This window comes from Fodinibius sp. (assembly GCF_034521915.1).
Classification (GTDB): domain Bacteria; phylum Bacteroidota; class Rhodothermia; order Balneolales; family Balneolaceae; genus Fodinibius.
In genome coordinates, this window is record NZ_JAXHLU010000015.1 from 1 (window position 1) to 57,671 (window position 57,671).

At 43.4% G+C, this 57,671-nt stretch carries 50 protein-coding genes and 1 pseudogene (1 of these 51 running past the window's edge); 29 read left to right on the forward strand and 22 right to left on the reverse strand.

Annotated features, from left to right (window positions below; genetic code table 11):
• Positions 1-1,819, reverse strand: a pseudogene (locus U5J89_RS10240) (copper resistance system multicopper oxidase); the annotation flags it as partial.
• Positions 1,820-1,973: 154 nt separating this feature from the next.
• Here U5J89_RS10240 and U5J89_RS10245 point away from each other — a divergent pair.
• Positions 1,974-2,681, forward strand: a complete 708-nt coding sequence (locus U5J89_RS10245; protein ID WP_322575531.1) for a response regulator transcription factor — start codon at positions 1,974-1,976, stop codon at positions 2,679-2,681.
• 21 nt (positions 2,682-2,702) lie between these two features.
• A complete protein-coding gene (locus U5J89_RS10250; protein ID WP_322575532.1) occupies positions 2,703-4,139 on the forward strand; it encodes a sensor histidine kinase in 1,437 nt (478 codons plus the stop codon).
• On the opposite strand, the gene U5J89_RS10255 is transcribed toward U5J89_RS10250, so the two are convergent.
• From U5J89_RS10255 to U5J89_RS10265, 4 genes are all read right to left on the reverse strand, one after another.
• Entirely contained in the window at positions 4,136-4,774 is a 639-nt protein-coding gene (locus tag U5J89_RS10255; protein WP_322575533.1) for a class I SAM-dependent methyltransferase, read from the reverse strand. The genes U5J89_RS10250 and U5J89_RS10255 overlap by 4 nt on opposite strands.
• An 11-nt stretch (positions 4,775-4,785) precedes the next feature.
• On the reverse strand, positions 4,786-4,998 hold the full coding sequence (locus tag U5J89_RS15995) for an SHOCT domain-containing protein (protein WP_416208517.1): 213 nt from the start codon (positions 4,996-4,998) through the stop codon (positions 4,786-4,788).
• Between the two features lie 29 nt (positions 4,999-5,027).
• Positions 5,028-5,504, reverse strand: coding sequence for a hypothetical protein (locus U5J89_RS10260; RefSeq protein ID WP_322575534.1), 477 nt, complete (start codon positions 5,502-5,504; stop codon positions 5,028-5,030).
• Between the two features lie 104 nt (positions 5,505-5,608).
• On the reverse strand, positions 5,609-5,950 hold the full coding sequence (locus tag U5J89_RS10265) for a P-II family nitrogen regulator (protein WP_322575535.1): 342 nt from the start codon (positions 5,948-5,950) through the stop codon (positions 5,609-5,611).
• A 203-nt stretch (positions 5,951-6,153) separates the two neighbouring features.
• Here U5J89_RS10265 and U5J89_RS10270 point away from each other — a divergent pair, with 203 nt between their 5' ends.
• The 3 genes from U5J89_RS10270 to U5J89_RS10280 all read left to right on the forward strand — a co-directional run bounded on the left by U5J89_RS10270 (position 6,154) and on the right by U5J89_RS10280 (position 7,333).
• The gene (locus U5J89_RS10270) at positions 6,154-6,543 is read left to right on the forward strand and encodes a hypothetical protein (RefSeq protein WP_322575536.1); all 390 of its coding nucleotides are present in this window, start codon (positions 6,154-6,156) and stop codon (positions 6,541-6,543) included.
• A 158-nt stretch (positions 6,544-6,701) separates the two neighbouring features.
• Positions 6,702-6,920 carry a hypothetical protein gene (locus U5J89_RS10275; protein ID WP_322575537.1) on the forward strand — a complete coding sequence of 73 codons (219 nt, stop codon included), beginning with the start codon at positions 6,702-6,704 and terminating at the stop codon, positions 6,918-6,920.
• 77 nt (positions 6,921-6,997) lie between these two features.
• Positions 6,998-7,333, forward strand: coding sequence for a hypothetical protein (locus U5J89_RS10280; protein ID WP_322575538.1), 336 nt, complete (start codon positions 6,998-7,000; stop codon positions 7,331-7,333).
• A gap of 65 nt (positions 7,334-7,398) precedes the next feature.
• On the opposite strand, the gene U5J89_RS10285 is transcribed toward U5J89_RS10280, so the two are convergent.
• Positions 7,399-7,632, reverse strand: coding sequence for a hypothetical protein (locus tag U5J89_RS10285; protein ID WP_322575539.1), 234 nt, complete (start codon positions 7,630-7,632; stop codon positions 7,399-7,401).
• Between the two features lie 636 nt (positions 7,633-8,268).
• Between U5J89_RS10285 and U5J89_RS10290 the strand changes: the two genes are divergently transcribed.
• Complete coding sequence (locus tag U5J89_RS10290) at positions 8,269-9,408, forward strand: nuclear transport factor 2 family protein (RefSeq protein WP_322575540.1); 1,140 nt, start codon at positions 8,269-8,271, stop codon at positions 9,406-9,408.
• A 245-nt stretch (positions 9,409-9,653) separates the two neighbouring features.
• Here the strand turns inward: U5J89_RS10290 and U5J89_RS10295 are convergent, their stop codons facing one another.
• Complete coding sequence (locus tag U5J89_RS10295) at positions 9,654-10,079, reverse strand: hypothetical protein (RefSeq protein WP_322575541.1); 426 nt, start codon at positions 10,077-10,079, stop codon at positions 9,654-9,656.
• A 164-nt stretch (positions 10,080-10,243) separates the two neighbouring features.
• On the opposite strand from U5J89_RS10295, the gene U5J89_RS10300 reads away from it, so the two are divergent.
• Together U5J89_RS10300 and U5J89_RS10305 are read left to right on the forward strand one after the other, a co-directional pair.
• Positions 10,244-11,122 (forward strand): hypothetical protein, encoded by an 879-nt coding sequence (locus U5J89_RS10300; protein ID WP_322575542.1) that lies wholly within the window; start codon positions 10,244-10,246, stop codon positions 11,120-11,122.
• Positions 11,123-11,518: 396 nt separating this feature from the next.
• Entirely contained in the window at positions 11,519-11,845 is a 327-nt protein-coding gene (locus tag U5J89_RS10305) for a hypothetical protein (RefSeq protein ID WP_322575543.1), read from the forward strand.
• A gap of 81 nt (positions 11,846-11,926) precedes the next feature.
• On the opposite strand, the gene U5J89_RS10310 is transcribed toward U5J89_RS10305, so the two are convergent.
• Positions 11,927-12,475: a hypothetical protein gene (locus U5J89_RS10310; protein ID WP_322575544.1), complete on the reverse strand. Its 549-nt coding sequence runs from the start codon at positions 12,473-12,475 to the stop codon at positions 11,927-11,929.
• Between the two features lie 440 nt (positions 12,476-12,915).
• Between U5J89_RS10310 and U5J89_RS10315 the strand changes: the two genes are divergently transcribed.
• The 4 genes from U5J89_RS10315 (at position 12,916) to U5J89_RS10330 (ending at position 19,572) form a co-directional block, all read left to right on the forward strand.
• Positions 12,916-13,620, forward strand: coding sequence for an ABC transporter ATP-binding protein (locus U5J89_RS10315; RefSeq protein WP_322575545.1), 705 nt, complete (start codon positions 12,916-12,918; stop codon positions 13,618-13,620).
• 2 nt (positions 13,621-13,622) lie between these two features.
• Entirely contained in the window at positions 13,623-16,172 is a 2,550-nt protein-coding gene (locus U5J89_RS10320; protein WP_322575546.1) for an ABC transporter permease, read from the forward strand.
• Positions 16,173-16,184: 12 nt separating this feature from the next.
• Entirely contained in the window at positions 16,185-17,369 is a 1,185-nt protein-coding gene (locus U5J89_RS10325) for a lipocalin-like domain-containing protein (protein WP_322575547.1), read from the forward strand.
• 124 nt (positions 17,370-17,493) lie between these two features.
• On the forward strand, positions 17,494-19,572 hold the full coding sequence (locus tag U5J89_RS10330) for a HelD family protein (protein ID WP_322575713.1): 2,079 nt from the start codon (positions 17,494-17,496) through the stop codon (positions 19,570-19,572).
• Positions 19,573-19,674: 102 nt separating this feature from the next.
• On the opposite strand, the gene U5J89_RS10335 is transcribed toward U5J89_RS10330, so the two are convergent.
• Positions 19,675-19,896, reverse strand: coding sequence for a transposase (locus tag U5J89_RS10335; RefSeq protein WP_322575548.1), 222 nt, complete (start codon positions 19,894-19,896; stop codon positions 19,675-19,677).
• 117 nt (positions 19,897-20,013) lie between these two features.
• Between U5J89_RS10335 and U5J89_RS10340 the strand changes: the two genes are divergently transcribed.
• From U5J89_RS10340 to U5J89_RS10380, 9 genes are all read left to right on the forward strand, one after another.
• Positions 20,014-20,214, forward strand: coding sequence for a hypothetical protein (locus U5J89_RS10340; protein ID WP_322575549.1), 201 nt, complete (start codon positions 20,014-20,016; stop codon positions 20,212-20,214).
• A 120-nt stretch (positions 20,215-20,334) separates the two neighbouring features.
• Entirely contained in the window at positions 20,335-21,012 is a 678-nt protein-coding gene (locus U5J89_RS10345) for a class I SAM-dependent methyltransferase (protein ID WP_322575550.1), read from the forward strand.
• Between the two features lie 36 nt (positions 21,013-21,048).
• Complete coding sequence (locus tag U5J89_RS10350; protein ID WP_322575551.1) at positions 21,049-21,507, forward strand: hypothetical protein; 459 nt, start codon at positions 21,049-21,051, stop codon at positions 21,505-21,507.
• Positions 21,508-22,110: 603 nt separating this feature from the next.
• Positions 22,111-22,431: a hypothetical protein gene (locus tag U5J89_RS10355; RefSeq protein WP_322575552.1), complete on the forward strand. Its 321-nt coding sequence runs from the start codon at positions 22,111-22,113 to the stop codon at positions 22,429-22,431.
• Positions 22,415-22,900, forward strand: coding sequence for an HIT family protein (locus U5J89_RS10360; protein WP_322575553.1), 486 nt, complete (start codon positions 22,415-22,417; stop codon positions 22,898-22,900). Before U5J89_RS10355 ends, U5J89_RS10360 begins: the two co-directional genes overlap by 17 nt.
• Before the next feature lie 271 nt (positions 22,901-23,171).
• Positions 23,172-24,281, forward strand: a complete 1,110-nt coding sequence (locus U5J89_RS10365) for an acyl-CoA desaturase (RefSeq protein ID WP_322575554.1) — start codon at positions 23,172-23,174, stop codon at positions 24,279-24,281.
• A 294-nt stretch (positions 24,282-24,575) separates the two neighbouring features.
• The gene (locus U5J89_RS10370; protein WP_322575555.1) at positions 24,576-26,984 is read left to right on the forward strand and encodes a choice-of-anchor B family protein; all 2,409 of its coding nucleotides are present in this window, start codon (positions 24,576-24,578) and stop codon (positions 26,982-26,984) included.
• 29 nt (positions 26,985-27,013) lie between these two features.
• Positions 27,014-28,126 (forward strand): YncE family protein, encoded by a 1,113-nt coding sequence (locus U5J89_RS10375; RefSeq protein WP_322575556.1) that lies wholly within the window; start codon positions 27,014-27,016, stop codon positions 28,124-28,126.
• 64 nt (positions 28,127-28,190) lie between these two features.
• A complete protein-coding gene (locus U5J89_RS10380) occupies positions 28,191-29,996 on the forward strand; it encodes a VCBS repeat-containing protein (protein ID WP_322575557.1) in 1,806 nt (601 codons plus the stop codon).
• Position 29,997: 1 nt separating this feature from the next.
• Here U5J89_RS10380 and U5J89_RS10385 read toward each other — a convergent pair whose 3' ends face one another.
• Positions 29,998-30,582, reverse strand: a complete 585-nt coding sequence (locus tag U5J89_RS10385) for a DUF6940 family protein (protein ID WP_322575558.1) — start codon at positions 30,580-30,582, stop codon at positions 29,998-30,000.
• Positions 30,583-30,927: 345 nt separating this feature from the next.
• Here U5J89_RS10385 and U5J89_RS10390 point away from each other — a divergent pair, with 345 nt between their 5' ends.
• Positions 30,928-31,299, forward strand: coding sequence for an STAS domain-containing protein (locus U5J89_RS10390; RefSeq protein WP_322575559.1), 372 nt, complete (start codon positions 30,928-30,930; stop codon positions 31,297-31,299).
• A 150-nt stretch (positions 31,300-31,449) separates the two neighbouring features.
• Here U5J89_RS10390 and U5J89_RS10395 read toward each other — a convergent pair whose 3' ends face one another.
• The 6 genes from U5J89_RS10395 to U5J89_RS10420 form a co-directional block, all read right to left on the reverse strand.
• Positions 31,450-31,641, reverse strand: a complete 192-nt coding sequence (locus U5J89_RS10395; RefSeq protein ID WP_322575560.1) for a histone H1 — start codon at positions 31,639-31,641, stop codon at positions 31,450-31,452.
• Positions 31,642-31,826: 185 nt separating this feature from the next.
• A complete protein-coding gene (locus U5J89_RS10400; RefSeq protein WP_322575561.1) occupies positions 31,827-32,495 on the reverse strand; it encodes a hypothetical protein in 669 nt (222 codons plus the stop codon).
• A gap of 16 nt (positions 32,496-32,511) precedes the next feature.
• A complete protein-coding gene (locus U5J89_RS10405) occupies positions 32,512-33,219 on the reverse strand; it encodes a cytidine deaminase (protein ID WP_322575562.1) in 708 nt (235 codons plus the stop codon).
• Positions 33,219-35,492, reverse strand: a complete 2,274-nt coding sequence (locus tag U5J89_RS10410; protein WP_322575563.1) for a serine hydrolase — start codon at positions 35,490-35,492, stop codon at positions 33,219-33,221. Before U5J89_RS10410 ends, U5J89_RS10405 begins: the two co-directional genes overlap by 1 nt.
• The gene (locus U5J89_RS10415) at positions 35,470-36,189 is read right to left on the reverse strand and encodes a glycoside hydrolase family 3 N-terminal domain-containing protein (RefSeq protein WP_322575564.1); all 720 of its coding nucleotides are present in this window, start codon (positions 36,187-36,189) and stop codon (positions 35,470-35,472) included. The genes U5J89_RS10410 and U5J89_RS10415 overlap by 23 nt, the downstream gene beginning before the upstream one ends.
• A gap of 99 nt (positions 36,190-36,288) precedes the next feature.
• Positions 36,289-38,730 carry a penicillin acylase family protein gene (locus U5J89_RS10420; protein ID WP_322575565.1) on the reverse strand — a complete coding sequence of 814 codons (2,442 nt, stop codon included), beginning with the start codon at positions 38,728-38,730 and terminating at the stop codon, positions 36,289-36,291.
• A gap of 240 nt (positions 38,731-38,970) precedes the next feature.
• Here U5J89_RS10420 and U5J89_RS10425 point away from each other — a divergent pair, with 240 nt between their 5' ends.
• Entirely contained in the window at positions 38,971-39,819 is an 849-nt protein-coding gene (locus tag U5J89_RS10425) for a 3-hydroxyacyl-CoA dehydrogenase family protein (protein WP_416208520.1), read from the forward strand.
• A 64-nt stretch (positions 39,820-39,883) separates the two neighbouring features.
• Here the strand turns inward: U5J89_RS10425 and U5J89_RS10430 are convergent, their stop codons facing one another.
• Positions 39,884-40,204 carry a hypothetical protein gene (locus tag U5J89_RS10430; RefSeq protein WP_322575567.1) on the reverse strand — a complete coding sequence of 107 codons (321 nt, stop codon included), beginning with the start codon at positions 40,202-40,204 and terminating at the stop codon, positions 39,884-39,886.
• Between the two features lie 319 nt (positions 40,205-40,523).
• Here U5J89_RS10430 and U5J89_RS10435 point away from each other — a divergent pair, with 319 nt between their 5' ends.
• The 3 genes from U5J89_RS10435 (at position 40,524) to U5J89_RS10445 (ending at position 46,162) form a co-directional block, all read left to right on the forward strand.
• The gene (locus U5J89_RS10435; RefSeq protein ID WP_322575568.1) at positions 40,524-43,979 is read left to right on the forward strand and encodes an amidohydrolase family protein; all 3,456 of its coding nucleotides are present in this window, start codon (positions 40,524-40,526) and stop codon (positions 43,977-43,979) included.
• 89 nt (positions 43,980-44,068) lie between these two features.
• Positions 44,069-45,055, forward strand: coding sequence for a threonine/serine dehydratase (locus U5J89_RS10440; protein WP_322575569.1), 987 nt, complete (start codon positions 44,069-44,071; stop codon positions 45,053-45,055).
• Positions 45,056-45,142: 87 nt separating this feature from the next.
• On the forward strand, positions 45,143-46,162 hold the full coding sequence (locus U5J89_RS10445; protein WP_322575570.1) for a GntG family PLP-dependent aldolase: 1,020 nt from the start codon (positions 45,143-45,145) through the stop codon (positions 46,160-46,162).
• 205 nt (positions 46,163-46,367) lie between these two features.
• Here U5J89_RS10445 and U5J89_RS10450 read toward each other — a convergent pair whose 3' ends face one another.
• Together U5J89_RS10450 and U5J89_RS10455 are read right to left on the reverse strand one after the other, a co-directional pair.
• The gene (locus U5J89_RS10450; RefSeq protein ID WP_322575571.1) at positions 46,368-46,811 is read right to left on the reverse strand and encodes a hypothetical protein; all 444 of its coding nucleotides are present in this window, start codon (positions 46,809-46,811) and stop codon (positions 46,368-46,370) included.
• A gap of 55 nt (positions 46,812-46,866) precedes the next feature.
• A complete protein-coding gene (locus tag U5J89_RS10455; RefSeq protein WP_322575572.1) occupies positions 46,867-48,045 on the reverse strand; it encodes an aspartate aminotransferase family protein in 1,179 nt (392 codons plus the stop codon).
• A gap of 113 nt (positions 48,046-48,158) precedes the next feature.
• Between U5J89_RS10455 and U5J89_RS10460 the strand changes: the two genes are divergently transcribed.
• On the forward strand, positions 48,159-49,448 hold the full coding sequence (locus U5J89_RS10460) for a ChaN family lipoprotein (protein WP_322575573.1): 1,290 nt from the start codon (positions 48,159-48,161) through the stop codon (positions 49,446-49,448).
• A gap of 708 nt (positions 49,449-50,156) precedes the next feature.
• Here the strand turns inward: U5J89_RS10460 and U5J89_RS10465 are convergent.
• Positions 50,157-52,331, reverse strand: a complete 2,175-nt coding sequence (locus U5J89_RS10465; RefSeq protein ID WP_322575574.1) for a Tex family protein — start codon at positions 52,329-52,331, stop codon at positions 50,157-50,159.
• Between the two features lie 344 nt (positions 52,332-52,675).
• Between U5J89_RS10465 and U5J89_RS10470 the strand changes: the two genes are divergently transcribed.
• A complete protein-coding gene (locus tag U5J89_RS10470) occupies positions 52,676-53,449 on the forward strand; it encodes an inositol monophosphatase family protein (protein WP_322575575.1) in 774 nt (257 codons plus the stop codon).
• 244 nt (positions 53,450-53,693) lie between these two features.
• Here the strand turns inward: U5J89_RS10470 and U5J89_RS10475 are convergent, their stop codons facing one another.
• A complete protein-coding gene (locus U5J89_RS10475) occupies positions 53,694-54,698 on the reverse strand; it encodes an alcohol dehydrogenase (protein ID WP_416208521.1) in 1,005 nt (334 codons plus the stop codon).
• Positions 54,699-54,906: 208 nt separating this feature from the next.
• Here U5J89_RS10475 and U5J89_RS10480 point away from each other — a divergent pair, with 208 nt between their 5' ends.
• On the forward strand, positions 54,907-57,243 hold the full coding sequence (locus U5J89_RS10480; RefSeq protein WP_322575577.1) for a hypothetical protein: 2,337 nt from the start codon (positions 54,907-54,909) through the stop codon (positions 57,241-57,243).
• Positions 57,244-57,549: 306 nt separating this feature from the next.
• Here U5J89_RS10480 and U5J89_RS10485 read toward each other — a convergent pair whose 3' ends face one another.
• Positions 57,550-57,671, reverse strand: partial view of an ABC transporter permease gene (locus U5J89_RS10485; protein ID WP_322575578.1) — the end only. The gene runs 1,183 nt beyond the window's last position; the window shows 122 of its 1,305 coding nt (coding positions 1,184-1,305); the start codon falls outside the window, past its right edge; its stop codon occupies positions 57,550-57,552.

Consider the following 57,671-nt stretch of genomic DNA (forward strand, 5'->3'; position numbering starts at 1 on the left):
TGAATACTCCTGTCCATAAATGCTGCCGTCTTCATCGGCCACCTGGACGACGCGGAACATGCCCCGTTCCATGTGATAGAGGATGTGGCAGTGGAACGCCCATCGCCCTTTGTCGCGCGGCGTAATAAGGGCCGAAATGCGCTGGGCCGGTTGTACCAGCAGGGTATGCTGTCGGGGGTTGTACTGTCCGTTACCGTTTTCCATCTCCATCCACATGCCATGCAGGTGAATGGGGTGTTCCATCATCGTGTCGTTAACAAGGGTCAGGCGCAGGCGCTCGTTGTGTTTGAACTCGATGGGGCCATCCACCTGGTGAAACTGGTCCCCGTCGAACGACCACATGTAGCGTTCCATATTGCCAGTCAGATGCAGTTCCACTTCCCGCTGGGCATCACGGGTGTCTTTGTTGGGACGCAAACTTTTTAGATCATTATAGACCAGCACTTTTCGTCCATCATTTCCCAAGTCCAATGCCCGGTTCATCCAGCCGGTCAAATTGGTTCTGGGCAACGGCAGCCGCGCCTGGTCCGTGCTTGTCAGGCCCGTGTTTGACAGGCGTCTCCTTCATGGCGGGCATATTCTTGTCGCCGTGGTTCATGTCTCCATGGTCTATATTACCATGATCCATGTCGTTCATATTATCGCCTTCCATATCCATGCCGCCCATGGACATCATCATGCCCATGTCTCTCATGCTGCGTTTGGGGCGCGGACGTAGGTCAGGTACCGGGGCTTCCATCCCTTCACGGGGTGCCAGCGTGCCGCGTGCATAGCCGCTTCGATCGAGTGATTCGGCGAAAATAGTAAACGGTTTTTCCTCCTTGGGTTCGACGATCACATCATAGGTCTCGGCAATGCCAATGCGAAACTCTTCAATGGGTACCGGTTCTACATTTTGCCCATCGGCTGCAACCACGGTCATCTGGAGCCCGGGAATGCGAACATCAAAGGCGGTAGTACCGGCGGAGGCGTTAATAAATCGCAGCCGCACTTTTTCGCCTTTGTTAAACAGAGCGTTCCAGTTGGAGTCGGGACCGTGGCCGTTCATCAGGTAGGTGTAGGTGGCACCGGTGACATCCAGCAGGTCGGTGGCGCTCATCCGCATATCTCCAAACATGGCATAGTCTTTAATCGTATCGCCAAGACCGTTCTTTTTTACGTCACTGAAAAATTCGCCAAGGTCTCGCTTCTGGTAGTTGTAGTAGCCCTCCATTTTGATGTTGTTGGCCAACACATCATGGGGATCCTCGAACGTCCAGTCCGAAAGTACAATCGGATAGTCACGGTCATACTCAACCGGGTCCTGTTCGGCGGGGTCGATAATCATGGGACCGTAATGGCCGAGCTGTTCCTGCAGGCCCGAGTGGCTGTGATACCAATAGGTCCCGCTCTGTCGCACCGGATATTTATACTCAAAGGTTTCACCGGGCTTGATCCCGTCAAAACTTACGCCGGGTACCCCGTCCATCTGGAAGGGGAGCAGAATACCGTGCCAGTGAATGGAGGTATCCTCATCCAACTCATTGGTAACGCGGAGCGTGACGTCTTGCCCCTCTTTCAGGCGAATGAGAGGGGCTGGTACCGTTCCATTAATTCCTATTGCTTCTCCCTGCTTCCCATCGATCTTGTGAGGCATTTTACCGATCGTAAGGTCAATGACGTTATCGGGACCTTTAGGAGTTAATACTTCTCGCCTCTCACTGCCAAAGCCCGCTAAGGCGTAACCCGGCAATACTGCGCTTGCACCGGCAAAAGCTGCGAGGGAACCGGCATAACGCAGGAATTTTCGGCGCGATATATTATTGTTGTCTTCACTCATAGTGGTTCAGTATTCTTTTATTGATTCAGCAGAAATTTCTTTGATCACAGTCTCTTAATATAACAGTCCAACCTTAAATCAAGCTTAAAACATTTAAGCTCAGAGTCTGTTATTTTGGATACGGAAATTTTTATACCCTAATGCAGAGTCAGTTATGTGGATTTTATTAGTGGAAGATGAAAAACAGCTTGCCGGTAACCTAAAACGGGGATTGGAAGAGGAGGGACACGTCGTTGAAGTGATCCGCGACGGAGAACAGGCCGAGCTTCAGGGGATGGTCAGCGATTATGATGTAGTTATCCTGGACTGGCGCCTGCCCAACCGGGATGGCAAGCAGATTTTGCAGCACTGGCGGAAAGAGGGGCGGGACTTTCCTGTTCTGATGCTTACGGCGCTGGGGGATCTGGATCACAAAGTGTCAGGGCTGGATGCGGGCGCCGATGACTATATGAGCAAGCCCTTTTCTTTTGAAGAATTGCTGGCTCGGGTGCGTGCCCTGGGCAGACGGAAATCCGAAATTAATGATACCGAAACGGTTTCGACCGGACCCATTGAGCTGGACAGCCGAAAGCACAAGCTAAATATTTGTGGCATCGAACGTACCCTTCGTCCTAAGGAGTTTACACTACTTGAGCTGCTGCTCAAAGAACCGGACGCGGTATTTTCCAAGACACAGATCGCCGAGCGAGTTTGGGGATCTGCCTATCACGTGAGCGATAATACGATTGAAGCCACGATTTCTACGCTTCGTCAAAAACTGGGCGAATCGCTTGAGGAATGCGATGAGGTTTCATGGGATGATTCCAATAGCATCATTGAAACCATTCGGGGAGCCGGCTACCGACTTAATAGTCGATGCTGATTAGCAAAAACGAGTAGTGTTTTGAGTAAATTTACTTCATTTCTTGATCGGCTTTCGATATCCAAAAAACTGGCATTTTGGTATGGGCTGAGCCTATTCGTGATGCTTAGCCTGTTTGGCTACATTTTATACGAGACCTTTCACCAGTCCATTCACCACAACTACGATCGCCACCTTCGGTTTGAAGCTGAACAGCTGCTCCCGCATATTGATACCAGCGGGGATACGCTTTCTATAGATCTTAAGGGATACAGCAGAAATGCAGCACTCAAAAGTGGGGTTGAATATGGCACCTACGTGCGACTGTATGATGTAAATGGAAATCAGATATACAGCAGTCCTAATTTCTCGAAGGTAGGCCAACCGCTGGAGACCGAACTCCCTGAAACCCCCGAAGAATATTCATTCAGCAGCCAATGGCAAGATTTGCCGGCCCGGACGCTTTTCTATCCGATTACAGATAACGATGGGAACTTTTGCGGCTGGCTGGAAGTAACCGGTTTTGAATGGACCCTCCACGAAGAAGTAAATCGGTTCCGCCGATATCTGTTGGTCTTTATCGCGATCAGTGTACTCTTATCCATCTTGGGCGGCTATTGGCTCTCGCGCAGGGCACTGTCGCCGGTCGCCTCGATTATCGATGCGGCCAAATCCATCACGGCCACCGATTTGGACAGGCGCATCCCCGTAAACTACCAGGTGCGAGATGAGCTGACGGACTTGGCGGAAACCTTCAATATGATGTTGAATCGACTGCAAAGAGGGTTCGAGCGTGAAAAGCGGTTTACTTCGGACGCGGCCCACGAGCTGATGACCCCGCTCTCATCACTGCAAAGCGATGCGGAGATTATGCTGCGTAAGCCACGCTCAAAAGAAGAGTATCGAGAAACGATTCAGCGGATGCTGGCGGAAACCCGTCGCATGAGTGAAATGGTGCACCTGTTGTTGCAGTTATCCCGAGTGGAAGCCGACCACCGCTCTGAGCCGGAACGGGTTAACATCAGCCGTATTACCGAAAAGGTAGCTGAGGAATATCAGGATATATCCGATCAGAAGGATATTGACTTTGAAGTAGAAGTCGATCCAGAATTATATGTTAGTGCCCATGGTGCCTATATAGAAGAAGTCATAAATAATCTATTGGAAAATGCTTTGAAATATACGCCTGAAGGAGGAAGGATAAGTCTTGAACTTCGACGAAGCAGTTCTAAGGCGGTCATCCATCTGAGTGATACCGGGATTGGATTTGACGAGGAGACTAAAAAACACCTTTTTGAGCGATTTTACCGGGCTAATGAATCGGAGGTACAGGACCAATCAGGCAGTGGTTTGGGACTACCGCTCGTCAAGGCTATTGTCGGGTTATACGGTGGAAAAATTCGAGCTTATAGTGATGGTCCGGGAGAGGGTAGTACGTTTGTCGTAGAGTTGCCATTGTGGGAAGAGGAGGAAGCCTAACGCGGTTTAATGGCTTCGATTTTTTTAACGATGCCACCTTTCGTTAGATCCCGGACCTGTTGTAGTTGCCATCCTGCTTTTTCTACGTTCACTACGGTTTCACGGGCAATATGTACGCCGATTAGGTAATGTAGTGGCCCATCAATTCGCTCCATCAGCGAAGCCAGGGGCGACCACTCAGCACGCATATGTTCCAGTAAATGGAGTCGGCCGCCGGGTCGGATCACGCGCAACGCTTCCCGAAGGCCCAAAACGGCATCGGGCACCGAACAAAAGACGAACGTGGCAATCACATCGTCAAAATGATTGTCGGGAAAATCCATCTGCTGGGCATCCATCTCTTTAAGTGTGACGTTGCCTTTCTGATGTTTTGCTAACAACTGCTTCGCCCGCTGCAACATCTTAGGCGATAAGTCAATACCCGTCAGTTCAATATCATCCGGGTAATACGGGATATTCTTGCCCGTACCAACGCCAATCTCCAATACGTTTGGTCCCTCAACCTGTTGCCAAAGGTCACTGCGCCAACCTTGGAACAGCAATTTTTCTACCGGCCACTCCATTACGTTATACAATGGAGCGATGAGATCGTAACGATTTTGGGTGTGGGCGGTATCACTGCTGTTCTTTTGCATGTTTAAGTAACCTATCGTCTATTTTGAAGAACATTCTTCCGTTCCTCATATTCCTCCCGCTCTATTTCTCCCTGTGCATACCGTTTATCGAGTATTTCGAGTGCGCTTTCGTTCGTATTGCTCCTAGATTCATGTCCCGGGATATTGAACACGATCAGTACAAAAGCGAGGATGATGAGGATCCACCAAATCCAATGCATACCTATGAAATTATGACCAAACATAATGTTTCGTGGGTTAGAGTGGTTATTCTCTATTGATTGTTATGATGCTTTTGGTGTTTTTTGCCGTTATTAGAATTTTTCATCATTCCTTTATGGTTCATCATATCACCTTGCATCATCTGCATGCACATCATATGCATCTTCATCATGGATGAATCGCCCATCTTCTCCATCATTTTGGAGTGATCCATTTTTTCTCCATCCATCATAGACTGCATTATTTCCATATGCTTTTGCATACGCTCTTTCATCTGGGGATTGTTTTTCATCATTTCCTGCATGTTGCCCATATTCATATTGCCGTCCATGTTTTGCATCATGTGCTGCATCATCTTTTGACGCATTTCCGGATTGTCCGCCATATGCTGCATCATCATGGATTGCATGGAGGAGTCCTGCATCATTTCCATCATCTGTTTCTTCTTTTGGTCCATGTCTTTTTGCTGGGCAAAACTCATAGTGGCAAAAAGAAGAATAATTGAGAGTGTGAATGTTAAGCGTTTCATAATAGTCACCGTTATTGTGGTTTATGAGATTAAAAGTTTGAGCTTCGATAAATTGTTATGTTCTGACCATAACATAACACCATCATACTTAAGAGAACCTTAAATTAGTTAAGAATATTAGCGCCTTCTTTACCATCCCTTATTCGGAAGGCTTGTTCAATGGGAGTGACAAAAACAATACCATCACCTTTGCTTCCGGTCCGGCCGTTTTCTTGAATAATTTGAACAATCGAGTTTATCTGTTCGGCTTTAGCTGCTATTTCAATTTTGACAACATGAGTATGCATAGCCGGAAAATTAAGAGAACCATGTTGTTTATTAGGGTCACTGTATCGACCTGTCCCTTCACCTTCGAAAACTGTCATAGAACGGTAGCCTTCATTTCTTAGTGAACTATAAACATCCTCTAGGAGCTTGGCTCGGATATAAGCTTTGATGAGTTTCATACGAACCTCTGCTTTAAATGAAGTTTAAATCTAAAATAGAAAGTATTGCTTAAAATAAGCTTAAAAACTCCCCGAATTTTTTATTGGTAAGACGTAAAATTATAGGATGGATATTATTTATGATAATACCTTTGAAACCCATGCACAACTAACATCAAATTTTCGGGCAATTTCAGCTTGGTCGCCGTAATTGCCAGCAATTTTTGCGGCGGTATTTCGCCCTGCCGGTTGAACAAGCCAAAAAGAATTCCATTTTCAGTGACTATGCTGAGGATGATTTTGAACGATTTTCCTTTCAAAAAAATGGAACATGCTTTTTGCCAATTATTCCGCTGGTAGGCGACACCAAAAAAGAAGCTTTTCCGCTACAGTGGAAAACACTGGAAATGACTGATCGAGAACTGAATGAACTGCGCCACAAAGTTACCGACCGGACGAAAATTGTTATTGATCGGCTTATTAATCAATACGTTGATGGCGGTTTTACCCGGTCAGCAGCTAAGTTAGTTGCAAGATTTAAACGCAATAACATTGTGGACAAAATCATGGGCATTATAGAAGATGATCTTACTGAATTTAAACTCAAATCCTGATTACTATGAATTTTCTATCCTCTTATAGTCGTTTTGGGCTTTTTGCTTTAGCAATAATGTATTTGACAGCCGGCTGCAGCAACATGTAAGCGGTATTTAGTGAGGAGGCATACCAGCAGGCGGTAAACCTGAAGGTAGAATCGTTGAACCTGATGGTTATGGCTACAGAACCCTACGACCATCATGAAGATGAAGTGCAGGCATTAAAAACCGAGCTTCGTAAAGCTTATGAATACGCCAAAAGCCGCCCGAATAACACTGAGAGCACACAGCAATGGGAGATTATGATCGATCCGGATGGTTCCCTGCTAGGCGGATTCATAAGCATGTGGGAAGAACGTGGACAGATCTCATCTACCATGGTGGAGCAGTCCTAGGGCAATATCGAAGAGGGGTTCGATATCATCATGGAGCTTGAAAGTGGAAAACGAAAAACCATAGAACCGGAATATTTATGCCAAATTTTGATGACTTTATCGATCAGTTAAAAAATGACCTTGTCGATCATGCCCAGCAGTTTGGTGATGATGTCATGGATGAATTTGTAGAAGATGGCAAAGCCTTTGCCGAAGAAGCCAAGGGGGACCTTAAGCGATGGACACAGCTAATGGCCGAGGGCAAGCTAACCAGCGATGATCTTAAATTCCTGGTAAAAGGGAAAAAGGATTTGGCCAAAATGGAGGCTCTTAAACAGAAAGGGTTAGCCAAGGCACGTCTCGACAAATTCAAGGATATCCTTGTTGGTACGGTGGTGAGTTTAGCCATCACCCTTTTTGAGGGCCACTCATAAAACCATTATCTGTACTTCGCGTATATTTAACCATTAAAATGAAATAGCAATGGAATTAATCCTAATTATACCATTGCTAACCGCTTTGCTTTTTTCTTGAGATGATATTGATCAATAGCTGAAAATATTTTTGCCATGGCTTCTTCGGCATAAACTCCGGTAGCGTAAATGTTTTTCTTGCCGTTTGAAAAAGCGAGAAGTGTCATCCGTGAAAGTGGATAGGTACTCTTTTTAATTTGATAGAAACCTTTATACCGGTCTGTTTGATAATAGCTTCTGAACTCTTTTGCCGTTGTCATAATGTATTCCTCTTATTAAAGGACTGTCAAATATTGCAAATGGGTAAATAACCGTCTGTAGATGATACTGTGGCTGCTTTCATTTCTGTTGTAACAGCGCTATGACAAGATAATATATTTTTTATTAATAAAAATTAATGTTTGTAAAAACTTTGATTTAAATATAGTTTTCTGTCTGTTTTGTGAATTCAAAAATATATCTGATCAACAATTTGGCAAAGTCCTTTAGGGTAAAAATTGAACAAAATTAAGATCTAAAGTAGGCATCTGGAAATAGCAGAGTTATTCTATTTGGGAGAAAAGTGGAAACAAAACCTGCAGCATTCTTAAATCAAAAAGGCAATAGTAATCTAAGTAGTTTTAAAACAGATCCCGGGTATTTTAAATGATTCGGGGGGTTTTTATCTTGATAAGCCAAATTGCTCTTCAGGCAAAAATAATATGGAAGCTACTGTAATCAAGTCCATCGTCTATTTTCCTATAACAAGTAAAGTGTTGACCTATTTCTTGTGGAAGAAAACACTCCCTAAGTATTGAAAAATCAATATTTTATAGAAAATATTAACGGTTTGTTGTGTAGTAGTTTCGTTATATGAAGTGATGGTTCAAATCTATCAATAATCTTAAATGACTACTATGAAAAAAATCTATTTAACAATCGGATTGTGTCTGATTACGACGCTTGCCAGTGCGCAATGGATCACTGATATGTCGTGTAATAACAGGGCTGAAAAAATCGCGGATAAAGCAATTACTCATCTTATAAATGTAGAGACGCCGATTGCTGTTGGGATGGCCGAAGCCGCTCTCATGATGGACAAAGACTGCGGTAGTGCCAAGCTGGTACTCATAAACGCTGCTTCAAGCGGTAAGTATGGATCTCGTGCTGCACAGTTAGAAAAGCTGGACACCAAGAAGTTTACGGAACAGGAAAAAGCCTGGGTGAAGTTGATGGGCGCATCCTCCGAAGAATTTGAAGGCACAGTAAAACAGGTTGCTGCAAGATATCCGGCAGTACCTCTTTTTGCTTTCTGGGAAAGTGTATCTCTAAAGGATGGAAAAGATAAGCTGGCGAAATATATCGAAGAATTTCCCGAATACGCTTCGCCTGCCTACAATATTATGTCGTACCGCTATGCGGATGGGACGTATGAAAATAAACCTGATATGACGAAAGCTGTTGAAACGGCCCAAAAGATATTCCTCTCGCATGATGGACCCAATGCCCACGATTCAATTGCGGAACATTATGCTAACACGGGAGAGTACAAGAAGGCTTTTGAACACCAAATGAAAGCCCTTGATTATGCTGGTACGGGATCGGCCTATGGATATAATGCCCAGATGTACTATAGTCACACGAACATGGCGGCCCTAACTGATTCGATTGAGGCCAAGACCAAGCTGAGAATAACTTATCAAATGAAAAATGATATCGAGAACTTAAAACAGTTTTACTCTGATAAAGTTGGAATGATTGGTTGTAACTCGAATATGGAGCCGTGTATTTTTTACGCCAGTTTAGAAGAGGAGGATGCTAACCATACTTGGAATCGCTGGGATGTCAAAGATCTGAAAGTCTATTTCAGCCCGGACATGAAAACAGCCCTAACCACCTTCAATAACGATGGAGAATATACCATGAAGGGAAGTGATAGTCCGGTAGCGTATAAGACCAGAGCCAGTGAGGTTTGGCACTATGAGAACGGATGGAAACTGATGCACTCCAATTTTGCTCCGCTTGCACTTGGGTCAGGCATTCCTAAAACAGAATAAATAAGATTTAAAAATCTTTCCAAGGCCGTGAATATTCACGGCCTTTTTTATTTTTGCCTCTCTGTTGTGAGTTGTTTGTTGGCTAAATAATTAATTTCTGAATAAAATATTTATTAGCCATACAAAGCTTTTTAGTAAGAGTGATTGTCTTTGCTTATTTAAGCATTCTTTCAGGAGAATCTTATCTCTTATGATCGCTATACATTTATCAGGTTCTTCAAATATCAGACTATGTGCTGATTCTTTTAGTGTATAAAATCCTTTGTCGGGAGCATTAATTCTGCAAAGTATTCATAGGCTAAATCATAGTTAACTGTGTAGTCATAGATTCCATGAAGGAAGTATACGGGAATCTTAAAATTCGTGCTTTCTTTGGAAAGGTCATGGGAAATAACCTCATCCCAGATGACACTTACACCGGAATTTATTTCGCCTTTCCAGAGATTAATCTTTTCCCCTAAGGTATACTCTTGGAAAAATAAGAATGGAATAAAAAGTTCTGTCAACACACTATTCATATTTCTCATTGTGCCTACGCCTAAATCATGCATCGCATAATCTCTTATCTTATAGTAAGCATCAGAAATGGGTTCGCTCAGCACTATCGGATTCTCCAGCAGCTGAGGCACATACATTCTTTTCGTCTCCTCATTCTTATATTGCTCCACCATATAATGATATGCGAATCTGCGAATTTTTGACTTGATTTTATTGCGAGGTTGCAATAAGGGGATACACAAAATGAAGTTCTATTCAACTAATTGTGAGGGTATCATATTGGCACAATATTTTCTGTATGTATAAGTAACAGGCAGAGATAAATAACCGACTCGCTATGAAATACCGGAAATCCATAACCATATTGTCCTCGATCATAATTATTCTGGCTGTTGTGGCTGCATCAATGGGTATTTTTTCGACCGGTGGCCCCGACCCGTATACTATTGAAACGGTTAGAGGGGAAACAGTAACTGTTTATGGGAAAGGACTCTATAAACACATGTCGCAGGATGTTGCTCCGCAGGGCATTGCACAAGATTATATAACCTTGTCGGTCGCAGTGCCACTGCTGTTTTTATCGCTAATTTGGGCACGCAGAGGGTCTTTGAAAGGTCGATTCCTCCTGGCCGGTACGCTGGGATATTTTTTAGTAACATACTTGTTTTACTTGGTGATGGGGATGTATAATATGTTATTTCTTGTATATGTAATACTTCTTGGTACATCATTTTTTGCATTTGCTAAGACGTTGCTTTCATTTGACCTCACCAATCTGTCTGAACGATTTAACGAATCCACGCCCGTAAAATTTATTGGCGGATTTCTGATATTCAACAGCATAGCCATTGGGTTTATGTGGTTGCAGGTAGTTATACCGCCCCTGTTGGACGGATCGATCATTCCCGCGCAAGTTGAGCATTATACTACGCTCATTGTACAGGGATTGGATCTCGGCCTTTTGCTGCCATTGTCGTTTGTGGCAGGGCTGCTATTTATAAAGAAAAGACCGTTTGGGTATCTGCTTACCCCGGTATACTTGATCTTCCTGTCTATAATGATGACGTCTCTGACCGCGAAAGTTGTTGCTATGGGTATGCTTGGTCAAAATGTGATGCCTGCGATCGTGATTATTCCATTCTTTGGAGTAGTCTCGATTATTTGTTCAGTTCTAATTTTTAAAAATATCAGGGAGCCTGCTCATGAACAAGCCTGATAAAAGACCTATCAGTTTTTATGCTCTTTTAGTATTAATGTTTTTCCAGGGAGTAAGTGGTTTTTTGGGTGGGGGCGCATTAATATTGGATCCAACCGGTAATTTTCTATAATTACCAATAACCCTTCTTCAAGGGACACCCTTTCAAGATTTTCTGATTCCCGGCATGATCCTTTTCACTGTTTTGGGGATTTTTCCGCTAATAGTATTCATCGGCTCGTGGCAAAGAAAAACGTGGGCATGGCCCGGAGCGTTGTTGGTAAGTATAGCATTGATTATATGGATCGGGGTACAAATAGCAATGATCGGTTATGCATCCGAACCACCGCTTCAGCTTATCTATGGGTTAGTGGGGATCGCATTATTTGTTTTATCTTATATGAATTCAACTAAATCATGGTCAAAACAATAATCATAATAATATTGATCCTTCATGGATTGATCCATTTTCTTGGATTTGTCAAAGCGTTTGAATTAGCACAAATTGACCAATTGAAGGAGCAAATATCCAATAAAGCTGGAACATTCTGGTTGCTGACGGCTTTTATTTTTTTCGTGACAGCCATACTGTTGTATTTCGGAAATGAATCATGGAGGATGGCGGGCGGTGCGGCAGTAATTATATCCCAAATACTTATAATACTTTCATGGAGCGATGCCAAATATGGTACAATAGCTAATGTTGTTGTAGCCGTTGCAATATCACTAGAATTTGGGAATTAAATGGTTCTGCAATTTTTTTTGAATAAAAAAGACCATGCAACACTGCATGGTCTCTTCGATATACTGTTTTTTAATACTCATTTAAATACGCGAGAGTTTTTTGATGGGTTTGCCGCTATGGTCGAAATACAAGATCTGCTTATTTTTACCGTCCCTCATTTTAACCTGGTATTCTGTTCGTTGAGCATCAAAGTCATGAACAATAGTTTTATTGCGGGTCATAGTCCATCCCTTATGATCCTCTACTAAAGTTACCAATATGACTTTAGGCAAAGGGGTATTTTTTGTGATGTAATGACCACTAATTAGACTCCCATCTTTTATGTTATAAGTGGCAAGTAGTTCTACTTGGTTATCACTACCTTTTACAGTGTATGTCCCTTCTTTTAAAGGGAGGTTAATTAATCCATCATAATTAATATTTGAGTATTTTTTTAAACCCGAAATATTCAAAAAATTAGGATAGTCATCCGCTCCAATTAAGATGAGTACGCTTTGATCGGCAATTGCCACTTCTGGGCAAGTGCAATCTTTATTAATGGCAATTTGTCCTTGAACTAATAGGGCGTTAAAGAACAGGAAGCTCATACTTAGGATTAGCGTTAGAAATTTATATACTGGTTTCATCATTTTCCTCTGAGTAGTTAAACTCATTTTTGTTTTTGGGGAAACCGGATAAGAAGGAGTAACTCGAACAGTAACACTTGGTATAGCAAATGCATTCTGAGGGAGGGGGCCTGGATATCAAGTTAGTCTCAGTAATGTAGTATAATTATGTTCTTAAAACTACTTATAAGTTAAGAAATTTCAACATCTTATGATGTGTTTCTATGTTCGTAATTCTCATTTTTTTAAACTTTTAGGTGTAGTATTTAATTAAGCTGAAAATCTTTTATTCTTTTTGCATAAATAAAATGAGCGCCTTGGATGGAGAAAAAAGTTTCCAAAATATAAATGAGCCTTTTCAGCTTGGGATATATTTTGGGGTTAGAAAATACTATCCGAGTAAGGAACCAATACCTTATGAGCTGTGTTTGTTCGGCATACTAACAGATTGAATATAATTTTATATGAAAAACGATTCGTATATACAGCTCAAGAAATTGACGAAAAGGTACAGCGAGGGCGATAAAATTCGTTCTGTCCTGGATGAGTTGGACCTATCCGTTGAAGAGGGAGAAATGGTCGTGATTTTGGGAAGATCCGGTTCCGGTAAGAGTACGCTGCTGAACTTGGTGAGCGGTATTGATAAACCGGATTCCGGAAAGGTAATCATTGACGGAACCGATTTGGCAGAAATGGATGAGAAGCATCGAACATTATTTCGCCGTAACAATATTGGCTTTGTATTTCAGTCATATAATCTTATCCCCACGTTGACAGCACACGAAAATGTGCTTTTGCCGCTAAAATTAAAGGGCACTACAGATCAAAAACTGCTGGATAAAGCGCAACAATTTTTAGAAGAGGTAGGATTGGGAGATCGGGGCGACAGCTATCCCGATCGGCTATCCGGAGGAGAGCAGCAACGGGTGGCGATTGCCCGGGCGTTGGCACATGAACCGATGCTTATCTTAGCCGATGAGCCGACCGGGAATCTTGATTACGAAACCGGTCGTATAATTCTGGAAATGCTAAATGAGTTGGTTCGCGAAAACGGGCGCACAATTATATTGGCAACCCACGATCGTGATATTTGTAAATTTGCTGATCGAGTGCTTGAGTTGAAAGGTGGCAAGCTGCAGGACGTTGAAAAGATATCAGAAGTGAGTTAGCAATGAGTACGAAGAACTCAAATTTATTGTGGCTGTCCAGTATCCGTTTTTTGCTGAAGCACCCGTGGCATTTTGCTCTTTCCATATTGGGTGTAGCACTTGGGGTAGCGGTAGTCGTTTCCATAGATCTTTCCAACAATTCGGCTAAAAAAGCCTTTAGCTTATCTACGGAGGCGGTAACAGGCAAAGCGACTCATCAAATCAAAGGAGCGGCCGAAAATTTGGATGAAGATTTATATCGCAAGATCCGAATTGAGGGTAAAGTCAGAAAATCAGCACCCGTGGTAGAAGGATATGGACGCATTGAAGGTATGAACAGAACCTTTCAGATCTTGGGTGTTGATCCCATTGCAGAGGGGCCGTTTCGGGATTTTGCCAGTCGGAATGCGGGTATTGAACTTTCTGAATTTATCAGTGGCAAAAATGCTGGACTCGTTGCGGAAGCGGTGGCCGAGCAACTTGGGGTATCAACAGGAGATACCTTATTGGTGTCGGTAGGCGGACGGGATTATCAGCTGCAGCTTAGCGGCGTCATCGAGGCCAGTAATGACAGAAGTAAGCAGGCTTTGCAGAATTTACTGGTAGTAGATATCAGTACTGCCCAGCGGTTTTTTAATATGAGAGGGCAGTTATCACGCATTGATCTGATTATACCCGACGGCGGGGAAGAGGCCAGAATTTCTGATATCAAGTCACTGTTGCCGGATGGCGTCTCGTTGATTCGCTCCGATTCGCGTACGGAGACGGTAGCACAGATGACCCGTGCCTTTGAGTTCAATCTACAGGCCTTGAGCATGCTTGCCCTCTTGGTTGGAATGTTTCTTATCTACAATACGATGACGTTCTCTGTCGTACAACGCCGGTCGCTTATTGGACGCCTGAGGGCGCTGGGAACTACCAAAAAGGAGATTCTTACGATCGTACTCAAAGAAGCATTTTTGATAGGTGTATTGGGAACTGTTATTGGTATTATCGCCGGTATCTTTTTAGCACAGGGATTAGTGAAATTAGTTACCCAATCTATAAACGATCTCTACTTTGTGCTTTCGGTGCAGGAGCTTTCTATTGGATTTTTTCCGATAGCCAAAGCAACTATTCTAGGAGTCGGGGCTACCCTGATTGCAGCATTTTGGCCGGCCAAAGAAGCATCACAGGCCGAAGTTTCTACGGTATTACAGCGGTCTTCTAATGAGTCTAAGATTAAAAGTAAGTTGATTCCACTTGCCGGTTTGGGATTGTTGGCGGGTCTGGCAGGTGGAGCAATTCTTTTGATTCCGAATGGTGGTATAGCTGCAGGATATGTTGCACTGCTTTTTATGATTGTAGGATTCGCTCTGACTATCCCGCTGCTTATTGTGGGAATGGCGCGCGTTATGCGTCCTCTGTTAGGAAAACTGAACGGCATCATTGGAAAGATGTCGGTTCGCGGGGTGGTAACGGAATTAAGCCGAACATCGGTTGCTATAGCTGCATTGGTGGTGGCGGTTGCCGCTACGGTGGGTGTGGGAGTGATGGTCGACAGTTTTCGAGGCACGGTAGTGTCGTGGTTGGAAGCGCAGCTGCAGGCCGATGTATATGTTCAGCCGCCCAGTGCTGTTTCTCGAAAAGCCGATGCCGAACTGGATCCTAAATTGGTGGATCTTCTCAAAGAGACCGAAGGGGTGGCTAAGTCGCACACTGTTCGTAATGTTGAGGTCAGAACCAACAACGGCACGGATAATTTGGTTGTAATCGATCAGGGTGCGGAAGCACAGCAGAGTTATCAGCTTAAGGAGGGTGATTCGAACTTCTGGAAGAGCTACATGAATGAGAACATTGTCATGGTATCAGAGGTCTATGCGTACCGCAATGATGTGGCGTTAGGCGATTCAATTCTTATTACAACGGATCAGGGACAGGCAGGTTTTGAAGTCCAGGCAATTTACTTTGATTACGCTTCGGATATTGGGACGATTACCGTCAACCGGGATATCTATAATCGCTATTTTGATGATGATGCTATCTCAGGATTGGCCCTTTATGCATCAAACGAATCGGATCTAAATCAATTGGTAGAACGGCTTAGAGAAAAAGCCCAGGGACAGCAAGAGGTGTTTATTCGTTCCAATCGTGGGCTTCGTGAAGCTTCTATTGCAATTTTTGATCGTACCTTTACCGTCACGGTTGTATTGCGACTGTTAGCTATAATCGTGGCTTTTATTGGCATCCTAAGTGCTTTGATGGCGCTTCAGCTCGAGCGTTCTCGAGAGTTGGCCGTACTCAGGGCCAATGGTATGACACCGGGACAGTTATGGAATTATGTGATCACTCAAACCGGAGTAATGGGGGTTATGGCCGGTATTTTGTCGGTGCCGCTGGGCATATTGATGGCGTATATTCTGGTTTATGTGATTAATCTGAGATCATTTGGCTGGACGCTCCAGTTTATGATCACACCGGAAGTATTACTGCAGGCCTTTGGACTATCGGTGGTAGCCGCTTTGCTGGCCGGCTTGTATCCATCCAAAAAAATGTCGGAAGCTAATCCCGCCGATGCATTACGTAATGATTAAAGAGATAGTACAATGAAAAAATCTATTTGGTTCATCATGGCAATTACCGTTTTTCTGGGTTTGAGTGTTGCCGTTTGGTATACTACTGATGATGAGGAAGAAATCGCCGCCTCGGTATCGGTGGCCGAGGCGATGGGAGGTGGTGATCAGGAGGGATATTTGCGTGCAACCGGGCCGCGGGAATTTGTCTTTCCCGAGGATCATGGTCCGCATCCCGGCTTTAAAACGGAGTGGTGGTATTACACGGGCAATCTTTTTACGGAGGATGGACGCCAATTTGGTTACCAGTTTACCATTTTTAGAAGTCAATTAAATCCCCCGACAGAAGTCAAGGATGACACAGCAAGCGGATCAGATTGGAATACCAATCAGCTTTATTTGGGACACTTTGCTATTTCTGATGTAAAAAATAAAGATCATATTTTTGAGGAACGATACAGTCGAGGAGCAGCGGGGCTGGCCGGTGCAGAGATTGAACCCTATCGAATTTGGCTGGAAGACTGGGAAATTGTTCGAAATAATACGTCCCAAAGTGATGACAAGAGTTTTCCGGTGCGTATTATCGCAGAAACGGATGGGAAAGTAAGTATAGATCTCTCGGTTAACCCTGTTAAACCCCTAGTTTTACAGGGCGAAGAGGGCTACGATATAAAAGGATCAGGTGAAGGCAATGCATCCTATTATTTGGCCTTTACGCGGATGGATACCGAAGGCGTAATTACCAAGGATGGAGAGCAATTTGAGGTATCGGGGGCAAGTTGGATGGACCATGAGTGGAGTACATCTGCACTGGATGAGAGCCAGGAGGGATGGGATTGGTTTTCGATTCAGTTGTCGAATGGTTACGATCTGATGTATTATCAGCTGCGAAATAATGACGGCTCGGCAAGCCAGTTTACGACCGGTTCGTTGGTGGATCCGGAGGGAAAGAAAACGACGCTCAACCCCGAGGACGTAACCATCGAAGTGCTTGACCGCTGGAAAAGTCCGCATACCGGCTCAGAATATCCCTCGGAGTGGCGAATGGAAATTCCGAAGAAGGATTTAACACTTGATCTGGCTACCTTATTTGATGACCAAGAGATGGCGGTTTCTGTGCAGTATTATGAGGGAACAGTTTCGGTTTCAGGTAGCATGAACGGAGAAGACATCAGCGGAAATGGATTTATAGAAATGACGGGATACGAAGAAGATTAAGATATTGGTAGATTCCGCAGTCTCAATCAGCATATTTATTTGTCCAAATAATACACTTTGCTGTAAATAGTCTGTATCTTTGCCGCTTTAATTTCTGAATGTTAACCCTCTCTATTCTTTTTTGATGTTTAATCCCACCGAAGCAGACGAACGCGACTATCTACAACAAATTATCGACAAGCTTGAGAACGCCTATCATGATACTGATCAGCAGGTTGCCGACCAGCACCAGCAGATGAAAGATCAGAAAAGTTATATGTATGAAAATAAGGCGGGCATGGACGCTGCCGAGAAAGCGGCTATTAAACAGTCGGTAAATATGGGAGCTATTTCGGGGGAAGCGGCGGTAGAATACAAGGAGCGCCTCCGTAAGCTTATGGAATCACCCTACTTCGGACGGATCGATTTTAAGGAAAATGACGATGACAAGGCTACGCCCATTTATGTAGGAATGCATTCCTTTTTTGATGATGAGCAAAATGAAAATCTGATTCACGATTGGCGCGCTCCGGTATCGAGTATGTTTTATGATTATGAGCCCGGGGACGTTTCGTTTGAGTCTCCCGAGGGCACCAAAGAAGGAGAAATGGAGCGCAAGCGTCAGTTTCGTATTGTGGATGGTGAAATGGAGATGATGCTCGAATCGGATCTTTATATTCGCGACGATGTGCTTCAGGAGGAACTGAGTCAGTCGGCTGATGACAAAATGAAGAATATTGTGGCCACGATTCAGCGCGATCAAAATGCCATTATTCGAAATGAAACGTCATCGGTGCTGATTATTCAGGGCGTGGCCGGATCGGGGAAAACGTCTATTGCGCTGCATCGGATTGCTTTTTTGCTGTATCGTTTTAAGGAGAGCATTAGCTCGCGTGATATCATGATTATATCCCCAAACAAGGTGTTTTCGGATTATATATCTAACGTATTGCCAGAGTTGGGAGAGGAATCGATTCCCGAGATGGAAATGGACGAGCTTGCCGAGCGCGTACTGGGCGGTAAATACAAATTTGAAAGCTTTTTTGATCAGGTTAGCAAGCTGCTCGAAAATCATAACAGCGATTATATAGAGCGGATCGAATTTAAAGGTACTACCAAATTTCGACGAAAGCTTACATCCTACTGTAACTGGTTAAAAAAGAATCAGTTTCAGGAAGAGGATATTCCCATTCGATTTAAGACTGTTCCGGCGAAATATCTGCGCATCCGCTATAACCGAAACTCTAATCTGCCATTGACAAAACGTGCCCGCGCTATTGCTACGGATACGATCAATATGATTAAGCGGAGTTTTAAGTACACGCTGAGAAAAGAAGAAGAGAAAGAGATACGGCGTAAAATTAATGGCATGATGGGGAGTGATAATATTCGCGTGCTGTACAAGGAATTTTTTGAATGGATTGAAAATCCGGAAATGTTCGAATATGCCAAGCGATCCACTTTTGAGTATGCCGATCTCTTTCCGCTGATCTATTTAAAAATGAAGCTCAAAGGGGTTGATACGTTTAGCGATGTTAAACATTTGATTGTGGATGAGATGCAGGATTATACGCCTGTCCAGTACGAAGTGATTTCGCGACTGTTTCCCTGTAATAAAACGATTTTGGGGGATGCCAATCAGGATGTAAATCCCTACAGCTCGACCAGCAGCGATCAGATACAGGATGTATTCGGCGATTCTGATGCGGTTACGCTCACTAAAAGTTATCGCTCTACCAAAGAGATTACGGATTTCACCAAACGGGTATCACCTGAAACCCAGGTGGAGGCGATCGATCGTCATGGTGAAGAACCCGAAGTATTGGCGTTTGAAAAACAACTTCAGGAAAAACGAGCGATTCTGGAACGGATAGAAGCGTTTAACGAATCTGATCACCAGACGCTGGGAATTTTATGCAAAACCCAGAAGCAGGCGAAAAAGTTGTACAACTATCTCAAAAAGCATCAAGAATTACACCTGTTATCGCCGGGAAGTTCGGTGTTACAGTCAGGAGTGCTTATTACAAGTGTGCATCTGGCTAAGGGACTGGAGTTTGATCGCGTAATTGTGCCTCATGTAGATGAGGAAAACTATCAAACTGAGGTAGACCGAAGCATGTTATACATTGCCTGTACGCGGGCAATGCACCGGCTTATATTAACGCATTATGGAACGTGCACAAATTTAATCCGGGTAAAAAGGTTTATCCCTAAAAAATTCTAATATAAACTAACTCTTAGTATCCAGATTAAAAAGGTTTGGAATTGCTACAAAAAAGTGGACAGTAAGTTAAGCCAGATCATGCAGCCAATTCTTATTGTTGTGTTAAGTAGTTCTGCATTTCCGCCGGTGTTCTGTAGTCCGGCTGGAAATGCCTTTGCCTGGAAAGGATTGCTGGGGCTTTTTCTTGTAGGCCGAGCGCCACGCATAGATAAGTCCCGGGTCAATACCCAGCTCATCGGCTAACTCACGGATGTTATCCCGCTGGTAGCTTTGTTTGATTACGTCCAGTTTGAACTGTTTGCTGTAGGTTCGTCTTTTACTCATAATTGTTATTAGTCATAAATTGCAGCCGACAATCTATGGCTTAACTGGGTGTCCACCAAAATGTAGCAAGTTCAGTTATCCTGATAATTTTTATCTAACGATCCATTAGCTTAGTTGTTGCGGCATCTACAAATTTTAATTGCCAATAGAGATTTTAATGTTCTGAAAGATATAGGATTTGAAAAAAAAACCTCAGGATTTACCTACAAAGCCAAAGGGGAAATAATTATTTTAGATTTTTCTTTAGCAACTTGCCGCTGTCCATTTTGTGACCGCTTGCGTATTCTTTTGTTAAAGAAGGTAAAAAAAGATAGATAAGAGTTTATTCCATAATAACTACAGCAATTAGAGCTGTAAACCAGTTTTTTAATACAGGAGTATAAAGGACTGGATGGCATTGTTCGAGGATTATCCCCAACAATTAATTGTATTAGGTGCATGAACACGTTATCAAAATGGCTTAGATCCACGTTAGATTATGAAGATGAGAATATTTTTAATCAGCCCATTTACGAGGCCTTCTGGGATACGTTAAATCCAATACAGGGCGAATCACTACTGGCTATTAACTGTCGTCATACCGAATTATTTCGTTCTGCATTCAATAGAAATATCGAATCTAGCGGTATTCATCGAAGTAAAAAGCAGATGCAGGAAACAAGGGAGAAAGATCCGCATGTTACCCTTCGGCTATGGCAGGGTGCGGAAATACCATTTAATGATAATACTTTTAATTATATTTTTGAGTTCGATTCGTTTGAGTGTTTTAGTGATTTAGAGGTCGGACTAAAAGAGGTGCAACGAGTGCTCAAGCCAAAGGGAGTATTTGTTGCAGTAGTTCCCAATAAAGATTTCCTTCTGAGCTCAAAATATCCACTATCTGATAAGACGGCAGTCTCAAAAGGATATTTGGAACGATCGCTGGCGGAATGGAAACGAGTATTTACTAGTGCCGGATTTGCAATAGCTGACATAAAAAATGATCAATTTTTTATTCGTTACCGACATCAAATGGATCGCATGCAGACTAATGACTGGAAGATAGCAACAAAAGATTTTTTACTTTCTTCTTTACCACTCAAGTACGCCCACCGGCTTGTCTTTTTTCTAAAATAGTAATTTTTCATACTTAAATAAGCTAGAGAAGCATCAATGAGCAAGATTGTTATTAATTGGCAACCAGGTGTTACTAAAATTAACAATATGATTTTGGAAGATATTGAAGCTCTAGATCAGAAAGGATTTTATTTGTTAATGGGCGGACTACCCTACAAATCAAAGATCACATACGAACGTATTAAACCTATTTATCTCGGTGCATCATTTAACCAGTCTATTCGTGATGACTTGTTAGGCTATCCGGATAAAAATGAATGTGTTAAGCAATTTATGGATGCTTATTATAAAATTGATCTTCTTTTTGTTTGTGGCATTTTGGAGCAACCTACTGCTAAAGAAATTAGGTCAAATAATATTCAAAAAACCAAGCTTAAACTCATTAAGCAAATTCATCTATCTTGTAATGAGCTACCAACAAAAGCGAATAACAATCTTGAAATCGAGCATACCGGAATGTATAATCCGCTAAACAAAAACAGGGAAAGGATATAATACTCTTTCGCACCCACTATAGTTCCAATTATTAGATTATGCTTGGCATGCCCCCCGGCAAAATCGTCAGACTGTGTTGCACTTTCAGGAGCATTAGCAGATTCATTGCTATCTTTTAACCATGTGATTGTTATATTTGTAGTAGTAAAATACCTTAGCTACCGAAATCCCATCTTAGGTACTTATAGGATGACCGAAAGACTATTCAAGTACTGCATTTCAACTTTTAACAAAGCTATTTCTTTAGAGCATTACCAAACTAATTAATGCTGGATTTTTGCTTCTCAAGAATTCATCATCATATTCTACTTATCCAATTTTCATGATTTGATTTATTTCGGCTTTTATTTTTGAGACCTGTTTATTGTCATGGAAGAAAGATTCATTTTATACATAACATTGTATAAATGATAATTCGCTTTTGAGAAGAATAAATAGCTTGAATTTCCTATTAAAATAAGGAAGGAAATATCTCATTACCATATTATTAGTGAAGGGAGTTGAAAATAGAGTGCTCGGATAATTTAGGATTAATGATACATTCTTTAATGGATGCTTTGTATTTTTCTTTGAAACAGAAAACTAAACATATCGAATAGTCTAATGGTAAAAATCACAATAGCGGATCAGACGAAGCCCCTCGAAGAAGTTGATCTTGAGTGGATAAGTGGTACGATCAGTAAGAACAGGATAATGGACAAGGAAAATCCAGTTGAAATCAATATTGAAACTGATACGATAAATCTGGATCTGTTTGCCAATCATCCAAAAGCAGGACAGGAAAAGGCTACCAATTATATAGAGAGCCGGGTACTCTTTCATTGGAAAGAATTGGTTCTTTCGAAAGATAATCTTGATCCCAAAGCACTATCTGAGTTTTTAAAACAGATGAAACGTTGGGTTTCTTTTGTTCCTAAAGAATGAAAATAAAGAACGGCCTATAATGGATTGTGTTTTTTGTAAGGATGACATTAGCGAGCAGGCTTTTCTGGAATCTGATCATTTTCGCTGTATTTATAATAAGGCACCTATTCTTCCCGGACATTCAATGATTATTACTAAAGAGCATGTGCAAAGCATGCTTGATTTGGATGATGCGAAGCGGAGCGAACTTATGCGATTAAGTACCAGGGCGGCGAAAGTGATAACTGATGTTTTTAATGCCGATGCATTTAACTGGACGGTTCAGGATCGTCCGCCTGCCGGACAAACGGTTGCACATTTCCATCTTCATATCATTCCTCGTCGCAACGGTGATCTGCCTAACCCCGGAGATTGGTATCCACAGCTTGAAAAATATTACGATCAAACCAATACTCACAGCGAAGAACGCCCCTCTCTAACGCAGGATGAATTAAGAGAGGTTGCCATGAAAATAAGAAAGCAGATTTAAAGGGTGGTACTAATTTTTATGGATTATTGTCTACATAGGTATGCTTCCAAATAAATCACGGTTTTGGCTTTAGGAGCTAAGCTATATACCATAATGGCAAGATTAAATAAAAAAAGTCGGTTGGTATCCTTCTAAACCTATGGTACATTTATGTGCTTAATTATTATTATAAGGAATATTCTTAAATGCCAGAGTATGAATATAAGTTAGAAGTTTACAATCTTCTTCCAGCGATGGCTTAATATAGATTTTCCACCAAAGAATTTAATAGATGTCCAACGTAGAAAGAGTAACGTTTAATAACAGTACCAGCAGGGAATTCAGTCAAACGGTAAAGCAACGGGTTGACGAATATTTTGAGGAGAATAACCTCTCAAAGCATGCCAACACGCAAATGGTTATTAAAACCATTATAATGCTCACGCTTTATTTTGGACCCTATGCGTTAATTATGTCGGGGTCGTTCTCTCTCGGAGTGATGTGGTTTTTAACGTTTGTAATGGGTATTGGTATGGCCGGTATCGGTTTTTCTGTATCACATGATGCCTTGCATGGGGCTTACTCTTCGAACAAGCATATCAACCGTGCGTTGGGATATACCTTTGATCTGGTGGGAGCAAATGGCTACATCTGGAAGATAACGCACAACATCATCCATCACACCTATACCAATATTCACGAACATGACGAGGATCTGGAAGTGGCCGAATTTATTCGCCTCTCCCCACATTCAGAATATAAACCAATCCATCGCATACAACATGTCTTGGCCTTTATTGCTTATAGCTTTTCCACATTTTTCTGGGTGTTTATTAAGGATTATAAGCATTTTGCGAAGGATAATATTGGTCCGTACGAAAATAAAACTCATCCGACTAGCGAGTGGATCATCCTGTTTTTAACCAAAGCCATCTATTATACCTATATGCTGGTGCTGCCGTTGCTTTTGCTCGATATTACGTGGGTTCACTTATTGGTTGGGTTTACAACGCTTCATCTGACGGCCGGGCTGACCGTTGGTATCGTTTTTCAGCTTGCACACGTAGTTGAGGGAACGGATCATCCGCTGCCGGACGAAGACAATATGATTGACGAACACTGGATGATTCATGAAGTGGTAACCACCAATAATTTTGCGCGGGACAATAAGGCATTATGCTGGTTTGTCGGTGGACTGAACTTCCAGATTGAGCATCATCTCTTTCCCAGGATATGCAGTGTTCATTACCCGGCTATAAGTCATATTGTAGAAAAAACGGCCAAAGAGTTTGACATCCCCTACAATCAGCACGATACGTTTTTTGAGGCAATAGCCTCCCATTACCGCACGCTTAAGAAATTTGGGGATCCGGAGTTTACCTATTCTGAAGCTCGAACTTAAGATAGCTTTTATGTTATAAGCAGGGTACTAATACTATTAGTACGATTTATCTAATTCCAGTCAACCATTTCCACGTATAGTAAATGTGGATTGATGTTCTTGCAAGCTATGTGCCGTCCTGGATTCCGTTTTTTTGCTATTAGCTAAGTATAGAAAACAAATTCAATGAGTAGTAATAATTAGATTTGTTAGAAGGTCCTTCTCTTAACGCATTTTTACTTTCATTTTTTGCTTGTCATCAAGTATTTTGATAAATAAGGAGGCCAATCAAATAAAGCCTAAAACACGATTTATATGAAACGTTTACTGATATTCTTTTTTGCTCTTTTTCTTTCAACAACATTTTATACGGCAGATGCACAAACAACAAGTTCCGGCGAAGTAGAAGGTATGGCAGGTTTTGCTCGGGCTGTTGCGGTGAACGATGGATTGGTCTTTATTGGTGAGGCGGCCAATCCCCATCAACCGGGACTCGTCTATGTTTATCAACGCGTAGATAATGAATGGTCGCAACAGGTCGAACTTTCGGCAATTGATGGAGAAATTGGCAATGGTTTTGGCGCCTCCTTAACAACCGACGGAGATGCTATTCTGATTGGTGCCCCGGCACGCGATGATGAACGAGGAGCAGCTTATCTTTTTACAAAATCCGGTGATGCATCATGGAGCCAGAAGGTCATGTTGGCCCTGTCAGATACAAGTAAAAAGGGCAGTTTGGGTACCAGTGTAGCACTTAGCGGTGATGTTGCTTTTCTGGGGGCCCCCAGAGAAATGGACGGCAAAGGAGCTGTATATGTATTTCGTAAAACAGAATCGGGAACATGGAGCCAGCAGCAGCGTTTGGTGAATCCCGATACGACGCAGGGAATTGGTTTTGGATCAGCACTTAAAGCAGACGGATCTAAACTGCTTGTCGGCGCTCCGCAAGAAGGTGGTGCAGTACACGTTTATCGAGCCGGTAAAGAAGGATCTTGGGAAAAGGAAGCTACCCTGAGTAGTGATCAGGCAGCTGATAATGCACGTTTTGGTTCAACATTGGGAACTTTCAACGACAAGATACTTGTAGGAGCACCTCGCAATGCTTCGGGATCTGGAGCCGTATTTTTATTCGAACGTAATGCTGATGGTTCCTGGAATGCAACAGACAAATTAGTGGCATTTGATGGTCAACCGCGCTACGGCTTCGGTTCTTCGCTGGCTATCGCTAATGACAAACTTTGGGTAGGTACCCCCGGTGCCGACAATAGAAAAGGAGCTTTGTATCAGTTTGAACAGAATAAAAACAACGGCGAATGGATTGGGGTCAGTAAGATAGGTGGACCAGATCGCAAGGAGGGTGATCAGTTTGCCAGTACAGTAGCTGTCGATGAAGGAATTGCAGTGGCCGGACTTACCGGTGCTGATTACGGCGCGGGAACGGCTGCTATTTTAGAAATGGATGATTCCGGAAATTGGTCCGTAGCCTCAACAGTATTTAGCGAAAGCAGTTCTGTTCTTGAGCCTATTACAGGTAATAAAATGGAGTGTAGCGACGGCAATGCTTCACATTTTGGATGCAGCAACGTAAACCTTCTTTCCTTCCTTCCCATTGAAGAAATCGGAGGCGAACGCGGTGTTCGTATGAACGATATCTGGGGATGGACGGATCCTAAAACCGGAAAAGAATATGCACTTGTCGGGCGTATTAATGGAACTTCTTTTGTTGATGTCAGTGATCCGACAAATCCAGTTTATGTAGCTAATTTACCGATGACGGAAGGGGCACGAGCTAATGCGTGGCGTGATATTAAGGTTTATAAAAATCATGCCTATGTGGTTGCTGATAATGCCGGAGAACACGGCATCCAGGTGGTGGATTTGACCAAGCTTAGAGATTTTGATGGTGAACCGATGACACTGGAAGAAGATGCCATTTACGATAAAGTTCACAGTGTGCATAATATTGTTATCAATGAAGATACCGGCTTTGCTTATGCGGTAGGCAGCAGTGGCGGCGGACAAACGTGCGGCGGTGGATTGCACATGGTTAATATTCAGGATCCTAAAAATCCTACGTTTGCCGGCTGTTTTGCGGATCCATCAACCGGACGAAGCGGAACGGGATACACGCATGATGCGCAATGTGTAACGTATCATGGTCCTGACAAAGAATACCAGGGAGAAGAAATCTGTGTCGGTGCCAATGAAACCGCGATCAGTATTGCAAATGTTTCGGATAAAGAAAATCCAAAAGCACTTTCAACAGCTTCATATCCCGATTATGGTTATGTGCACCAGGGATGGTTCACCGAAGATCAGCGTTACTTCTTCCAGAATGATGAGCTGGATGAGCTGACCGGTAATGTGGATCGTACACGTACACTTATCTGGGATCTATCTGATCTGGACGATCCTCAGTTTGTTGATGAGTACTTCTTCGATAATTCGTCATCTGATCACAATCTGTATATCAAAGGAAATACGATGTACCAGTCGAATTACGTGAGCGGGTTGCAGGTACTTGATATCAGCGATCCCGAAAATCCTGAGAAAATCGGATACTTTGATACGGAACCTTTTGGCGAAGATGAGCCCGGTTTTGCCGGAACGTGGAGCAATTATCCGTTCTTTGATAGTGATATCATTATCATGACCAGCTCTACCGAAGGATTATTTATTCTGGAAAATGCAGATCAGCCTGTCAATCCGGCAAGCGCGCAGTAATGTTCATCTAATTCGATAGTTATTTAACGATGCGAAATTGGACACTTTTTTTGCTGAGAACTCTGTTTGTCACGCTGTTTTTTGCAGGATTTTCTGCTACCTCACTTTATGGACAAAGTGATCAAAACGCCAAACAGTCTGCTGATATGCAGAATCAGCGGATCTATGTTTGCAATCAGGGAGAGGCAACATTGTCAGTTATCGATGTTGAAAGTAATGAGATCGTGGATAACATCGATCTGCAGGAACTTGGTTTTTCGGCCAATGCAAAGCCGCACCACACTGTTGCCGAGCCGGATGGTTCATACTGGTATGTAACGCTGATCGGAGAAAATCGCGTGCTTAAATTCAATCGGGATAACGAGCTGGTTGGTCAGGCCGAAATGGAAGTCCCCGGATTGATATCATTGCATCCCACCCGCGATCAATTGATTGTGGGTCGATCTATGAGTGCCGTAAATCCCCCGCAGAGCATTGGGATCATCAACCGTTCGGATATGACGCTGCAGAAAGAAGTGCCTACCTTTTTTGCACGTCCGCATGCCTTGGCTATGACACCCAATGGAGAGTGGACATATATTGCCAGTCTCGCTGAAAATCAGATCCTCTCACTTAACAATGAAACCGAAGAAACGGAGTTGACTACTGTGGATGGCAAAACGCATGTTTTTGTTGACTTCGCGATATCTCCAGATGGAAACACGATGGTGGTTACTGGTCAGATTTCAAGTAAGTTACTCTTCTTCGATATAAGTAATCCGGAATCTCCGAAATTAACCGGTAGCATTGATGTGAATGCTCAGCCCTGGCATCCGGTATTTTCTCCCGATGGCAAGAATGTCTATTTCGGCAATAAAGAAGCCCATACAATAACGGTAGTGGATAACCAGTCGCAAACTGTAGATACTGTTATTAAAGGAGAAGGGCTTGCCCAACCACATGGAAGTGCAATGTCAGCCGATGGCAAATACCTTTATATCTCGAATAATAATCGAAAGGGAACGTTTGATTCAAAAGATACATCACCGTCGGGTGATCCCAATGGAACTATCACCGTGATAAATACTGAAACGAATGAAATTGAGAAGGTGATTGAAGTGGGCGCATATCCATCCGGAATAGGAACCAATGCTCGGTGGTGAATCCAAGGTGAATTTTTAAGCGAAGAACCGGGGACTAAATTCAATTCAAACTGATATAGAAATAATGTCGGCTCGTATTGTATGTTTTGCGCTCATATCCATAGCCATGTTGATAGGCGGATGCAGTGGATCGGGTGTTTTAAGCCAGGAGGGAGCATCCGTAAAATTCCAGAAAACGATTGCCCCATTTCCGGTTTATGATAGCACGGGAACTACTATGGAGCATCCCTTTTTAGGCGGATTTAATGCCCCGCGCCCACAGTTTGTGGATATTAACGGGGATGATGATCCGGATCTTTTTCTCCAGGAGAATTCGAACGAGATCATGTTTTTTGAAAATGACGGCTCTAGCTTAAAGTGGCAAACTGACAAATATTTCGATCTAGACATCGGGGAATGGTATCGCTTTACTGATCTGGATCAGGATGGAGATATGGATCTGCTGGCCGAGCAGCCGTATAGCTATATTCGATACTATCGCAATGACGGTACTCCCGAACAGCCCGATTTTACCTTGGTGTCAGATACCCTCAAAGATGCTTATGGAGCACCTATCTTTTCGGATCGGCAGAACATCCCGAATATTACGGATATCGATTGTGACGGTAAGATGGACCTGTTTATTGGCCGTCTGAATGGAACTATCACTCGCTACGAATCGATAGGGCGTGATGAGCGAGGCGTACCCCAATTTGAACAAGTTAGTAAGAAATTTGAAGGTATTGAGATTGTAAAACAATTCGGTACCATGCACGGGGCCAACACGCTTACCTTTGTGGATATTGATGATGACGGCGATCAGGATCTTTTCTGGGGTGACTTTTTTGAACCCAGCCTTTTGCTTATTGAGAATAGGGGATCGTGCAGTAATCCCGGACTACAGGGTGAGCCGCAACCCTTCCCGTCTTCTGAGCCTGTAGAATCCAGCGGATATAATGCACCTACTTTTGCCGATTGGGGACAGGATGGTAAGCAAGATCTACTGATTGGGGTATTGGGAGGAGCCTATAATGCAAGCCGGACACTGGCTGAGAATCTCTATTTCTATAAGCAGAACGAGAACGGGCGGTTCAGTAAGCAAACGGAACAGTTTTTACATGCCATTGATATTGGAAATGAAAGTATTCCTGCAGCAGGTGATATTGATGGCGATGGTGACATTGATCTGCTGTTGGCGAATAAAATTGATCCCGGCGGACGTAAATCATCTATCATACATAAGTTTGAAAATAAGGGTACGAAAGAAGATCCATTACTGCGTCAGACCGGAACGTTAGACCTGCCGGATGCCTATCATTACGCACCCGCATTGGGAGATCTTAACGGCGATGGCCTTGATGATCTGTTGTTGGGAACCTGGAAAGGGCGAATTGCTTATTACCGGAATAGCGGCGGTGGATTTGAAAAAGTGGACGAGTCGTTTATAGAACTGGAGCGGGGAAGTAACAGTGCTCCTGCGCTTGCTGATATTGATAATGATGGTGACCTGGATCTTTTTGTGGGAGAATCGGGTGGCAATATCCATTTTTATCGCAATGAGGGAACAGCAGAGAATCCCAATTTTGTTCTTGAAAAAGATTCGTTTGCCAATGTTGAGGTTGGGCATAGGAGTGCTCCCACATTATATGATATTGACGGTGATGGCGATCTGGATCTGTTTATCGGAAGTAAAACCGAAGGTCTTTTATTTTATCGGAACGAGGGAACTGTCCAAGAGGCTGAATTTGTGGAAGCGTCACTTCCTATTTCTATAGATGCTCCACAGCTGGCCGCGCCCCAATTTGTAGATTTTGACGGTGATAGTGCTGCGGACTTTATTTCAGGCAGTCGCGGGGGCGGACTTATCTACTACCAATGGATGGGGCAATAAGTTAGCTCTTTGAGGTATAGGGGCGATGCCGGTAGTATTTGGAAGTTGAATCCAGACGAACATGGAGCCAGGCTACCCCACCGCCGGCCGTGTTTAGCCAAAGTGGTTGATCGGAAATTGAATCCTTGGTTACCTTTCCCACTGTTTGCCAAAGTGCCAACTGCTGTTCTCGAGGAGCATTATCAGTAAAAACCCCAATATGCGAATAGTTTAGATCTTGTTCAGTGGATGTAGGGGCAATAAGTTTGGCATCACCACCCAGATTGTCAAAGACTGCAACTTTTTTCCCGGGCTGAAAATATTGCTGGAAAGGCTCCGGATCGGGAGGCAAGTTAATACCCGGGGTTTGGCTGACCACGAACTCAAAGGATTTATTTAACGAATGTTTGGTGACGGGCGGCGTTTCCCAATGATAGGCACGGAAGGGTAGGTTAGCCAATAGATCAATAAAAAACTGGCGAAATTCTTCCGTTTGTTGTTCCAATAAGTCCAAAAATTGTGCATAACTTAGCTGTTGTTTCTGTTGGTAAAGCTGATACTTGTAGGATTTATCTTGTTCAATAGTAGATTTTTTGAACTTGAACATAACATGAGTTAATAGGTTTACGCTTCTTTTTATTTAAGCGTAGCTACTTGAAATTTTTAATTATGCTGGACAGTAAATCAGCTAGATATAAATTGTAGTTGATCTGGCCGGTAAATTAATGAAAGGATCGGGATGGCCATTGCTAAGAGTATGTTTGTTCCGTTATCAATAGAATTACTTTTTGTTGATGTATTACGTTCTCTTTCCTTGGTTTTTTCTAGCTTAATTAATGTTTTTAGAGTACCCATTTTAATTTTATCGATCAAATTCGCATAATTAACGTAGTCTTGTATATTATGAGTTCTGGATTTAATTTGAGAGGCAATTTTTAAAAGAAAAAAGCTTATGAATTATTCGATTAACGAGCGTTATAACTGTATTGTAATAGAGTTTAGTGGTAATCTGATGGGAGGTCCGGATGCCAATAAATTTAATGATGATCTGCATGATCTGATCGATCAAGATAAAAAAGAAGTAGTTGCAGATCTGAGCAACGTTAAGTTCATGAATTCCTCCGGATTGGGAATTTTAATAGGTGGACTTACAACCATGCGCAATGCGGGTGGCGACTTGCGTATTGCCGGGGCTAATCAACGGATTGAAAGTTTATTAATGGTTACTAAGCTGATAACCGTATTTAACAGTTACAGAATGGTTGAAAAAGCCGTTGAATCATTTGAAGAAGATCCGATTGGAGAAGAAGGCGAAGAGGAATAAAATTAACAGAATATATCGGTTATTTAGATGCCGCAGGATAAACTCTTGCGGCATTTTTTATACAAGAAAGAATTGTTTCCTGGTATACGTAGCAAATAAAAAGGCCGCTAAAAAGCGGCCTTTAGAAATCAAATAAGTGGATAAACGAAATTAGATTTCGTCAACTTTTCCAGTGTTTTTCCACTCTTGAATTTCCATTCGAATATCTTGCGCCTTCTTCTTCATAGCTTGAAGAGTTTTACGAGCGCGCGTACCTGCAGCTTTGTTTCCCTTGTTGTAGAACTTGTTAATGTCAGGTTCCAGTTCATCTAGCAATTCACTCATTTCATCGAATCGGCTCATTATATGACTCCGTTTGATTTGCGTTTATAGTTAAAAAATTTGCTCGATGTAAATTCTTTTATTCATCGAATGGTCGAATCTATGTATATGGAACTGTTGTGTCAAGTTAAAAAGCCCATTTTAATTCATTAAATGGACTTTTTACAAAAAATGTGGTGATTTGCAATTAATTTTCGGAAAATAAGTCATTTTTTGCTGCTCTTGATGGCTGTAGTTTGTTCTAAATTTGGTAATTGATTAAAATCTCGGGCTGTTGCAAGTCTTACGGGATGATTAAAGTTATTGAACTCATCCGGTATTTGATGGTCTCTGAATTCCGGTTCCATTACATCCCAGATTAGGTTGTTTTCAGATTTTTCATTGGTAAATATTTCTGATTCGTCGGATTTGGAAAAAAGGAATAACTCATCAGCTTTTAACTCTTTATACAAAAAAGTGGCAAGACGTGGCAGAGATAACGGCTCTATTTTATTTTCGTCAGCGTTTTGGACAAGTGTGGAGAGCAGTAATACTGATTGGCTGGGCAGCGTATCCAAAAATGAGTGGTCGAGGGTTAGCGTCTCATTTTGTTGGATTATCAGGTTTCGCTGGTAGGGATTGAGGCCTATCGCGGATACGCCCTCATCGGCAAAAAGAGCAACCAGTCTATTGTTGAGATCTTTGATGCTGCGCATGGTAGCTTCATCCCGCATAACTCCGGTCTGGATAATGCGCTCAGTGTATTCGCTGTCGGAATGGATGATGATGGGACGCAGATCGGAGTTGCCTTGTTGCTGTGAAAGTGAACGGGCCAGGCTGGTTAAAAAAACTCCGTTATCTAAATGATCGTAATCGAGTGCTGCAATGTATTTCATACAAGAATTAAGTGAATTATCTATTTGAAAGTGATGAGGAACTAAAACTGTGGGGAAGGAGATCTTCGCTAAAGTGAATGGATTCAGAATTATCAGCGTGATGCAAGTGAATTTGTTTCTTGGGCAGGTGTTCAATAATCACCTGTCGGCAGGCACCACATGGACTGCTGAATTCTCCTTTGCGGGTGTGTATTTCAAGGCTGATTAATTTTTCACTGCCAAAAGTCAGTGCTTTTGCAATGGCAACGCGCTCGGCGCAAAGTCCCATATTCCATGAAGTACATTCAATATTTACCCCCGTAAAATATCCCTGTTCGGTTTCTACTATTGCAGAAACTGGAAAATCCGATTCCTCGACAACAGCCGTATTCAACAGTTGTTTAAGTTGTTTTATCTTGTTGATATCAGGGTCCAAAACTGGATTTTCGAAGGTAATATTTTGCAGGTCATTGCTGTCAAGGGATTTGGTGGTAAATCCAAATTCTTTTTCCCAGCTTGGTATCATGGATGCATCTACTTCATCCGTAAAAAGCTCGGTGGGTTGATGCCCTTCACTAAGACAGCTAAAAAGAGCATTTTGGGTGGCGCTTATACTTAGCGGGTAGGAAATATTTTCGATGCGGATCCCTGGAAACCACTTTCCGCTATTACTGCGAACAACGGCCGCCGAAGCCTTTTTGGAATAGGGTACGTAATTATGCTCGTAAAGATCGTTAATATCCATTATTCTATAATTGATGAAACAACCGCATCCGCTATTTTTGCTCGTATGTTGCTGATATTTTTGCCGTATGATCGGTATGGATACGTTCGATTTGTTAATATGATAATTGCCAGATCGCGCTCGGGATCAATCCAGTAGCTGGAACCGGTAAAGCCGAGGTGTCCAAACGTTTTTTTACTGGTCATAGATCCAGCCGTGCTGTTTTTTCCGCTTTTGCGATCAAATCCGTAGCCGCGGTTGCTGTGCTTGCCTTGTCGCTTGGTAAATTTTTGTATGGTAGAGGGTTCCAGATAGCGGCGACCGGCATACCAGCCATCATTCAGCAGCATCTGGCAAAAGATGGCCAGATCTCTGCCGCTCGAAAATAACCCTGCATGCCCGGCAACACCGTTTAAGAAATAGGATCGTTCATCATGCACTACTGCATGGACGGTAGTATCCCGAAAAACGGTATCAATTTCGGTAGGAGGAATACGGTCAATAAAATATTCACCCATTTTTTTGGGATTGAAAAAAGTGGAGGACATTCCTAGGGGATAATAGAATGTTTCTCTAAGATATTGATCAAGCGACTTGCCGGTAACTTGCTCAACAATTTTTCCAAGCAGAATAAACCCGAGATCACTGTATCGATAATCAGTGCCGGTTTTATACGTTAGCGGCTCGTTTTTAATAGCCTCAATAATTTCTTTTTCTGATTTTAGGGAGTCAACATAGACCCGAAAAGGAGGAAGGCCCGAATTATGCAGTAAAAAATTTTCTATGGTGATATTCTTTTTCTTACCCTGCGAAAATTCAGGGATATATTTCCCAACCTTATCTTTAAGACTGATTTTTTCCTCCTCCACCAGTTTCATGATCGCAGCAGTTGTAGCTGTTGCTTTTGTAAGAGAAGCCAGATCATAAACCGCATCTTCTTTAATCGGGTTAAGCTTTTCATAGGTTTCATACCCAAACCCCTCTTGGTAGGCAATGTTGCCATCCTTAACAACGGTAACTACTCCGCCTGGAAATGTAGAATCAAATATAGCCTCGTTCATGATGCGATCGATATTACGAAGAGAATCACGTGACAATCCCGATACTTCGGGTCTATCGTAACGCAAAGCTGTTTGTGGCAGATATAATCCATGATTGATGGAATACATACCGGGAATGCTGATGGGGAGCCGCCCACTTATTTCCGAACCACCAAATAGTGCGGGAACCGTACTTTTTACTTGATTACCATTAGCCGACCAAGCCAAAAGTTGTACATCGGAATTCGGTAAATCTTGAATCACATACGGATTTCCAAAAGCGGTTAAAATAGAGGGTTTATTGCGAATTAGTTTCTTTAGAAATGGCAGCTGCTCATTGTCGAGCTGCACTTTCTGCCCGGATTTTACATAAATAAATGATCCAATGATGATGAGATCCGCTTTTCGGGCTTCTTTGATCATCTCCTGTTTGTCTTCCTTACTGGTGCGTTGATCTAACAGGTAAGAGCTAACATCAGGATGATAATCCCTGAGTTGTGAGACAAAAGAAGAACCGGTATATCCACTCTTGCCATCAGAAACAGATACAACCATTACTTTGGGATATTCGGATGCCCGGATGGGTAAAATATCATCGTTATTTTTGAGCAGTGTCAGTGATCTTCTGCTTATTTCTTCGGCAATTAACTGTTTGTTTCGAGTGTTAATATTAGCGCTCAAGGAATCTATATCTATTTCGCTGTCTTCAAAGAGTCCCTGCTGTTTTTTCCACTTGAGGAGTTTTCGTACGGAATTGTTAATGCGCTTTTCTGAGATATTACCTGAATGAACGGCCTGTTCAATTTCGTGAAGAGCTGTTAATTCGTCGGGACTCAGCAGCATGAGATCTACGCCTGCTTTCAGGGCTTTCACAACTGCTTCGCCCGGTGAAAAGTTGGAGGAGATTCCGTGCATATCCAGCCCATCACTTACTACTACACCGTCAAATTGTAGAGAATCCCTGAGTATTTTATGGAGTACAGCAGCGTCCATTGTTGCGGGTAATGCTGAGTCAGGGCTAATTTTCGGAAATGAAATATGGGCACTCATTATACTATTGACTCCCTTATTAATGGCCGAACGAAAAGGTACGAGTTCGACTGAATCAAGCCGGGCAAAATCGTATTTAATTACGGGTAATGAAAGATGAGAATCGATATCTGTATCGCCGTGGCCCGGAAAATGCTTAGCTGTGGGAATCACTCCTTCAGATTGTACCCCTTCGATAAACTTATTTCCATATTCTGATACCATGTCCGGGATCGCTCGAAAATGATCGCACATTAATGACCGGATTCATCGGATTGTTGTTTACATCCATAACCGGAGCAAAAATCTGATTAACCCCCATTGCTCTGGCTTCCTGGGCCGTAATTTTTCCCATCCAGTAAGCATAATTGGGATTTTGGGTTGCTGCCACACCCATAGCAGGTACAAATTGCGTGGCACCTCCAATCCGCATGGCGGCCCCATACTCCATATCCTGGGTAATCCACAGCGGAATTTTTGAGGATTTTTGAAGTTTGTTTGTCAGAACGGTCTGGCCATAAACCGTCCCGCTAAAAAAAACAAGCCCGCCTATTCGATAATCCTTAATATGGTGTAATAATTGTTGATAGGATTTACTGTCGTTGCTTTTATAATTTCCATAGGCGCGAATAAAGAACAGCTGCCCAATCTTTTCTTTTAGGGACATCTGGGCCAGTAGAGAATCCACATGTACGGAATCAGAAATTTGTTTGGGCTGCTCAGCTGCAGGGACCCTCTCCGGACTGAGCTCTTTTCTGTCAATATTATTAAGTACACTTTCTTGCTGGATGCTCCCATTCGGAAGTGATGTTGAAGTCGTTTTTTGGGAAGCAGAGCACGATTGAGTTGAGATGAGTAAAACCGCACTGGTTATAGCCAGCAGTAAAATATTGTTAAGAGAAATTTTAAAATGGGTAGTCATGAGATTTTTTAAGATAATATATACTGATCCTGAATCGATGATAACATAGCTGAATACCTATGCGGAATCAACATCAGCGAGAAACCTGATTGATAATAATTATTTGTCCTCAGGTATGAAGGTCATTGTCTTAAACTGATTTTCATCAAAAAAAGTACTGTCCTGATATAAGAATTTGTATTGACCGTTGAGCCAGCTTTCGGTTTGGTCTCCATAATATTGCGAAAGGGGATTTCCGGATTGGCCGGTGGGATTGATGGTCCAGGTTTTGCTTAGATCAGAAAAATCAATAATACGTCGGATCGACGGTCCCAGCACCATTTCATAAGGATCATTCCAGCTGTATTCCCCATTGTTGATGCTCATGTCGTGACCGCTTACAGGATGCGGGCCATTATTAAGCAGATTATTGACGATTAGTTTTAACGCTTGCGGGGCATCGGGATCTTCGGCGGCTTCTCCAAAAAGCTGGGGTTTGAATGTAATAGTGTGCAACTGCTCCCATCGCCACTCAAATGGTTCATTGCCATAGTTTTGCTGAAGGAAATCGATTGCTTCAGCCATACTTTTTTTGATCATATCGTCCCGGGTTTCGGTTGTATCTTCGGTACTTACGTCATCAAAAAAGGTGCTCCCGTTTCGTAGAAAGCGGTTGAGCGAGCGAATGGGCATCGAAGAGAATTGAACAAAGTTCTGATAACCCGTTTCGCCCATTTCGTCGACAAAAGTGTTTTCAGCGAGATGAAGCAAAAATACATCCATTATCGAGGCTGCGGTTTCTGATTTTCCATAACTGAAGTCCCAGTTTTCCAAGTACGAAATAGCGGGTTCAAATTGTTGCTGCTTGCTGTTTTTTAAGACCGGAAGAATAAGCTTTGAAAGATCCCGTGAGAACTGGGAATAGGTGTCGTTTTGCATCTGCTGGAACAGTTGTGGGGAGAGTTGTTCATTTTCCGTCAAGTATTGTTCGATCCGATTAATTCGGGATCCTGGTTCCCAATAAACAGAAAGGTAGTAGGGATAGTTGTTGTTGGCAGGAAAGGTATTGGCATTGGCCACCCAGCCGCGTTCGGGATTAATGATTGTCGGCAGCTGTTCATCAGGAACATAACCCTGCCAGTCGTGTTCGGTATTCCAGCCTTCACGCAGTAAAATTGGATTCTCATCGCGAATGGGAATATTTGCCATCGAAAGCTGGGCAATGTTGCCGGCTTTATCGGCATAAATAAAATTTTGTCCCGGTACTTTAAAATTGTAAGCTCCTTTTTGAAACTCCTCAAAAGATTGTGCCCAGTTCATGGTTAACAGCGCTTCGATCTCATTTGTTACCTCGTAGCCGGTCCACTGCATAGAAATAACGCGGTCTTTGGTGTATTGCTGTTCGGGATATACATCAGAGATCACAGGTCCGTGGTTGGTAAGTTTGCGAGTAAAGAGCGTATCGTCAGCTCCTTTAATTTTTATTACTTCTTTTTGGATTTCGAACTCATCATAAACCGCTTCATTTGCCAGAGAATCAATAACGTATTCGTTGGCATTTTTGGGATTTACAGCCTCCACAAAAAAGTCGGTATCGTCAAGCATGATGTTGGTCAATGACCAGGCCAGGTGATCATTTTGCCCTAAAACCACGATTGGAGCACCCGCAAGGGTAGCGCCTGAGAGATTTCTTCCATTTACGTTTAGATGCGTTTCGTACCACTTGCCCGGCATATTTAGCCCGAGATGGGGATCACCCGCTAAAAGAGGTGCCCCGGTGGATGACTTTTCACTGCTCACTGCCCAGGCGTTACTTCCTACGTGCGAGCCCCGCCGACCCATAATTTTATTGAGGTTTTCATTTTTTTCGACCAGGGGCATCAGTGTTTGTGCCCAGCTGGAATCGTTTGTTGAATTTGAAGAAAGAAATCTGTTATCGGGCAGCAGTTGGGAAAATTTATCCTTCGAAAGGGTATCAGCGAAATAGGCATAGTTTAATTCTGATTTCCATGCCAAGTTTAGCTCCCAGGCCATCATCCGTGCCAGGGCAATGGAATGGGTTGGGGTCCACGGTATTGGTTCCATGTCGGCCAGTGTAAATTGTATGGGCAGACTTTTGGGATTGTTTTTGACATAGGAGTTTATGCCTGCCGAATAAGCCTGAAGTAAATTTTGGGTAGAGTCGGAAAGAGTGGGAGCGATTTGTTGAGCGATATCCCAAAACCCGAGGGTACGCTGCAGTTTGTCGTAGGGGAGGAGATCTTTTCCCAAAAATTCGGCAAAACGACCTTCGGCTGCCATCTGGCTCAAGGTCATCTGCCAAAGGCGATCCTGGGCGTGGGTGTATCCCAGGGCGTAATACAAATCATGTTTATTATCAGCGTAAATATGTGGAACGCCATGTGTATCCCAGTGGATATTAACCTGTTGCTGAATGGTACCGTGCGTTTGGGTGGATTGATAATCGGGAAGCGGGCGATAGAACGTCCAGTAGACGGCCAGGCTACCGATCCCAACAATTAAGATGAGTAGAAAAAGTGTAATGCGTAAAAATTTATTCATAAGGCAGCATAAAAAGTTGATGGTAGATCGCAAATGTAGCAAACATAGCAATTAATGAGTAACCGGAAAAAGGTTATGTTTTAATAGTTGATGTATTTATGTAAAAGTTCGTTTGTTTAAAAATAATGTCATACAGTTCGGTTATTTTACCGGTTGAATCGTTGAAAATGCTTAAGAAAATCGATACTCTCATTCATCAATAATCAACACCTAATTCAATAAATTTTTAGTGATATGGATATTAAAAAAGTAGCAGTTATTGGCGGCGGCACTATGGGAAATGGCATTTGCCATGTATTTGCTATGAACGGCATTCCGGTGAATTTGGTAGAGGTGAATAAAGAGCTGGCGGACGAGGCGTTGGCAACCATCGATAAAAACTTGGAGCGCATGGTTAAAAAAGAGAAGATCGATGCCGAGCAAAAAGTGCAAACGCTCGAAAATATTGAGACGCATACCGATACGAGTGAGGCAGTCAAAGATGTGGATCTGGTTGTAGAAGCTGTTCCGGAGAATTTTGAGCTCAAGAAAAAGGTATTTTCTGACGTCGATAAAGCAGCTCCTGAAGAGGCGATATTGGCTTCCAATACATCATCCATATCTATAACGAAATTGGCTGCAACGACTTCTCGTCCCGAGCGATTTATTGGCATGCACTTTTTTAATCCTGTGCCGGTGATGAAGCTGGTAGAGGTTGTTCGTGGACTGGATACGGATGAGGAAGTTGTTGAGACCATAGAAGAAACGGCGAGGCTGTTAAATAAAAATCCCGTTGAAGTAGCCGATTATCCCGGTTTTGTTTCGAACCGAGTTCTAATGCCGATGATCAACGAAGCGATCTATTGTGTGTATGAGGGTGTGGCTGAGCCCGAAGATGTAGACCAAGTTATGAAGCTTGGAATGGCGCATCCGATGGGGCCGCTGCGACTGGCTGATTTTATAGGTCTGGATGTTTGTCTGGATATTTTAAATGTGCTTCATGATGGATTCAAAGATCCCAAGTATCGACCGTGCCCGTTGCTGGTAAAGATGGTGGATGCCGGAAAGCTTGGAGATAAATCCGGAGAAGGATTCTACAAGCACGATTAAGAAAGTGTTATTTCTAGTTTTTAAAACCCTCAGGAGGTTAAACTCTTGAGGGTTTATATTTTTACTACCAAAATTTCCAAGAGTTTATATAATGCTTGAGGCGGTTGGTAAAACTTTTGCCCTGGACCCATCCGAATACAAAGCATAAGATCAGCAGGGTATATACCAAAACCGTGGTTAAACTACTGGCTATGGTTGTTACTTCATGGATACCGGAAAACATATAAATAGCTCCAAGCCCTATACCCGGAAACATCCAGAAAGCGATTATATTAATTAGTGCAAATCCGAGGAAGGCGCTAAACAAAGCATGAGATAGTCGTTCACCTAAAGTAGGTATCCGCTCGTGATTTCGTTCATCAATATGTAGTCCATTCTCACTCAATGCAGATCATTTTATTGCTTAATGATTACTAATTTTCTAAAAGTAATTGATAGAGAGACCTTTGCAAAATCATACTGTCATCGCGAATGTAATGCGGCGATCTCCTTTTAAAAGTTTTGATCGGGAGATTGCTTCTCAGGATCGCAATGACAAGCTTATTTTTGGGAGATTTTGCAAGGGCCTCTAATAAATAAAAAAATACCTCTGTGATTTTTATCTATTTCGGTTTTGTAATCTGTAAAAAAATGTTTCGCGTTTCCATTTTTATCATATTCTTGTTATCTGTTGACGTCTAAACTCTTATTGAAAACAAATCTTTATGAAATTTTTTAAATCACTTCTTCTCATTGCCTTTTGCACGATGGTTGCTATTCCAAATACTCAGGCAGAAGGCATCGAAACTACGCTTTTAACTTATAGTCCGCTTTCGGCGCTGCAGTCTGATACGGTTGATACTGCTAAAACGAAAGAAGCGGATCTTCCTCTTGAAGCTGAACGGCTTGTTGATATCAGTACGTCGGAAGGTACTTGGATATCGGTGGATGTGAGTCCTGACGGTCAGCGAATTGCTTTTGATCTGATGGGCGATATCTATACGATGCCTTTTGAAGGCGGAAAAGCTGAGCAGCTTACCGATGGAATGGCCTTCGATGCGCACCCGAGGTATAGCCCCGATGGAGAAAATATCCTCTTTACTTCTGACCGCGACGGATCGGACGAGGTTTGGTACATGAATTTGGAGAACGAAGAGCTTCATCAGGTCACCAAGGGGAAGGATAATCGTTATCCCTCTGCTGAGTGGACCCCGGACGGTGATTATATTATTGCTGCCAAAGGGGGATTGACGAACAAATTATGGATGTATCATAAAGATGGGGGAAGTGGCGTACAGCTTATTGATGAACCGGAGAATCTGCGAACTATTGATCCGGCCGTAAGTCCCGACGGACGTTTTATTTATTATTCGCGGCGGATGGGAGCTTGGAATTATAATGCACAGCTCCCACAGTACCAGGTGGGTATTTATGACCGCGAAAACGGAGAAACGAGTACAATCACATCTCGATATGGCTCGGCATTTACGCCTGTTGTTTCGCCTGATGGCAAATGGTTGGTATATGGATCTCGTTATGAAGATCAAACGGGGCTTGTAATTCGCAACCGCGATAACGGCGATGAGCGCTGGCTGGCATATCCCGTTCAGCGCGATGAGCAGGAGTCACGTGCGACAATGGGCGTTTATCCCGGCATGTCATTTACGCCAGACAGCGAGGAGCTGGTGGCCTATTATGGTGGAAAAATATGGAGAATTCCTGTTGATGGCGGAGAAGCGAAAGAGATTCCGTTTGAAGTGGATACTGAAATTGAGCTTGGTCCGCGTCTGGATTTCGATTATCCCATCAGTGATGACAAAGAGGCGATTGCAACACAAATAAGAGACGCCGAGCCGTCCCCCGACGGAGATCAGCTGACATTTACCGTAATGAATAAGTTGTATGTAATGGACTTTCCCGATGGCACGCCCCGCCGCGTTACGGACATGGATGTTACCGAGGCACATCCAACATGGTCGCCTGACGGCAAATGGATTGCCTTTGCAACCTGGGATGAAGATGAGGGAGGACATCTTTACAGAGTGAGACCCAATGGTCAAGGTCTCCGGAAACTTACCGAGCAAGCGGCTGTTTACGGAAGTCCTGCATGGTCGTACAATAGTGATCGGATTGTTTTCCTGAAAGGTGCCGCAGAAGATTATCACGACGGGCTCGGTCCTGGAGCTTATTTTGGTTCGCTGGATGAAATTTCATGGATACCGGCCGATGGAGGAGAGGCGACGTTGGTTGCCAAGGCCGATGGTCGCTCCAATCCGCATTTTGTTAAAAGTAACGACCGTATTTATCTCAACGATGATAATACGCTGGTTTCTATTCGTTGGGATGGCACCGACGAGAAAGAATATGTAGAGATGACCGGTATTACAACGGCTGGATTTGGGAATCAAAATGGCATGCCGCACCAAGAGCGCATATTGCATCCGGTTTCGGCAAAAGAAAACAATCCTCCAAGCGAAGCTTCGCTGATTACTATGGCTCCGGAAGGGGATCAAGCGCTGGCGCAGATCAATAATGAGATATACGTAGCAACGGTGCCCAAGGTCGGTGAAAAAATCGATATATCGGTTGCAAAACCCGATAATGCGCAGTTTCCTGCACGAAAGCTCACTGAGATCGGTGGACAATTTCCGCACTGGAATACGGACGGACGTAAGGTGCACTGGTCGATTGGAAACGGGCACTTTGTGTATGATCTGGATGAGGCCAAAGCTTTTGAAGACAGTGTAAAAGCGGCTCAAAAAGCAGAAGAAGAGCAAGAGAAAGAAGGTGAAAACAATGAGGAGGAATCCAAAGAAGAAAAAGAAGAGGAAAAGTCTGAAAAGGATGAAGCGGAAACACCTGAAAAATACAGTCCGGAAGAATATGCAATTAAGGTTACTTATGAACAGGATATACCCGAAGGTATCGTACTTCTGCGAGGGGCTCGCATCATTACGATGGATGGAGATGAGGTTATCGAAAAAGGAGATATTCTGATCGAAGATAATCGCATCAAAGAAGTGGGAATGACCGGAACCCTTGATGTACCGTCCGGTGCAGAAAGGATTGATGTATCCGGCAAGACCATTATTCCCGGCTTTGTGGATACCCATGCGCATATGTGGCCAACGTGGGGTATCCACAAGAATGAGATCTGGAATTACTGGGCGAATTTGGCCTATGGTGTGACCACAACCCGAGATCCACAGACCTCTACCACGGATGTTCTTTCATACAGTGATATGGTAAATGCCGGAAAAATGCTTGGACCCCGAGTGTATTCCACAGGGCCGGGACTTGGCTACTGGGCGTATGATATCCGCGATCTGGATCACGCCAAAGATGTAATGAAGCAATACAGTGAGTACTATCATACGAAATATCTTAAGATGTATATTGCTGGAAATCGCCAACAGCGTCAGTGGATTCTGATGGCTGCAAAAGATCAGAAAATACTACCCACGACAGAGGGGGCCCTGGATTGGAAGATTAATTTAAATCAGCTTATCGACGGTTATCCCGGCCATGAGCACAACTTTCCAGTTTATCCGATTTATGATGAAGTAGTGGATGTTGTTGCTGAATCTAAAATGGCTGTAACGCCCACGCTGCTTGTTACCTATGGTGGTCCATGGGCCGAAGAGTGGTTTTATGCCAATGAGGAGCCTTACAAAGATTCCAAACTGTCATTCTTTACGCCTTATGCAGAGCTGGCGTCAAAATCACGGCGACGTGGATTCTGGGCAACCAGAGATGAGCACGCCTTTTACAAGCATGCCGAATTCATGAAAGATCTTGTAAATGCCGGTGGCTGGGGCGGTATTGGAAGTCACGGTCAGCTGGAAGGGCTTGGTTACCACTGGGAGCTTTGGGCCGTACATTCCGGTGGAATGAGTAATCATAATGCTCTGAAAGTGGCGACGATAATTGGAGCAAAGTCGCTGGGACTTGATCAGGATCTGGGATCCATAGAAAAAGGAAAGTTGGCAGATCTGGTTATTTTGGATAAAAACCCGCTGGATGAAATTCGCAATACCAACTCGGTCCGATGGGTAATGAAAAATGGTCGCCTGTACAACGGCGAAACCCTGGACGAAATCTATCCCCGTAAAAGAAAAGCTCCCGAGCGATGGTGGGGTAATGACAAACCCGCGGGAGGTCTGCCCGGTATAAAAGAGTAAATTTAAGAACTGGAAAGTAACCGGTATTTTGAACTGTCAAATATTTGGTAGGCATCACAGTTTATTTAAAACTGAAAAATTATTGAGGTATGGAAACGATTAAAATTCCAACTCCGAGACAGGTTGAGCAGGCGCGAGAAAAACTGGGCGATAAAGTACGGAGAACGCCAGTTTGGCAATGGGACAGTGATGTCAAGGATCAACTGCTGAGTAAAAAAACTAACCTTTTTTTGAAGCTGGAGCTCTTCCAGTATGGCGGTAGCTTTAAACCACGAGGGGCCCTGATGAATATGCTGGATCTCTCTGATGAGCAGTTAGAAAATGGCGTTACGGCCGTTAGTGCAGGGAATCATGCTATTGCTGTTGCTTATGCTGCCAAATCACTTGGCACAACGGCCAAGGTGGTTATGCCCAAAACCGCAAATTCGTTTCGAGTTGAGAAGTGTAAATCCCACGGAGCAACAGTTGAGTTAGTCGATGATGTACATCAGGCTTTCGATCGCGTTAAGGAGATCGAAAATGAAGAAAATCGAGCATTTATCCATCCTTTTGAAGGAGAGCAAACAGCCCTGGGTACTGCAACCGTGGGACTTGAGTTTGCGCACGATGTCCCGGAATTGGACGCTGTAATTGTTCCTATTGGTGGAGGAGGATTATGTGCCGGGATATCAGCAGTCGTTAAACAGATGATTTCTGATTGTAAGGTCTATGGAGTAGAGCCGGTGGGAGCTGATAGCATGAGCAAAAGTCTAAAAGCAGGAGAGCCGGTCGAAATTGATGAAGTTGATACTATCGCCGATAGTCTGGGAGCACCGCATGCCGCTCCTTACAGCTTTGGATTGTGTAAGCGTTTTGTGGATGAAGTTGTTACCATAACCGATTTGAAAATGGCGCAGACGATGCGCATGATGTTTGAGGAACTGAAGCTAGCCGTAGAACCGGCCGGTGCCTCAGCGCTGGCAGCAGCAACAGGTCCCCTTTCCGATGAAGTGATGGATAAAAATGTAGGAATTATCGTCTGTGGTACTAATATTGATACGGAGAGTTTTTACAGCATATTGGAGAAAACGAAATAATATCTTCTCATCCGAATGCTGGGTTTACAGTTGGATGAGTGATGTTGGTATGGTTCTAAATTCTATCAATTTTAAGTATGGTTATTTATGATTGACCTGCGAAGCGATACCGTAACCAAGCCTACCTCCGAAATGCGGAAGGTAATGGCCGAGGCTGAAGTAGGGGATGATGTGTTTGGAGAAGATCCCACCGTAAATGCTCTTGAGGAAAAAATTGCTGAAATGTTTGGCTTTGAAGCGGGATTATTCACGCCCAGCGGCACCATGGCTAATCAATTAAGTATTAACGCATTAACCGGCCAGGCCGATGAAGTGCTCATCGAGGAAACAGGACATATTTTTAATTATGAATCAACAGCCGCTTCGCATCTCTCATCGGTATTGCTTCGACCGTTGAAAGGGGTAAAAGGTAAACTCTCAGCGGAGCTTTTAAAAAATACCATTCGCGGACAAAATGAGTGGGAGCCCCGAACCTCGGTTATTGCGCTCGAAAATTCTACCAACAAGGGAGGAGGGTGCTGTTATTCGGAGCAAGAACTGGCGACAATAAGTTATTTCGCTGACGAAAATAATTTGGCAGTGCATCTTGATGGAGCTCGTATCTGGAACGCTATGACGTCAACTCAAACTGAGCCAACATTTTATAGCCGTATTACCGATACTATGTCGGTTTGTTTCAGCAAGGGACTTGGAGCGCCGGTGGGATCGATGGTACTTTCATCCCAAGAAAATATTACCGAAGCACGGCGCATGAGGAAAATGTGGGGTGGAGGAATGCGGCAGATCGGGATATTAGCTGCTGCAGCTGATTATGCTATTGACCATCATCTGCCAAAGCTAAAGGAAGATCATCGCAGGGCTCGAGAACTGGCGGAAGTCATCAATCAATGTTCCGATCTTTCGATCGATTTGGAATCCGTAGAAACCAACATACTTATTTTTGAGGTCGAAGAAATATCGGCAGAAAAAGCGGTGGAAAAACTTGCTGGAAAGGGCATCAAGGTGGTTCCGTTTGGACCGCAAACGCTTCGTGCGACTTTTCATTTCCAGATTGATGATGAGGATCTGGAACAAGTGAAAACTGTATTCCAAGATATTTTTGGCTGATTATATTTGCCAATTGTTATTGATAGGCCTTTACAAAACCTACTCTTTCGTGTCATTCTGAACTCGTTTCAGAATCCATATATTTTTAACTAGTTTTAAATACAGATTCTGAAATAAATTCAGGATGACATTTTTAGTTTTACAAAGACCTCTATAAAAAGTTATTCCCTTTAGCGTACTTATAATGTCTGAGGAGTAAGAAAAACTACTTAATTTCTTCGTCATTACTATACGATTGCCAGAGCGGATTATCTCGTCCTACAATATTTAAGGTATTAAAGTCGCGAACGCCCAGATGCAGTCTGATATAGGGACTCACTGCCCTTAAAAAGTGCCAGTAAGCACTTTTCTCCATTTCTTTTCGGTACTCTTCCATGAATTGATCCAGTTCTTTTTGTGCCTCAAATGGAGCCTGATAATACTGTGTGGAATTAGGCACGTTATAAGTACCCATGTCAGTAAGTGCTCCGCCCGAGACCGATCGGTTGTACCGCTGGTCAAGCTGGATAGGGTCGTTAGATTGGTCATCTTGGTCAATAGTAACGCTTGATGTATCAGTCTCCTGCGACAAGCCTTGTTTAGATACACCCAGCAGCAGAAACCCGCTGCCCACAACTATAATTAAAAGACGTTTAAAAAATGTTTCCATGTATTGCTTATTCTATTTCACTAACAATAACTAAAATGTGGGCATTTTGTTTTCTTTAGGATGATACTTTTTTGATTGCTGATATTAATACCTCAGCCAGGGTAGATAAATCTTTTTCACTGGTTATAAGCGGTGGCACCAGCCGCATGACATTACCCTGCGTACAATTCGATAACACCCCCTGATGCATCATTTCTTCAACAATCGACCGGCCTTCAATAGAGAGTTCTACCCCAAGCATCAGACCCCGTCCGCGAATATCAACAATTTCGGCAACGTCGGTGCTTAATTCTTTTATTTTTTGCTTAAGAAAATTACCCTTCTTAGCAGCCTGTTTCGTAAGGTTTTCATCGACAACGGTATTTAATGCTGCCAGTGAAGCGGCGCAAGCGAGGGGATTTCCCCCATATGTGCTACCATGGTCCCCATAATTCATCGTTTCAGCAACTTTTGTGGTACAAACCATCGCTCCAATTGGGAAACCTCCGCCCATGGCCTTGGCCATTCCAATGATATCAGGTTCTACCCCGTAATGCTCAAAGCCAAACATCTTGCCGGTTCGGGCAATGCCGGTTTGTACCTCGTCAACAATTAAAAGAGCATTATACTTATCACAAAGCTCTTTGATAGTGTCCATAAATTCCTGCGAAGCCACATGAAGTCCGCCCGAGCCCTGAATGGTTTCAATGACAATTCCAAGCGTGTTGCTATCGAAATTCTGTTTCAAAGCATCTACATTATTCATCGGAATCTCCTGAAAGCCCTGCAAGAGCGGATCATAGCCTTTGGAATATTTATCCATGCCCATAGATATGGTGCCCATTGTACGCCCGTGAAAGGCATTGCTAACGGTCAAAATCGGACCTTTTTTAAGATGAGCCTGGCCGTATTTGCGTGCGGCTTTAAGACAAGCTTCCATTGCTTCGCCGCCGCTGTTACATATAAATCCGTTATCCATACCCGAAATGCTGGAAAGCAATTTTAGCAGTTCAGCCTGTGGTTTGCTGTAATAGAAGTTGGAAATGTGCATAAGCTGTCCAACTTGCTTGCGTACCGCTTCCACCACATTCGGATGACAATGCCCTAGACTATTGACCGCAATACCGGCCAAAGCATCGATATATTTACTGCCTTCGTCATCCCAAACGTGGGCACCTTCGCCTTTTACTAGAGTAATAGGAAATCGATTGTAAACAGGGAGATGATATTTTTCTGTGAGTTGCTGATAATTCATGTATGAAGACTCTTTAAGCTCATAAATCTAATGAAATTGTAACACTGAGGCTATTTTTTCGCAAAACATAAACGGAATAAGTTGATCAATGGTAATAAAAATTTTAAGAAAGTATGAATGTTAAAAAATTGGGTAAGGGGCAATTAAAAATATTTATCATGGTCATTTTTCTTGGGATGGTATTGCCCTTTCCGGCAACAGGCCAAGATGAAGCAACGTCCGATACTTCTTCGCTAAGTCTGAAAGAGGCGTTGAAAGAAAATCGGTATCCATTGCATCTGGCAGATGGTGATCTTAAAGGAGAGGGTGGCGTCTGGCTTAAAAAACAGGCCAGTGAGGCTGCCATTGTAATGCTTGGTGAAATGCATGCTACGCAGGAAATTCCTGCGGTGATGAACGCCCTTATTAGCGATTTGCAGGAGACCGGCGAAGCGGATCACCTTGCGCTTGAAGTGAGTCCGTGGTCGGTAGAGCAGATGACAGATAGCTTATCGGAGGGAAAGAGTGCTTACAACCGGCTCATCGAAGAATATCCATCGGCAATTCCATTTTATAACTTTGAAAATGAGCGGGATTTATTGCATCAGTTCGTACAGAGCAGCGATAAGAAACGACCACTATGGGGACTCGATCAAATTTTTGCCTTTTCAACTGACATGGCTTTTGACCGACTCGTTGAGCTTGCGCCAACCCTTTCGGCTAAAAAAGCCGTTGAGAGTGTTCGTCAACTGGGGAAATCAAAATCAGCCGACGATCCGCGTCTGCAAAAGCTACCACCGGGTATTCCAACGCCTATTACGGTTTATGAGCCGGTTAATTTTGATACTCTACGAAGTCACTTTAAAGGGATACCTGAAGCCCGGCAGATCTTAAGTGAACTGCAGAAAAGCATCAAAATTTATCGTTTGAATGATGAAGACAATTACCGGTCGAATCAGATTCGCGCCCGCTATTTACGGGATAATCTTCGACAGTCTTTCCAACAAGCCGATCGGCCTTCTAATAAAAAACCACAGGTTGTTATTAAGGCTGGGGCATTCCATGCTTATAAAGGGATGACGCCAAACAATGCTCTGGATATTGGAAATCTGTCCGTGTCGTTGGCGCGTGCAATGGGCGGCGAAGCTTTAAATGTTGCTGTGCTTTGTGGACCCGGTTCTCAGAGTAGAAGCTTTCCTGCCCAGACGGTGGATTGTTGGTCAGACCGACTTGGTGAAGATCTTAAGTCGCTATCGAAAGAACAGCCTGTTCTTTTTGACTTAACTGCGTTGCACCCGCTGCTGCATGAGGGGACTGTTACTGTAGGGGAAGAGCTAGGGGATTTTCTCTGGGCTTTTGATGCGGTTGTATTGATACCCAATACCGTACCAGCCAAGCCTGTCGCTTCTCCGGTGAAGCAGTGAAAATTCGGGGTCATTCGAGATGGATAGATATCCATTTATGATTTGAGTTTTAGAAAAAATAGGGCAGGCTGGCAATTTGACATAAAAGATATCCATGATTGGATATTGAACGCTTTATGCAAGCTACTACATTGCCTTCTAATAACTTAGAGCGATTGATAAAAACAAACCGAATTTTTTGCCCATGAACCTGCAGAATGTTGGATAATAGATTTGTCAATAGTACTAAAATGTATAGTATATTTAATTCCATTATACTACTCATCATAAAGATAGGTAATTTACTTAAAATTCACTTTAAGTAGATATATCCCGTGATTTGTGCCCTACTTAAATAATTTAGGTAGCTAAATTCATGTATTAAGGATAAAATGGTGGTAATTCGTATTTTAGTATACTAAATTTATGAAAAACAATGACTTAGGGAATATATAAAATGACATATTAAAGGTAGTTGAAAGCTGTTTGTTTTGCCTAAATAATTTAGGTTCTGGCTAAAAATAGGTGGGGAGACAATTTAGCAGTATGCATTTAAATTATTTTAAATACATGCAGTACAATAATTTATGTAGATGATATAAAAACTACTAGAATGTAAAAGTCCGTTTTTAGGTGTTACGGTTTAAGAAATGCGGTGATTTGTTGATAAAAAAGGCTGCCGATACAAAATCGACAGCCTTTGAAGTCACTTAGAAATTGTTAAGAAAGTTAGTCAATCAGTGACAGCCCGATACGTCCGCGCTCCAAATCAAGTGATACAATTTTGAGTTTCAGGATGTCGCCGACGGCTACGATGTCATGGGGATCTTCGACCTTGCGATCAGCCATATTTGAGATATGCAGCAGCCCGTCTTGCTTCACCCCGATATCCACAAAAGCGCCGAAGTCAACGACGTTCCGAACGGTGCCTTCGAGCACTTGTCCCTCGCTCAAATCTTCCATCTTCATGATGTCATTTCGGAGCACCGGCTTGGGTAATGACTCCCGCGGATCGCGTCCCGGCTTTTGCAGATTTTCGATAATTAATTTGAGCGTCGGCATGCCCACTCCGATCTGCCCGGCGACCTGTTCTTTGTCGACGTTTTTGAGCTTCTCTGAAATAGCTTTGGTCTGGTCGTTCAGTTTTTCAAGATCAATCCCAAAAAGATTACAGAGCTTCTCGGTAGCTTCATAGCTTTCGGGGTGGATAGCGGTATTATCCAGCGGGTTGTCAGATTCGGGAATACGCATAAATCCTGCCGCCTGCTGGAAGCGAAATTCCCCGACCCCCTTAATATCTTTGATTTGCTCCCGGTCTGTGAACTTTCCGGACGTTTCCCGATAGTTTACTATTCGTTTGGCGACTCGTGAGCTTAGACCGGAAATATGGGACAAAAGCGGCGCGCTGGCGGTATTTAGGTTGACTCCGACCTGATTTACGCAGCTTTCGACCACATCATCGAGCGATTGCGCGAGCTGATTCTGATTTACATCATGCTGGTATAATCCCACGCCAATCGACTTCGGATCAATTTTTACGAGCTCGGCCAGCGGATCCTGCACGCGCCGGGCTATTGAGATATTGCCGCGCTGTGCGGCTTCTAACTCCGGGAACTCCTCGGCCGCGGTTTTGGATGCGGAATACACCGAAGCGCCGGCCTCGTTGACAATCATATAGTTGAGTTCTTCATCAGGATGTTTCTCTTTTCGCTTTTGGATGTAGTTCGCTACAATCTGTTCGGTCTCGCGGCTGGCCGTGCCGTTGCCGATGGCAATGAGATTTACTCCGTGCTTGTTAATTAGATTCGTAAAGACCTCTTCTGCTTCCTCTACTTTGTTCTGTGGGGGAGTAGGATAGGTGGTCGTCCCTTCAAGATACTTTCCGGTCTCGTCCACTACAGCCACCTTACAGCCTGTGCGGTAGGCGGGATCGATGCCCATGACCACTTTGTGATCGAGCGGCGGCTGCATCAGCAAATTGGACAGATTGGTGGCAAAAGTTTCGATGGCGTGCTGATCGGCTTTCTCGGTAAGCTGGTTGCGCAGCTCGCGCTCAAGCGAAGGGAACAGCAGGCGCTTGTAGGCGTCTTCGACTGCATCCTGTATGTGCGGGACAAATATGCTCCTATCGTTTTTAATAACCACATCGTCAATATTTTCGAGCGTGATATCATCCCATAACTCTACATTCAAGAATAACACATTTTCGCGCTCTCCGCGGTTGATTGCCAAAATTTGATAGGGTTTCAGATGTTTGGCCTTTTGAGAAAATTCGTAGTAGTCTTCAAAATTGGTTCGCTCTTCCACGGCAGGATTTTTCTCCGTTTTAATTACCGCATGTTCCTGGAAAATATCGCGCAGCTTTTCGCGCACTTCGGCCGACTCGTTAATCCACTCGGCAACAATATCGAGGGCACCGTCCATGGCATCCTCCGCGGATTCGACTTCGTTCTCTTCATTCACAAATTTGGCGGCGTGTTCCATGGGATCACCCTGCTCGATTTCCTGCGCCCAGATAAGTTTGGCCAGCGGCTCGAGTCCTTTTTCCTTGGCCATATCACCCTTGGTGCGGCGCTTGGGTTTATAGGGCAGGTAGAGGTCCTCCAGCGTATTCAGGTCGGTACATGACTTAATCTTTTCCTCGAGCTCGTCGGTTAGTTTATCCTGCTCATCGATGGTTTTGAGGATCGTCTGCTTGCGATCCTCGAGCGTCCGGTGAAATTCCAGCTTGTCGCGCACATTACGGATATCCTCTTCATCGAGTCCGCCGGTCGCCTCCTGACGGTAGCGGGCCAAAAAGGGGACTGTGGCACCGTCATCCAAAAAGTCGGCAACGCTTTTAACCTGCTTGGATTTGAGATTTAATTCTTGGGCTATATTGTTAAAAATCTGTGAATCGGTCATTTGGGAAATTGAAAATTTGAAGTTAGAGGCTAGATGAATTGTGCATATATGGCGCTGTTTTTTATCCAACCTTAAAAAGAGCTTAGTAAAACCTGTGTCACCCTGAATTTATTTCAGGATCTTGAACAGAAGTTATATTAGAAGCTTCTGAAGAACGATTTCTTACAGATGCTGAAACAAGTTCAGCATGACATGGTAGAGCCTTTAAATGTTTCTTAAATACATTGCTATTAGAAGAATATGAGTTCAGGTTAATACTACTTGTTATTCTGGATTCTGAATCCTTAATACAGAATCCTATATTTGGACTGATGAAAATAATCACCCTAAGACTATAAATACACATGAATTTTGATCTGAATTCCGTTCACGATGCAGCGAAAGAAATTGCTAAAAAGGGAGGCGATCATACCCTCAACTATTTTAATAAATCCTTCGATGTGGAGCGTAAATCGGATGATTCTCCGGTGACCGTGGCCGACAGGGAAGCTGAATCAATCATGAGAGATGAGATCAAAAACCGATTTCCCGATCACGGTATCATTGGCGAAGAGCACGGCAACGAAAACGAAGATAGTCCCGTGCAGTGGATTCTCGATCCCATTGACGGAACAAAATCGTTTATCCACGGGGTGCCACTTTATACTACGCTTATTGGCGTGGTAGTCGAAAAGGAGCCGGTCGTTGGTATTATCTATGCGCCGGCGCTGGATGAGTTTTGTGATGCGGCGAAGGACAAAGGCGCGCGGCTTAACGGATCAACTTGCAGCGTGCGTTCGTGTGATGATTTAACCGAAGCCAGTTTTATGAGTACTGATGTATACACGTCGGCCGAATTTGGTTATGGAGATGCCTTTGATGCCTTGATCGATAAAACGCGCATTCACCGCACGTGGGGCGATGCATATGGACACATGCTCGTGGCAACGGGACGTGCTGATCTGATGTTTGATCCCATATTGAGCATCTGGGATGCTGCGCCGCTACTTACTGTTTTGCGCGAGGCAGGAGGCATTTTCTGTGATGCCGATGGCAATGAAACAATTGAATCGGGCAATGGATTTTCCTGTAGCCGCGAACTGTTACCCGAAGTTTTAGAGGTGTTTGAAGCGAATTAGATAAAAATAAAACCCGCAGGGTTTCTTTTCTTGTCAGTCTAAATTTATGATACTGAAAGAAATTCTTTTTGAGAAAACCCTGCGGGTTTGAATAATCAATAAAATTATAAAGGCCGCAACGCGGAGCATTACGACCAGATACTAATAAAACCCTCAGGGTTTAACATAATTTAAATTTGAGTAGTTTTTGAAAGTATAATCTTACTACTAAAAGAAACCCTGAGGGTTTGGTAACGATATAATATTACATCTCCAGAACTACGCGAAACCGCGCTTCATTGTTGATCATCCGATCGTAGGCTTCGTTGGCTTCCTCAAGCGGATAAGTTTCAATGGTCGGCGTGATATCTGTCAGTGCACTAAAATCAAGGGTGTCTTCAGAATCTTTAGCCGTGCCGCTGGGCCAACCAGCGATCGATTTACGTCCCATAATTAGCTGGAACGGACTTACTTCGACCGGTTCTGGCGTGGCCGCTACAATCATCAGCGTACCGTCGGTTCCGAGCCCGTCAATAACAGAAGTAATAGCATTACTGTTGGGAGCCGTTGCAAGTATTACTTTTGCTCCACCAAGTTTTTGCAGTTCCTCGGCCGGATCGGTGTCTTCGGTATCTATAAAATGGTCGGCACCCAGTCCGTACGCTAATTCGCGCTTATCGGTGCTGCGAGAAAGGGCAACCACTTCGCATCCGAATTTATGAGCATATTGTACGGCCAGGTGACCAAGTCCGCCAATGCCCTGAATAGCTACTAAATCACCCGGATTGAGATCACTGTTGCGCAGCGCATTAAATGTGGTAATTCCGGCGCAGAGCAGGGGAGCAGCTTCGGCTGAATCGAGGGAGTCAGGGACAGCTGCCAGCGCATTTTGGGGCGCAGTCATATATTCCGCGTAACCACCGTCAAAGCTCAATCCTGTTACCTGGGCATTTTCACAGTTGATAAAATCACCCTTGCGGCACGCTTCACATTCGTGGCAATGTCCACCATGCCAGCCTACGCCAACGCGCTGACCTTCGCTCCATTCCGAGATATTATCACCCACTGATTCAATAGTTCCAATCACTTCGTGTCCCGGTACGCGCGGATATTCGATGCCCGGCATGGTGCCATCTTTTACAAAGGCATCGCTGTGACAGATACCGCACGCTTGAACTTTTATTAGTACTTCATCTGAAGAAGGAGTGGGAATATCTTTTTCCACGAGTTCAAAATCCGAACCCGGTTCTGATACTTGCATTGCTTTCATTGAGGCCATAGGAAAATATTTTAGTGTTAAACTTTTTGCACATCTGTCTAACAGAAATAAATGACGAATCATTTACGGTTGATGGAACAAATTTAAAAAGCTTCACTTAGATTTATCGGAAAGTGTAAGACTCCTTATATTATTGCGTTACATAATTGTGTGACAAAAAATTAGAAGTGACTTTTAAATACTTAAATTGTTATTGCCCATGCCTGTAATTCGTATTAATTCCCTTCCTCGTGCTCTGTTTTTAGCTGGTTTTGTGGTTCTGATGATGTTGACGATATCTGAAGTAAAGGCGCAGTCGTTTGATCATGAACCTTATCCAAAGTTGGATTTTAACTTCGTAGACTTAGAACTCAATTTAGGCGTTCAACCTCAAAACCTGCGTATTGATGGGGAGGCAAAATATCAGGTTGAGGCTAATATTAGTGGGGCCGATACGCTGACGCTTTATGCTTCTCACATGGATATCAGTAATGTTTTAGTAGACGGAAATGCAGCAGATTTTTCGCTCCAAAATGATTCCCTGTTTATTCTCGTGGATGATTCCGCAGAGGCGGGGTCGCAATTCGAAGTAAATATCCGGTATTCGGGACGTCCGCAATTTGGCGTACTACAAAATCGTAATGAAACGATCTGGAGTTCTCAGCTGCCACGAGCACAACGGCATTGGGTTCCTATTGTAGATCATCCGCAGGTAACGCTTAAAACAACATTTAATATTTCGGTTCCGTCAGGTGTACAGGTTTGGGCTACCGGAACAAAAGCAGAGGAAGAAGTGCTTTCGGTGGATGCCATGCGTTATCAATTTGTATCACAAAAAGAGGTGCCGGCTTCCAGTTTGGCTTTTGCAATCGGAAGTTTTGAGAATGAATCAACCAGATACGGAGAAAAGAAGATTAATTTGGCTGTAGAAAAATCGCTTGGCAGCCAAATCGATCCGCAGGCATTACTACAGAATACACAAGATTACCTGGCATCGGTAGAAGAAAAACTGCAGCGTCAATATCCTTATGAACAGCTGCAGGTTGTGGTGTTGGAAGATCACAACGGAGAGACAAAATCGTGGGGAGCATCGACCATATTTTTGTATAAAAATAGAGGGGACTTGGATACGCAATTGATGCGCGGCATAATAGGCCAGTGGTTTGGAGTAAAGCAGCGTGAGCGACAATGGAGCCAGGCCGATGCCATCACGCTGAGTCAGACGCTGTTGCTCCAGGAGTTGACGTCAGAGAGTAGTACGTTGAGCAGTAAAGATCAGCCGCAAGGGTTCGCCCATTCGTTGTATTCGCAGTTTGGACCGGAACGATGGAATAGCTGGCAAAAAGGTATTGGATCTTGGCAAAATGAATCGGTAAAAGCATTTATGCGGGATTCATTACCTGAGATGCTGGATCTTGGCGGTGTAATAAGTTGGGAAGAATATGCGAATTTTTGGTACGATCATCTTGGCCAGCCGTTATTTAACCGTCCGCAATTTTCTGTTGATGCTAAGGAATCATCATCCCCAAAAGACTCGGTAGCCTATGAGGTTTATTACGAATTCAATGAAGCCGAGGGAACACTTAAACTGCGATTTAAAGCTACCCATGGTTATTTCGGGGAACTTACAACCATAGAAGCCTATGCGATGTATCCCGGGAAAGTTGATACCTCGAAAGTGACCTTTACGGGCAAGGAAGATTCCATCGTGCTGCAGGTACAGCCGACCATTAATACCCTGCGGTTGTCCGCTGAAGATCACCCGACGCTGACACTCGATGAGTTTAAGCCGGCCTCATTTTTGATTAGTGAACTTCGTAACGGAGAGACGGTTGAGGAGCGTGCAAAAGCCGCCCGAAAACTGGGATACCACAGCGATAATCCGGATCTGCAGCTGGCCATTCAGGATTTTATGAAGCAGGATTTGGAGCCCAAAGTAGAGGCGGGACTTCTGCTATCCATGGCAGATATTACGGATGGGGCATCCGGTACTGAGCAGGTATTTTTGGATGCGCTGAAGAGTGATCATCAGGTTATTCGTGAGGCGGGATTAATGGCGCTGCAAAATTATCCTCAGAACAGTACGGTTGTGAATACGGTACAGGCGGTGGCACAACGAGCTGATGAACTCTCAATGTTCAAAAAAGCTACGCAAGTGTTGACATCTGTGATGGCCGAGGAATCATTCAGTGGATTTGTAGAATCTGTCGTTCAGTCGGACTCGGTGGGAATGCGATCAATTTTTGCTGTTCAGGAGCTGGCCAATATGGGGCAAATCGAAGATGCTGTGGAACAGGCCAATCTGTTTACGGATCAGGAATATGCATACCCCATTCGAAGTCGGGCATATCAGCTTCTTATTCAGCATGATCGTGCTGCGGCCAATTGGCTCGGTCGCGCCGAAGAATTGACTCAAATTGCTGATCCCCGTATTCGGTTCTTGGTTCTACGGGGCATGGAGCAGAATATAAATGATGAAATACGAGCGTTTCTTAAGGATTACAGGCAGGATGAATACGATGCTCGCGTTTATCGAAAAATTGAGGAGCTTCTTTAGTGGGATAGGTTATCTAAAATTCTCAGGGTTTTTCAGATGAAGGATGAAAGATTACATATCTCTACTATAGCCTATTTATATACCTAAACCCTGAGGATTTCAATCACCAAAGAATTTTGGTAACCATTTTTTTAACGCTGCTTTTAGGTACGAAAATCTTGGGGGTTTTAACAAAAGTTTATTTATATCCGGTGACAATACTCATCACCGCCACGGAAAGGATATTATTACGAGAGCTACGGAACAAGATAGAGGACGCTTAAGCCATCTTCCCAATACTCACTTCTCATATCTCATTACCCAAACCTACCCCTGCCGAACCCACTTCATGAGTTCTTTCCAGTTGGTACTCTTACCATAACTGAGAATGCCCACACTGTAGATTTTAGCACTTAGCCACATCGTGCCCATGAAGGTACCGATCATCA

Excerpts from the sequence above, each read along its gene's own strand:
- U5J89_RS10390 (WP_322575559.1), top strand. The coding sequence starts at position 30,928 with ATGAATTATTCGATTAACGAGCGTTATAACTGTATTGTAATAGAGTTT.
- U5J89_RS10330 (WP_322575713.1), top strand. The coding sequence starts at position 17,494 with ATGTTTAATCCCACCGAAGCAGACGAACGCGACTATCTACAACAAATT.
- U5J89_RS10265 (WP_322575535.1), bottom strand. The coding sequence starts at position 5,950 with ATGAAACTCATCAAAGCTTATATCCGAGCCAAGCTCCTAGAGGATGTT.
- U5J89_RS10285 (WP_322575539.1), bottom strand. The coding sequence starts at position 7,632 with ATGACAACGGCAAAAGAGTTCAGAAGCTATTATCAAACAGACCGGTAT.
- U5J89_RS10445 (WP_322575570.1), top strand. The coding sequence starts at position 45,143 with ATGATTGACCTGCGAAGCGATACCGTAACCAAGCCTACCTCCGAAATG.
- U5J89_RS10385 (WP_322575558.1), bottom strand. The coding sequence starts at position 30,582 with ATGTTCAAGTTCAAAAAATCTACTATTGAACAAGATAAATCCTACAAG.
- U5J89_RS10415 (WP_322575564.1), bottom strand. The coding sequence starts at position 36,189 with ATGACTACCCATTTTAAAATTTCTCTTAACAATATTTTACTGCTGGCT.
- U5J89_RS10435 (WP_322575568.1), top strand. The coding sequence starts at position 40,524 with ATGAAATTTTTTAAATCACTTCTTCTCATTGCCTTTTGCACGATGGTT.
- U5J89_RS15995 (WP_416208517.1), bottom strand. The coding sequence starts at position 4,998 with ATGTTTGGTCATAATTTCATAGGTATGCATTGGATTTGGTGGATCCTC.
- U5J89_RS10405 (WP_322575562.1), bottom strand. The coding sequence starts at position 33,219 with ATGGATATTAACGATCTTTACGAGCATAATTACGTACCCTATTCCAAA.
- U5J89_RS10325 (WP_322575547.1), top strand. The coding sequence starts at position 16,185 with ATGAAAAAATCTATTTGGTTCATCATGGCAATTACCGTTTTTCTGGGT.
- U5J89_RS10255 (WP_322575533.1), bottom strand. The coding sequence starts at position 4,774 with ATGCAAAAGAACAGCAGTGATACCGCCCACACCCAAAATCGTTACGAT.
- U5J89_RS10400 (WP_322575561.1), bottom strand. The coding sequence starts at position 32,495 with ATGAAATACATTGCAGCACTCGATTACGATCATTTAGATAACGGAGTT.
- U5J89_RS10410 (WP_322575563.1), bottom strand. The coding sequence starts at position 35,492 with ATGGTATCAGAATATGGAAATAAGTTTATCGAAGGGGTACAATCTGAA.
- U5J89_RS10355 (WP_322575552.1), top strand. The coding sequence starts at position 22,111 with ATGGTAAAAATCACAATAGCGGATCAGACGAAGCCCCTCGAAGAAGTT.
- U5J89_RS10290 (WP_322575540.1), top strand. The coding sequence starts at position 8,269 with ATGAAAAAAATCTATTTAACAATCGGATTGTGTCTGATTACGACGCTT.
- U5J89_RS10470 (WP_322575575.1), top strand. The coding sequence starts at position 52,676 with ATGAATTTTGATCTGAATTCCGTTCACGATGCAGCGAAAGAAATTGCT.
- U5J89_RS10295 (WP_322575541.1), bottom strand. The coding sequence starts at position 10,079 with ATGGTGGAGCAATATAAGAATGAGGAGACGAAAAGAATGTATGTGCCT.
- U5J89_RS10300 (WP_322575542.1), top strand. The coding sequence starts at position 10,244 with ATGAAATACCGGAAATCCATAACCATATTGTCCTCGATCATAATTATT.
- U5J89_RS10320 (WP_322575546.1), top strand. The coding sequence starts at position 13,623 with ATGAGTACGAAGAACTCAAATTTATTGTGGCTGTCCAGTATCCGTTTT.
- U5J89_RS10310 (WP_322575544.1), bottom strand. The coding sequence starts at position 12,475 with ATGATGAAACCAGTATATAAATTTCTAACGCTAATCCTAAGTATGAGC.
- U5J89_RS10245 (WP_322575531.1), top strand. The coding sequence starts at position 1,974 with ATGTGGATTTTATTAGTGGAAGATGAAAAACAGCTTGCCGGTAACCTA.
- U5J89_RS10480 (WP_322575577.1), top strand. The coding sequence starts at position 54,907 with ATGCCTGTAATTCGTATTAATTCCCTTCCTCGTGCTCTGTTTTTAGCT.
- U5J89_RS10350 (WP_322575551.1), top strand. The coding sequence starts at position 21,049 with ATGAGCAAGATTGTTATTAATTGGCAACCAGGTGTTACTAAAATTAAC.
- U5J89_RS10280 (WP_322575538.1), top strand. The coding sequence starts at position 6,998 with ATGCCAAATTTTGATGACTTTATCGATCAGTTAAAAAATGACCTTGTC.
- U5J89_RS10450 (WP_322575571.1), bottom strand. The coding sequence starts at position 46,811 with ATGGAAACATTTTTTAAACGTCTTTTAATTATAGTTGTGGGCAGCGGG.
- U5J89_RS10440 (WP_322575569.1), top strand. The coding sequence starts at position 44,069 with ATGGAAACGATTAAAATTCCAACTCCGAGACAGGTTGAGCAGGCGCGA.
- U5J89_RS10345 (WP_322575550.1), top strand. The coding sequence starts at position 20,335 with ATGAACACGTTATCAAAATGGCTTAGATCCACGTTAGATTATGAAGAT.
- U5J89_RS10365 (WP_322575554.1), top strand. The coding sequence starts at position 23,172 with ATGTCCAACGTAGAAAGAGTAACGTTTAATAACAGTACCAGCAGGGAA.
- U5J89_RS10275 (WP_322575537.1), top strand. The coding sequence starts at position 6,702 with ATGGCTACAGAACCCTACGACCATCATGAAGATGAAGTGCAGGCATTA.
- U5J89_RS10380 (WP_322575557.1), top strand. The coding sequence starts at position 28,191 with ATGTCGGCTCGTATTGTATGTTTTGCGCTCATATCCATAGCCATGTTG.
- U5J89_RS10260 (WP_322575534.1), bottom strand. The coding sequence starts at position 5,504 with ATGAAACGCTTAACATTCACACTCTCAATTATTCTTCTTTTTGCCACT.
- U5J89_RS10305 (WP_322575543.1), top strand. The coding sequence starts at position 11,519 with ATGGTCAAAACAATAATCATAATAATATTGATCCTTCATGGATTGATC.
- U5J89_RS10455 (WP_322575572.1), bottom strand. The coding sequence starts at position 48,045 with ATGAATTATCAGCAACTCACAGAAAAATATCATCTCCCTGTTTACAAT.
- U5J89_RS10465 (WP_322575574.1), bottom strand. The coding sequence starts at position 52,331 with ATGACCGATTCACAGATTTTTAACAATATAGCCCAAGAATTAAATCTC.
- U5J89_RS10460 (WP_322575573.1), top strand. The coding sequence starts at position 48,159 with ATGAATGTTAAAAAATTGGGTAAGGGGCAATTAAAAATATTTATCATG.
- U5J89_RS10375 (WP_322575556.1), top strand. The coding sequence starts at position 27,014 with ATGCGAAATTGGACACTTTTTTTGCTGAGAACTCTGTTTGTCACGCTG.
- U5J89_RS10315 (WP_322575545.1), top strand. The coding sequence starts at position 12,916 with ATGAAAAACGATTCGTATATACAGCTCAAGAAATTGACGAAAAGGTAC.
- U5J89_RS10370 (WP_322575555.1), top strand. The coding sequence starts at position 24,576 with ATGAAACGTTTACTGATATTCTTTTTTGCTCTTTTTCTTTCAACAACA.
- U5J89_RS10335 (WP_322575548.1), bottom strand. The coding sequence starts at position 19,896 with ATGAGTAAAAGACGAACCTACAGCAAACAGTTCAAACTGGACGTAATC.
- U5J89_RS10420 (WP_322575565.1), bottom strand. The coding sequence starts at position 38,730 with ATGAATAAATTTTTACGCATTACACTTTTTCTACTCATCTTAATTGTT.
- U5J89_RS10395 (WP_322575560.1), bottom strand. The coding sequence starts at position 31,641 with ATGAGCCGATTCGATGAAATGAGTGAATTGCTAGATGAACTGGAACCT.
- U5J89_RS10475 (WP_416208521.1), bottom strand. The coding sequence starts at position 54,698 with ATGAAAGCAATGCAAGTATCAGAACCGGGTTCGGATTTTGAACTCGTG.